The 54236-nt window shown below is 45.2% G+C and carries 47 protein-coding genes and 7 tRNA genes (1 of these 54 only partly in view); 22 read left to right on the top strand and 32 right to left on the bottom strand.

Going from position 1 to position 54236, the window contains the following annotated elements; translation table 11 throughout:
• The 4 genes in view from flgE to flgB are tightly spaced (at most 58 nt apart) and all read right to left on the bottom strand, a layout consistent with a single transcriptional unit that may run on beyond the window.
• On the bottom strand, positions 1-933 hold the 5' portion of the coding sequence (gene flgE, locus OH456_RS23005; protein ID WP_270034313.1) for a flagellar hook protein FlgE. It extends 264 nt beyond the left edge of the window; 933 of the gene's 1197 nt are visible here — the first part of the coding sequence; the start codon lies at positions 931-933; its stop codon lies beyond the left edge, outside the window.
• Positions 934-991: 58 nt separating this feature from the next.
• On the bottom strand, positions 992-1669 hold the full coding sequence (gene flgD / locus OH456_RS23010) for a flagellar hook assembly protein FlgD (protein WP_006072112.1): 678 nt from the start codon (positions 1667-1669) through the stop codon (positions 992-994).
• Entirely contained in the window at positions 1669-2103 is a 435-nt protein-coding gene (flgC, locus tag OH456_RS23015) for a flagellar basal body rod protein FlgC (RefSeq protein ID WP_006072110.1), read from the bottom strand. Before flgC ends, flgD begins: the two co-directional genes overlap by 1 nt.
• A gap of 2 nt (positions 2104-2105) precedes the next feature.
• Positions 2106-2468 carry a flagellar basal body rod protein FlgB gene (flgB, locus tag OH456_RS23020; RefSeq protein WP_006072109.1) on the bottom strand — a complete coding sequence of 121 codons (363 nt, stop codon included), beginning with the start codon at positions 2466-2468 and terminating at the stop codon, positions 2106-2108.
• Between the two features lie 76 nt (positions 2469-2544).
• On the opposite strand from flgB, the gene flgA reads away from it, so the two are divergent.
• From flgA to OH456_RS23050, 6 genes are all read left to right on the top strand, one after another.
• Complete coding sequence (gene flgA / locus OH456_RS23025) at positions 2545-3324, top strand: flagellar basal body P-ring formation chaperone FlgA (RefSeq protein WP_270034314.1); 780 nt, start codon at positions 2545-2547, stop codon at positions 3322-3324.
• Positions 3325-3485: 161 nt separating this feature from the next.
• Positions 3486-3770: a flagellar biosynthesis anti-sigma factor FlgM gene (gene flgM, locus OH456_RS23030; RefSeq protein ID WP_006072105.1), complete on the top strand. Its 285-nt coding sequence runs from the start codon at positions 3486-3488 to the stop codon at positions 3768-3770.
• A gap of 41 nt (positions 3771-3811) precedes the next feature.
• Positions 3812-4249 (top strand): flagellar export chaperone FlgN, encoded by a 438-nt coding sequence (gene flgN, locus OH456_RS23035; RefSeq protein WP_006072104.1) that lies wholly within the window; start codon positions 3812-3814, stop codon positions 4247-4249.
• The gene (locus tag OH456_RS23040; RefSeq protein WP_270034315.1) at positions 4239-4961 is read left to right on the top strand and encodes a lytic transglycosylase domain-containing protein; all 723 of its coding nucleotides are present in this window, start codon (positions 4239-4241) and stop codon (positions 4959-4961) included. The genes flgN and OH456_RS23040 overlap by 11 nt, the downstream gene beginning before the upstream one ends.
• Positions 4962-5052: 91 nt before the next feature.
• Positions 5053-5937, top strand: a complete 885-nt coding sequence (locus tag OH456_RS23045) for a DMT family transporter (protein ID WP_006072101.1) — start codon at positions 5053-5055, stop codon at positions 5935-5937.
• A 327-nt stretch (positions 5938-6264) separates the two neighbouring features.
• Entirely contained in the window at positions 6265-7536 is a 1272-nt protein-coding gene (locus OH456_RS23050) for an NRAMP family divalent metal transporter (RefSeq protein WP_038228678.1), read from the top strand.
• A gap of 63 nt (positions 7537-7599) precedes the next feature.
• Here OH456_RS23050 and OH456_RS23055 read toward each other — a convergent pair whose 3' ends face one another.
• From OH456_RS23055 to ftnA, 5 genes are all read right to left on the bottom strand, one after another.
• Positions 7600-8922, bottom strand: coding sequence for an amino acid permease (locus OH456_RS23055; RefSeq protein WP_038228676.1), 1323 nt, complete (start codon positions 8920-8922; stop codon positions 7600-7602).
• Positions 8923-9618: 696 nt separating this feature from the next.
• A complete protein-coding gene (locus tag OH456_RS23060; RefSeq protein WP_006072096.1) occupies positions 9619-10905 on the bottom strand; it encodes an L-cysteine desulfidase family protein in 1287 nt (428 codons plus the stop codon).
• A 327-nt stretch (positions 10906-11232) separates the two neighbouring features.
• Positions 11233-12420 (bottom strand): NAD(P)/FAD-dependent oxidoreductase, encoded by a 1188-nt coding sequence (locus OH456_RS23065; protein ID WP_038228672.1) that lies wholly within the window; start codon positions 12418-12420, stop codon positions 11233-11235.
• A 192-nt stretch (positions 12421-12612) separates the two neighbouring features.
• On the bottom strand, positions 12613-12936 hold the full coding sequence (gene uspB / locus OH456_RS23070) for a universal stress protein UspB (RefSeq protein WP_006072092.1): 324 nt from the start codon (positions 12934-12936) through the stop codon (positions 12613-12615).
• Between the two features lie 69 nt (positions 12937-13005).
• On the bottom strand, positions 13006-13533 hold the full coding sequence (ftnA, locus tag OH456_RS23075; protein WP_006072091.1) for a non-heme ferritin: 528 nt from the start codon (positions 13531-13533) through the stop codon (positions 13006-13008).
• 365 nt (positions 13534-13898) lie between these two features.
• Here ftnA and uspA point away from each other — a divergent pair, with 365 nt between their 5' ends.
• Complete coding sequence (uspA, locus tag OH456_RS23080; protein WP_006072089.1) at positions 13899-14324, top strand: universal stress protein UspA; 426 nt, start codon at positions 13899-13901, stop codon at positions 14322-14324.
• Positions 14325-14429: 105 nt separating this feature from the next.
• Positions 14430-15308 carry a carboxylate/amino acid/amine transporter gene (locus tag OH456_RS23085; protein WP_038228668.1) on the top strand — a complete coding sequence of 293 codons (879 nt, stop codon included), beginning with the start codon at positions 14430-14432 and terminating at the stop codon, positions 15306-15308.
• 19 nt (positions 15309-15327) lie between these two features.
• On the opposite strand, the gene OH456_RS23090 is transcribed toward OH456_RS23085, so the two are convergent.
• Together OH456_RS23090 and OH456_RS23095 are read right to left on the bottom strand one after the other, a co-directional pair.
• The gene (locus tag OH456_RS23090; protein WP_270034316.1) at positions 15328-15843 is read right to left on the bottom strand and encodes a hypothetical protein; all 516 of its coding nucleotides are present in this window, start codon (positions 15841-15843) and stop codon (positions 15328-15330) included.
• Between the two features lie 131 nt (positions 15844-15974).
• Positions 15975-16754 (bottom strand): class I SAM-dependent methyltransferase, encoded by a 780-nt coding sequence (locus OH456_RS23095; protein WP_006072084.1) that lies wholly within the window; start codon positions 16752-16754, stop codon positions 15975-15977.
• 148 nt (positions 16755-16902) lie between these two features.
• Between OH456_RS23095 and asnC the strand changes: the two genes are divergently transcribed.
• The gene (gene asnC, locus OH456_RS23100; RefSeq protein ID WP_006072083.1) at positions 16903-17364 is read left to right on the top strand and encodes a transcriptional regulator AsnC; all 462 of its coding nucleotides are present in this window, start codon (positions 16903-16905) and stop codon (positions 17362-17364) included.
• A 172-nt stretch (positions 17365-17536) separates the two neighbouring features.
• Here the strand turns inward: asnC and OH456_RS23105 are convergent, their stop codons facing one another.
• Both OH456_RS23105 and prlC read right to left on the bottom strand, forming a co-directional pair.
• Positions 17537-20290, bottom strand: coding sequence for a cation-translocating P-type ATPase (locus OH456_RS23105; protein ID WP_270034317.1), 2754 nt, complete (start codon positions 20288-20290; stop codon positions 17537-17539).
• 549 nt (positions 20291-20839) lie between these two features.
• Complete coding sequence (gene prlC / locus OH456_RS23110) at positions 20840-22882, bottom strand: oligopeptidase A (RefSeq protein ID WP_198558530.1); 2043 nt, start codon at positions 22880-22882, stop codon at positions 20840-20842.
• A 199-nt stretch (positions 22883-23081) separates the two neighbouring features.
• Here prlC and OH456_RS23115 point away from each other — a divergent pair, with 199 nt between their 5' ends.
• From OH456_RS23115 to OH456_RS23135, 5 genes are all read left to right on the top strand, one after another.
• Entirely contained in the window at positions 23082-23921 is an 840-nt protein-coding gene (locus OH456_RS23115; protein ID WP_006072078.1) for a 23S rRNA (adenine(2030)-N(6))-methyltransferase RlmJ, read from the top strand.
• 218 nt (positions 23922-24139) lie between these two features.
• Entirely contained in the window at positions 24140-24838 is a 699-nt protein-coding gene (locus OH456_RS23120; RefSeq protein ID WP_270034318.1) for a glutathione S-transferase family protein, read from the top strand.
• 220 nt (positions 24839-25058) lie between these two features.
• Positions 25059-26414 carry a glutathione-disulfide reductase gene (gorA, locus tag OH456_RS23125; protein WP_006072074.1) on the top strand — a complete coding sequence of 452 codons (1356 nt, stop codon included), beginning with the start codon at positions 25059-25061 and terminating at the stop codon, positions 26412-26414.
• Positions 26415-26702: 288 nt separating this feature from the next.
• Positions 26703-28181 (top strand): chitinase, encoded by a 1479-nt coding sequence (locus OH456_RS23130; protein ID WP_443088644.1) that lies wholly within the window; start codon positions 26703-26705, stop codon positions 28179-28181.
• A gap of 115 nt (positions 28182-28296) precedes the next feature.
• Entirely contained in the window at positions 28297-29313 is a 1017-nt protein-coding gene (locus OH456_RS23135; RefSeq protein WP_171393516.1) for an acyltransferase, read from the top strand.
• Positions 29314-29316: 3 nt separating this feature from the next.
• Here the strand turns inward: OH456_RS23135 and OH456_RS23140 are convergent, their stop codons facing one another.
• The 10 genes from OH456_RS23140 to OH456_RS23185 all read right to left on the bottom strand — a co-directional run bounded on the left by OH456_RS23140 (position 29317) and on the right by OH456_RS23185 (position 40365).
• A complete protein-coding gene (locus tag OH456_RS23140; RefSeq protein ID WP_164491440.1) occupies positions 29317-30228 on the bottom strand; it encodes an SPOR domain-containing protein in 912 nt (303 codons plus the stop codon).
• 115 nt (positions 30229-30343) lie between these two features.
• Entirely contained in the window at positions 30344-31288 is a 945-nt protein-coding gene (locus OH456_RS23145) for an ABC transporter permease (RefSeq protein ID WP_270034321.1), read from the bottom strand.
• Positions 31289-31290: 2 nt separating this feature from the next.
• Positions 31291-32268, bottom strand: a complete 978-nt coding sequence (locus tag OH456_RS23150) for an ABC transporter permease (RefSeq protein ID WP_006072065.1) — start codon at positions 32266-32268, stop codon at positions 31291-31293.
• A 144-nt stretch (positions 32269-32412) separates the two neighbouring features.
• A complete protein-coding gene (locus tag OH456_RS23155; protein ID WP_124940481.1) occupies positions 32413-33966 on the bottom strand; it encodes an ABC transporter substrate-binding protein in 1554 nt (517 codons plus the stop codon).
• 85 nt (positions 33967-34051) lie between these two features.
• Positions 34052-35770 (bottom strand): dipeptide ABC transporter ATP-binding protein, encoded by a 1719-nt coding sequence (locus tag OH456_RS23160; protein ID WP_006072061.1) that lies wholly within the window; start codon positions 35768-35770, stop codon positions 34052-34054.
• A 662-nt stretch (positions 35771-36432) separates the two neighbouring features.
• Positions 36433-36951 (bottom strand): transporter suffix domain-containing protein, encoded by a 519-nt coding sequence (locus tag OH456_RS23165; protein ID WP_031494526.1) that lies wholly within the window; start codon positions 36949-36951, stop codon positions 36433-36435.
• Between the two features lie 60 nt (positions 36952-37011).
• Positions 37012-38037, bottom strand: a complete 1026-nt coding sequence (locus OH456_RS23170; RefSeq protein WP_006072058.1) for a dimethylarginine dimethylaminohydrolase family protein — start codon at positions 38035-38037, stop codon at positions 37012-37014.
• 60 nt (positions 38038-38097) lie between these two features.
• Positions 38098-38640: a hypothetical protein gene (locus OH456_RS23175; RefSeq protein WP_252038605.1), complete on the bottom strand. Its 543-nt coding sequence runs from the start codon at positions 38638-38640 to the stop codon at positions 38098-38100.
• A 17-nt stretch (positions 38641-38657) separates the two neighbouring features.
• On the bottom strand, positions 38658-39485 hold the full coding sequence (locus tag OH456_RS23180) for a LysR family transcriptional regulator (RefSeq protein WP_270034322.1): 828 nt from the start codon (positions 39483-39485) through the stop codon (positions 38658-38660).
• Position 39486: 1 nt separating this feature from the next.
• Positions 39487-40365 carry a LysR family transcriptional regulator gene (locus OH456_RS23185; protein ID WP_270034323.1) on the bottom strand — a complete coding sequence of 293 codons (879 nt, stop codon included), beginning with the start codon at positions 40363-40365 and terminating at the stop codon, positions 39487-39489.
• Between the two features lie 159 nt (positions 40366-40524).
• On the opposite strand from OH456_RS23185, the gene OH456_RS23190 reads away from it, so the two are divergent.
• Positions 40525-41379: a LysR family transcriptional regulator gene (locus OH456_RS23190; protein ID WP_124940475.1), complete on the top strand. Its 855-nt coding sequence runs from the start codon at positions 40525-40527 to the stop codon at positions 41377-41379.
• Between the two features lie 117 nt (positions 41380-41496).
• Positions 41497-42084, top strand: coding sequence for a porin family protein (locus tag OH456_RS23195; protein ID WP_252038599.1), 588 nt, complete (start codon positions 41497-41499; stop codon positions 42082-42084).
• A gap of 276 nt (positions 42085-42360) precedes the next feature.
• On the opposite strand, the gene OH456_RS23200 is transcribed toward OH456_RS23195, so the two are convergent.
• The 5 genes from OH456_RS23200 to OH456_RS23220 all read right to left on the bottom strand — a co-directional run bounded on the left by OH456_RS23200 (position 42361) and on the right by OH456_RS23220 (position 42939).
• A tRNA-Pro gene (locus OH456_RS23200) sits at positions 42361-42437 on the bottom strand.
• A 55-nt stretch (positions 42438-42492) separates the two neighbouring features.
• Positions 42493-42568 (bottom strand) — tRNA-His (locus OH456_RS23205).
• A gap of 44 nt (positions 42569-42612) precedes the next feature.
• Positions 42613-42689: transfer RNA gene (locus tag OH456_RS23210), tRNA-Pro, on the bottom strand.
• Positions 42690-42757: 68 nt separating this feature from the next.
• Positions 42758-42833, bottom strand: a tRNA-His gene (locus OH456_RS23215).
• A gap of 29 nt (positions 42834-42862) precedes the next feature.
• Positions 42863-42939 (bottom strand) — tRNA-Arg (locus OH456_RS23220).
• A 295-nt stretch (positions 42940-43234) separates the two neighbouring features.
• Between OH456_RS23220 and OH456_RS23225 the strand changes: the two genes are divergently transcribed.
• Complete coding sequence (locus OH456_RS23225) at positions 43235-43648, top strand: c-type cytochrome (RefSeq protein WP_031493886.1); 414 nt, start codon at positions 43235-43237, stop codon at positions 43646-43648.
• Between the two features lie 53 nt (positions 43649-43701).
• On the opposite strand, the gene rep is transcribed toward OH456_RS23225, so the two are convergent.
• Positions 43702-45720 carry a DNA helicase Rep gene (gene rep / locus OH456_RS23230; protein ID WP_270034324.1) on the bottom strand — a complete coding sequence of 673 codons (2019 nt, stop codon included), beginning with the start codon at positions 45718-45720 and terminating at the stop codon, positions 43702-43704.
• A 177-nt stretch (positions 45721-45897) separates the two neighbouring features.
• On the opposite strand from rep, the gene OH456_RS23235 reads away from it, so the two are divergent.
• From OH456_RS23235 to ubiK, 4 genes are all read left to right on the top strand, one after another.
• Complete coding sequence (locus OH456_RS23235; protein ID WP_198558546.1) at positions 45898-46479, top strand: TetR/AcrR family transcriptional regulator; 582 nt, start codon at positions 45898-45900, stop codon at positions 46477-46479.
• 18 nt (positions 46480-46497) lie between these two features.
• Entirely contained in the window at positions 46498-47604 is a 1107-nt protein-coding gene (locus OH456_RS23240) for an efflux RND transporter periplasmic adaptor subunit (RefSeq protein WP_062462662.1), read from the top strand.
• 11 nt (positions 47605-47615) lie between these two features.
• A complete protein-coding gene (locus OH456_RS23245; protein WP_031493888.1) occupies positions 47616-50732 on the top strand; it encodes a multidrug efflux RND transporter permease subunit in 3117 nt (1038 codons plus the stop codon).
• 113 nt (positions 50733-50845) lie between these two features.
• Entirely contained in the window at positions 50846-51097 is a 252-nt protein-coding gene (ubiK, locus tag OH456_RS23250) for a ubiquinone biosynthesis accessory factor UbiK (protein ID WP_006075379.1), read from the top strand.
• 122 nt (positions 51098-51219) lie between these two features.
• On the opposite strand, the gene ilvC is transcribed toward ubiK, so the two are convergent.
• Positions 51220-52704 carry a ketol-acid reductoisomerase gene (gene ilvC / locus OH456_RS23255; RefSeq protein ID WP_006075378.1) on the bottom strand — a complete coding sequence of 495 codons (1485 nt, stop codon included), beginning with the start codon at positions 52702-52704 and terminating at the stop codon, positions 51220-51222.
• Between the two features lie 145 nt (positions 52705-52849).
• Between ilvC and ilvY the strand changes: the two genes are divergently transcribed.
• Positions 52850-53740 carry an HTH-type transcriptional activator IlvY gene (gene ilvY, locus OH456_RS23260; RefSeq protein ID WP_270034326.1) on the top strand — a complete coding sequence of 297 codons (891 nt, stop codon included), beginning with the start codon at positions 52850-52852 and terminating at the stop codon, positions 53738-53740.
• A gap of 163 nt (positions 53741-53903) precedes the next feature.
• On the opposite strand, the gene OH456_RS23265 is transcribed toward ilvY, so the two are convergent.
• Positions 53904-53980 (bottom strand) — tRNA-Trp (locus tag OH456_RS23265).
• An 89-nt stretch (positions 53981-54069) separates the two neighbouring features.
• Positions 54070-54146, bottom strand: a tRNA-Asp gene (locus OH456_RS23270).
• Between the last annotated feature and the right edge of the window lie 90 nt (positions 54147-54236).

Consider the following 54236-nt stretch of genomic DNA (forward strand, 5'->3'; position numbering starts at 1 on the left):
CACCACTTGTCCTTGCAGTTGAGATTGACCGTTGGTGTAGGTCGCAAACACCATACCGTTATCTTCAACGCGCACGCCTGCTAATTCACCAGAGGTGTAACCGTTGGGATTGTTGGTACTCACACCAAATGCCGCGCCAAACTGAGTGCTGCCTTCAAGGCTAATATCGATGCTCATGGCATTCGCACCTGCCGCCGGAAACGCAACGTTAAAGCTGCCCGTTGGTGAGGCTAGTGTGCCATCCGGATTGAAGGTCACCGGAACCGTTTGTGCTGGCGTACTACCACCGTCAACCTGAACATTCACTTCCCAAGTATTGTCTGCAGTCTTAGTGAAGTACTGAGTCACCGTATGCGAGTTGCCTAAGGAGTCATAAACTTTGGAGGTATATGATGAGTTGAAAGAATCTGGGTCTGCTGGGTCAAAAGGATTCACCGTTTGATCGACCACTTTTGAGCTGGCGTCAAAGTTAGCCACAAAGTCCAACTTATCAGTCGCTTGTGCTGCTAGTGATGAAGTACTGATCTTCAGATCACCCACTGAACCCGTCAGTAGATTATTGTTGCTATCAACACCATAACCTTGCAGTTTCGCTCCCGTATTACCAACTACATAGTTGTTTTTATCGGTACCAAATACGCCCGCACGGGTATACAGCGTTTGCCCCATATGGTCTTTAGTGACGAAGAAGCCATTACCATTGATGGCCAAGTCCATAGCACGACCTGTTCCCGAAACCGAGCCGTTCTTATCAAAGTTTTGCGAGATGGATGCGACTTCTACCCCTCCGGCTTGCATACCGTTATACACCGCAGAGAATTCTGTGCGCGCTTCTTTAAAACCGTAAGTCGATGCGTTAGCGATATTGTGGCTGATGGTATTAAGCTGAGTGTTAGTAGCGTCCAAGCCACTTAATGCGATATCAAAGCTCATAATGTCCTCTAATTCTGATAATGTGTCTCAGCACGTTGTTGTGCGATGAGCGTAGGCGCTAGGCACCAAACTGACTGATTTGATAGAAAGGCACATTGCCAACACCAGCGATATTCACCATGGCTGCGCCTCCGTTACTTGGAATTCGTACTTGCTTCACTTCACCGGCAAGTAATAAGTTAGGGTCTGCCTGACCTTCTTGAACCTCTACCGATAGCGAGTACTTACCGGGCTTAAGACCCAACTCTTCAGGGTTGATTGAAAAATCCACGTCTCCCGCAGGGTGTGCGCCAAGCGGTACTTTGGTTTTCTGACCGAACTCGTCTTCTACAACTAAGGTCACTTGATTGGATGAATGCGCCAGCTCAACGCGGCCGTTTTGTATCCCGTCCGATAACTCCACTTCATTACCACTGACATACACGGTTTGCCCCACGAGCCCTGCCGTTGAAAGCACCTGCATGTTATCCAGCAGTACCATACTGTTTTGCATCAGCATCGACATATTCTCGGTACTCTGTACCTGTGAAAACTGTGCTAATTGGCTGACATACTCAGTGCCGTCTAGTGGGTTCAGTGGGTCTTGGTTTTGAATCTGCGCCACCATCAAGGTGATAAACTCATTTTGCAGTGACGTTGCGCTGTTCATGTCTTGTGGGTTAGCCGCGATACCAGCATTACTTTGACTCGCAACCGGCGTGTCCGTATCCAGAGCGGTAAATTGCGCGATACTCATTAGCGTCCTTCTCCTAGTCTCAACAAGCCTTGCTGCATGCTTTTCACATTAGCCAGCACTTCAACGTTGGTTTCAAAGCTGCGAGTTGCCGACATCATATCGGCCATTTCCGCCACCACATCGACACCTGGGTAGTACACATAGCCTTCTTCATTTGCCAGCGGGTTATTCGGTTCAAAACGCTGATCGGCTTTGGCATCACTTTGCACCACATCAACAATGCGCACTTCCGCATTCGGATACACATTTTGTCCCGCGGCAAGTTGAGTTTGACTGTATACCGTGGCAAATACTGGCTTTAACGCTTTGTAAGCATCATCTGGGTTAGCCGACACGGCATCAGCGTTTGCCAAGTTACTTGCCACTGTGTTCAATCGCACAGTTTGCGCCGTCATCGCAGAGCCTGCGATGGAATAGATATCAGTGAATGACATGATTAGCGTCCCTCTATCGCTTTAGCCAAACCACTGAATTTCATATTCATAAAGGTCAGACTGGTTTGGAAATCCATGTTGTTTTGGGTGAACTTGGCTTGCTCTACACCGAGCTCAACGGTATTGCCGTCTTTACTGTTTTGGTAAGGCACTGAGTATTGCGTCGCAATGTCCAATTTTGGTGTTGGCGTATGCACACCATTTGGATTGGCTTGCTTCATCACGGTGGTAAAACTCAAGTCTTTGGCTAGGTATCCAGGGGTATCGACATTTGCTAAGTTACTAGCAAGCACCTTGGTACGCTGAACCCGAAAGTTGAGTGCTTGTGGGTGAACCCCCAATGCACTATCAAAACTGATTGCCATGTCTCTTGTCCTTAAATGGGCGAAGTACCAAGGGAAATAACAAGATATGTGCCAATTTTTTTATAAAACAAAAACAATGACTTACATATTTATCAGGAAATGGAACTTCCGTTTTACGGAAGCAAGACGTGGGATGAGGAAGTGGCTAGGAAGTGCTTTTTTGCTGCTGCTTACTTTACCTTCACAGGCCGAAATTCAGCAAAAAATGACGCCACAAGACGTGGAAGTGGCAGTACAACAGTCCGTCTTGGCGGAGATCGAACGCACCGCCCAGAGACAAAACTGGCAACACTACGAAACCAATCTGGTGATGTTCGTTCCAGAGTCAGCAAAACATTTAGCGAAATGCCAAGCACCATTGATTATCACAAGCCGAGATAGTCAGGCACTGCCTGTAGGCAACTTAAGACGCAGTGTGCAATGCCAAGATGGTCACAACGATTGGCGCATCAATACCAGCGCCAAAGTGACCTTATCGCTGCCTGTGGCCGTAGCCAGTCAAACATTAAATCGAGACACTCAGATCACTGCTGCATCAGTACAACTGGAAACTCGCACTCTCAATCGCGCCGTTCATTTCGTTGCCGATTTATCACAAATCATTGGCAACCAAGTCTCTCGCCGTATGCGAACAGGGCAAATCATTGATGCCAGCTTCGTGGTCAAGCCCCCGCTCGTCGAGAAGGGCAATGAAGTCGTCATCATTGCAGCAAAAGGAAAATTCAATGCCAGCACGAAAGGCATTGCGTTGGAAACCGGTGGATCTGGGGAGCAAATCGAGGTGCAAAATAGCCAATCTAAGAAAGTAATTCGAGCTGTGGTAACAGGTTTGAACCAAGTTCACACTCAGTTCTAATTTCTGGCTCAAGATAACAATTTTCGATTTTAGTGCTCGAATCAAATCGGATTTCTACTGTAAAAAAATAAAAAGACCCAAATTCATCAAGGCAGATTTAATACTGCCTTCACTTTTGCCGCCCTATACTGTTAACAACACAGCGACAGGACAACATAGCAATGAAAATCGACAAGGTGGCCGGTGGGCACGTCCCTCAAACCAACTTTAATCAATCTAAAACACAGACCACTGAAGCTCCGACGCGCAAGACCGTTTCTGAGTCGGCGTTTAATGCCAATACAGCAGCATTGGATAAAGCCCAAGCCGAACTTGCCGCAATGCCGAATGTCGATATGGCAAAGGTTGAGGCGGTTCGTAATGCACTGGCAAAAGGTGAGTTGGGACTAGACGTCAAAGCGTTATCACAAGCAGTAATGCGTTTTCATACAGGACATGAGTCTTAGCCGTTATTTAATGGGCTATGTCTCAGCAAGAGGACAACTAAATGGCAGCAACAAGGACAGAGCTAGTCCAGCAATTTGTACTTTCAATCTCTGAAGACATCAAGCTTTATCGCAAGCTATTGGCACTGCTACAGCATCAAAAAGCGCTGTACTTAAAGTTTGATGGTGAAGCATTGAGTAACAATATTCATAACCAACTGCCAGTTCTCAAGCAACTAGGAAGCAATGCCAGTAAACGCAGCCACACGTTGCAACAACTGCAACTACCATGTTCTGAAAACGGAGCTAAAAAGCTCATTCGCGCTCTGCCAGCCAAGCTGTCCGATAGTATTGCCAAGCAATGGCAAATTCTAGAGGCGCTGATTAAAGAGTGTCAAAAGTACAATCATGACAATGGACAAAGTTCGGCCGCTTTCCATGAGTTACTCGGGGAGTTAACAGGGCAAGAACAACACTGTTATGGGGAACATGTCAGGTAACCTGAACCGCAACATCTACTGTTACCACTTACTATTATGGGTGGGAATTATCTTTGCGTGTCTCTGGTTTCGTCCTAGTCATGCGAATAGTCAGCCGCCAGAGAGTGCAATCCAGCCCCATTTAGACACTCTAAAGCCTTACCAAAAACAGATCATGAAGAAGTTTGAAGAATTCAACCCTTTGGTCGATGAGATCTTCAAACAGCTCTCTAAGCGTTCTCTGCCAGACAGTTTAGTTTTAGTTCCCATGCTTGAGTCCTCCTATAACCCTAAAGCTATTTCGCCTGCAAAAGCAGCCGGGCTTTGGCAGCTAATGCCGGCTACTGCGAAACGTTTTGGGCTCACAGTGACTCAGCAGCACGACCAACGTTTTGAGATAGCGCCGAGCACACATGCGGCGATGCAATATCTCGACTTTCTGTATAACAAGTTTGACGGTGATATTAACCTGACTCTCGCCGCCTACAACGCTGGTGAAGGGCGTGTACAACGAGCCATCAAAAGAGCGGGTAGTCGGCAATTTTCAGATTTACGATTACCCACTGAGACCACACACTACGTTCACCGGTTTTATGCTCTATTGGCATTAGTCGACGTGAATTCACTAAGACAAGATCGCGTGACGACAATGTGGCTGTTTGCCAGCGAAACCCATTGGCAACAAGCACCGCTTATCGACTTAACACCACTGCCCCCCTTGATTTCGCTGTGACTAAGCTAACAATCTAAAAATTGCTTGTTCCCATCACCTTATTCACTGGTAAGATGCTGACATTCTAACCTATTCACCCAGACTCACTTTCATGCATAACGAACGCAAGGCAATCATCTTCGGATTGTCCGCTGTCCTCCTGTGGTCAACAGTCGCGACGGCATTTAAATTGACTTTAGCTGAATTCACACCAGCACAAATGGTCGCAGCAGCCTCATTCGCCTCAACCCTTGCCTTAGTCGCAGTCTGCGCATTTCAAGGTACCTTGTCGCAAGTAAAGACCACCTTTGTCTCAAACCCATTTTATTATCTGCTACTTGGTTTGATTAACCCGCTAGCGTATTACCTAATTTTGTTCAAAGCTTACGACTTGCTACCGGCTTCGCAAGCTCAGCCCATCAACTACAGTTGGGCCATTACCTTGACCTTAATGGCCGCGGTTTTTCTAAAGCAGAAAATTCGCCCTCAAGACTGGTTTGCATGTGCGTTGGGCTATTTAGGTGTTGTGGTTATCGCCACTAAAGGCGATGTACTGGGATTACAGTTCGATAGTCCTGCTGGCGTCGGTTTAGCCCTGCTTTCTACTCTACTTTGGGCGGGTTATTGGATCTTAAATACTCGCAATACCGCCGACCCTGTTGTTGGTGTGTTACTCGGTTTTTTAGTCGCACTACCGTTTGCCTTTGCCGTCGCACTTTATGAAGGCGCAGCGTGGTCAACCATCAGCATCAAAGGTTGGCTGGCGGTGTCTTATGTGGGTCTATTTGAGATGGGCATAACCTTTGTCTTATGGCTAAGTGCGCTGAAACTAACACAGAACACCGCTCGTATTAGTAACCTTATATTTGCATCACCGTTTATTTCTTTGATGTTGCTAGCATATGTTATCGGCGAAGAAATACATCCATCCACGTTAGTTGGCTTGGTACTGATTGTTATCGGACTAGTTGTTCAGCAAATCAAACGCAAAGCATAACTTCACTCCGCTTATCAACTGCAGTAAACCAAGCGTTTTAAACGTTTGGTTTACTGCATCATCAGCCGTTTTTTTCATACTTTTTTTACCTAGATCTCAAAAACGAACCTTTTCCGCCCCTCTCTTTATCAGCACAAAACTCCAGAAAAAACCACCAAAACAATCATTAATTCCAAATTGGAAAATGACATGGCCTTTTTGGCATTGCATCACTCTAAAAAACCTGTAGAAATGTAAGCGCACTAAATAAATTAATAATCAAAGTGTAAATATTTAGATACAGCCCAACACTCCCTCTACGGATAATAATGACAAAGGAAATGCTTTATGGATAACTCCATTCCTTCATCCAGTGCCGCTCGTCCCGGCATCTCTCAATTAATTCGTTCACTTGGCCCCGGCATTATGATGGCTGCCGCCGCCGTTGGCGGTTCACATCTCGTCGCTTCAACCAAAGCAGGTGCTATTTATGGTTGGCAATTAGCTGCACTCATTCTGCTCGTAAACCTATTTAAATACCCATTCTTCCGAGCAGGTGTTCAATATACCGTAGGTACTGGTGATAGCCTTATTCAAGGCTACGCGGGACTTGGTCGCGGCTACCTTTGGGTCTTCACGATTCTCAATGTTATTTCTGCAGTGGTAAACACCGCAGCGCTTCTACTATTCAGTGCCAGCCTACTTGGTTATTTCCTACCTTTTGAACTACCTTCGTTAGCTCTATGTGGCGTGGTCTTAGTGACTTGTGTAGCAATTCTGTTTGCAGGGCACTACAGGGCATTGGATGGGCTGTCAAAAGCCATCATGGCAACACTCACCGTTGCGACGGTTACAGCTGTCGTTATCGCCGCTTCTAACGGCAGTGTAGCTCCGGCAGATTATCAATCCCCTTCTCCTTGGACGATTGCCGCCATTGGCTTCATTGTGGTTACCATGGGTTGGATGCCTGCTCCAATTGAGATTTCTAGCATCACATCTATGTGGCTCAAGAGTCAGTGTAAGAAACAAAAAGTAACTGCTGAGTCTGCTCTGTTTGATTTCAACGTCGGTTATATTGGTACAGCAGTATTGGCGATTGTTTTTGTCGCCTTAGGTGCTTTGGTAATTCATGGCTCTGGTACTGAGCTTTCAGCATCAGGCGTAGGATTTTCCCATCAGTTGGTGAGCATGTATGCTTCGACCATCGGTGAATGGTCTCGTTATCTAATTGCGGTCATCGCCTTCTTCTGTATCTTTGGTAGTACTATCACGGTGATCGACGGTTATTCACGCGCAATCGCGGAGTCACAACGTCTGCTACAAAATCAAACGGAAGAGAATCCGAAGACTTATCAAGCCTGGGTCATCGTGGTTTCTATTGTCGCGATCTCTATCATCGCCTTCTTTGCTCAAGCGCTAATGCCAATGCTCAACTTTGCGATGATCATGGCCTTTGTGACGACGCCTATTTTTGCTCTTTTGAACTACATTCTTGTCTCTAAAACGGAGCTACCGACAGCTCTCCAAATGGGCAGTAAGCTAAAAGCACTGTCAATTCTAGGCTTAATCTATTTGTTCGGTTTCCTCGCCTTATTCATTTGGTGGAAATGGATAATGTAAAAACAGCAACGCCGAGCTCAATGCTCGGCGTTTTTTTAGGCTAGCGTATAATTATGTATTTGATTACAAGAACGCTAAGAACGGAGAGATACAAAGCAGGATACCCGTTACGATAATCATATTGGTCGCCATGCCTTTATACTTCGCTAAATGCGGGACTTGATACACCAAGTACGCTGGAATCAAACAGCCAACCAAACCAAACACAGGGCTACAAATCGAAGTAAATGATAGGATTGGAGCATTGATGGCGATAGCACCCCAAGCAAGTAAAATAATGAAAACAGTAACCAACTTGCTGATCAATTTAGCATCTACTTGAGACTCATCGTATTTACGTAGAATCACATTCATAGCCAAACCAGTACACGCTTCCTTGAATGCCAAGAATACGCCGAAGAAAGACGTCACAACAGCAAAGATATTGATTACGATACCAGCAATGGTCGCCCAGCTGCCTGGGAAGTATTTAGCAATAATCGCTAACGCAGAAATGTTTTGGTTCATTGCATCAGCCGCTTGGTCTTGGCTGATAGCAAACGTAAAGGAAACAGCAAAGAAGAATACGATAACAAAGAGAATCGCAAAGGCAATCTTCATCGCACGGGTCGCTTTATAACGCGCAACTTCGATAGACTTCTCGTGAGAGCGATAAGAAATCACCATCGGGCTAAGAGACTGGATGAATAAAATTGAGGTCAGCGTAAATGGTAGAGTAATAATGGCATCTTTAATCATAGGGCCTATATTGCCCACCGCTGGAATATTATTAAAATCCCATCTTGCAACCAAAAGCACACCCATTAGTGCAACCAGTGAGAGGACCGTTACTGCCATAAACCCAGACAGTTTAAACAACAGCTTTTCACCTTTAGAGCCGATAAAAGAAAGCACACAAATAAGTGCTAATCCATAAAAAACATTATCGCTTAACTTCGTTTCTGTCACTCCAAATGAATGCAGGTATGATGCACTGTCATTAGTCACTGCTAGGGAATAAACTAACACCCAGATAACTAGCATGATGAAATATAATGCACCTAAAGCCATACCCCAGTTCTTGCCTAAATAGCCAGTAATGACTCCCGGATAGTCAGTACATTCTTTTGATTCAGCCAATGTATTAATGAACAGCTTTTGGAATAAGTACATGGCAGGGTAACCAATAACCGAAGAGAGTAAGAAAACCCAAAGTCCCATTACCCCGACTTGAACCGGAAGAAATACGATACCAGCACCAATAGCCATACCGATACTCATCACAATCCAACCAATATCTACGCTATCGAATTTAATGGCTTTTTGCCATTCTTGCAGCGACATTCCTGCTTTTTCGTAAGGCGTTTCTTGCTCTCTTAGCTCGATGCCATCACTAATCTGTGTCATTGTACGTCTCCGTTTTGGAATTAATTATTGTTCTATTTTTTTGTTATTTTCTAAGTGGAACTTAGATGATTTTTAGAGAGTACATTAACAATATGAGAAAAATTTTTTCCTTTTCTTAAATTAAAATAGATAATTAGAATATAATTCTACTCATAGAGACACCGCACAAAAACAATTTCTCACTTTGATTACAATCAATAAAACCCACCTTTAAACAATGCATATTTGTGACATAGCACAACATTTAACAACAATAAAAACGTTAACTAATATGTCCTTCAAGTTGAACAAGATCACACAATAAGAAATAAAATAACCAAAAATAAATAACCGAACCAATTCCCTCTTATTTTATATCTGCACTAATAATAAATAACAATATATAAAAAGCCTTTTATTTCAAATAAGAATAATAAACCCTTTTATGAAATTTGTTCTAAAATCTACTTATAGGTATTTCTTTGCAATATAAATTCAACAATTACACAGAAAATAACGTTAATAACAAATATTACTAACATGCTATTAAGCACGAATATACGCTCCATAAAGAGAGGAAAGAAGGTGGTTTTAGGCTGAAGAAAACAACCCTACAAGAAAAGTAAAAAAGGCCAATGAAGCATTGGCCTTTTATTGTATTCAATTTAGCTTATTTTTACCTGTCAACACATAGAACAATTTGGGCACCAAAGAGCGTTACTTGTTCACCATGATCTCTAGAATTTGAACATCAGTCTGAGTCATCGCACCATTTGCAAGACTAGAAAGATTACGAATAGACTCATCCACATTTTCTGAGACAATGCCTTCGTTTCCTGTTACGCGAATACCATCCAACGCCATCAATGTCGCCTTAAAAGCAGCACCAGCAGAGGATGAGACCTTCATAGCGCAACTGGTTTTCGCACCATCGCAAATCATGCCTGCCACGTCACCAATCATACTGCATATCGCATCGCTAATTTGCTTGAAGTTACCACCGAGAAGCCATGTCATTCCGGCCGCAGCTCCCATCGAAGCGGTTGTCGCTCCGCATAGTGCCGACAATTTATGTTGATAGCTCTTAATATAGACTGCCATTAAATGAGATAACATCAGTGCTCGAATCATGGTTTCTCGGTCAGCATGCACATGCTCAGCTACTACCACAACAGGCATTGTTGCGGAAATACCTTGATTTCCCGAACCCGAATTACTCATCGCTGGCTTCATCGCACCATCCATACGAGCATCCGACGCAGCCGAAGTTCGACAAAGTACGTCCGTCATCAAGCTTTTAGCAAGCAAACCTTTGTCGACATTACGCTTAAATGTAGCGCCAACTTGCAAACCATAGTCTTGGCTTAACCCTTCATGGGATAGGTCATTGTTCAGCTGATAGGCTTGCTCAATAAAGCTGATGCTTTCTAACGGCGCATTCAGAGCAAAGTCAAAAATGTCCTGTGCACAAGCATCTTTCATTGGACTTTCTGTTGGCTCAGAAGCTGTTTCTGCCTCTTGCTCTTGTGTATTGATGTAAGTGGTTAAGCCATCCTCTTCAATCGACACTACATTAGTATGGCTGTCTGCAATGGTCACAGCGACGCGATGTTCACCATCACTGACCACGACTTTGGCATAAATAATGTTGAGCACGTCGGCTACTTCGACCGTCACTGCACTTTGCAATGATTTCGCTTGAGTCACATCTTCCGGCGTAATATTTTTGAGAACTTCAAGCCCAGCCTCTGGCTCACCAGCCACGGCACCGATAGCGGCCGCGATCGACAACCCAACCATTCCAGTACCTGGAACACCAACACCCATACCATTTTTCATTAAGTTAGGAGAAACATGGACCGAGATCATCTGGATATCTCCAGCAAGCTTTTGAGCGGCAATCGCACTCGCTAGTGCAACCGATACTGGCTCAGTACAACCCAATGCAGGTACGACTTCTTTTTTAATTAAGCGGGTAAAACCATCCCAAAGTTCAGTTCTCATAAATACACCTATACTCACCAAGCCTCAGAATTCCAAGACCGAAAATTATGAATCTCAACCCGTTCAACAAGCGTTTCAGGCTGATATGCTTTTAAGCGAATAGGTACACTATACGAGCTTTGTTAGAGATTTTTTTTACCTTATTTACTATCAAAAACCAAAATTGGAGAATTATTTTCTCCAATTACCTCTTTAAAAGTAAGGTCTTTTAAGTGCATCACATTTTTAGATAGGATAAAGAGAGTTGAAGATGAGAGTTAGTACACGATGGGCTTCTCTAAATGTGTAGAAGCCCAACGAGAGAGAATGCTGAATAAGGGTGGTTAATTAAACATGCTGACCAGCTACAAAACCGGAAGACCAGCACCACTGGAAGTTGTAGCCACCAAGCCAGCCTGTGACGTCCATGACTTCGCCAATAAAGAACAAACCTTGGATCGATTTGCATTCCATCGTTTTAGAAGAGAGATGATCGGTATTCACACCGCCAAGCGTCACCTCAGCCGTTCGATACCCTTCAGTGCCATTCGGTGCGATTTTCCAGTGCTCTAATGCTTCGCGAATTGCCACCAACTCTTTGGCGTGGTACTGCTTCAATGGTTTGTCTGCAAATACTTTGCGCTCAATAAGCACTTCCACTAAACGTTTAGGAAGCACACGTGCCAGAGTATTCTTCAAGCTTTGATTTGGATGCTTTTCCAACGAACGAGCAAGCAGTTCATCAATATCCGCTTCTGGAACTAGGTTAACCGACACACTTTGACCCGGCTTCCAGAAAGAAGAAATCTGTAGCACTGACGGTCCAGACAGACCACGGTGAGTAAACAGCAAGGCTTCTTTAAACAAAGTGCCGTCATTAGCGGTAATCTCCGCAGGTACCGCAATACCCGATAGCTCCGCAAAATCCTCTTTGTCTTCCTTGTGCAGAGTAAATGGCACTAAACCCGCAGTTGTAGGTTTTACTTCGAGACCAAACTGCTCAGCAATCTTATAACCAAACGGGGTTGCCCCTAGTTTAGGCATCGATAACCCACCAGTAGCGACAACCAATGATTCACATTCGATAACATCAGTATCAGCGTGCAAAGAGAAACCGGACTCCGTCTTCTCAATACTGTGTACGTCGGTTTGATAGCCGAAGCGAATATTCGGTGTTTCACATTCTGACAGCAGCATCTTGACGATATCTTTTGCCGACTCTAAACAGAACAGTTGGCCGTGATCGCGCTCTTCAAACTCAATGCCGTATTTGCTCACCATGGCAATAAAATCCCAGTTGGTATACTGAGACAGGGCCGATTTCACAAAGTGTGGATTGCTACACAGATAGTTACTGGCAGAAACGTCGTAGTTGGTGAAATTACATTTACCACCACCAGAGATAAGAATTTTTCGACCTGGTTTTTTGGCGTGATCAAGCACGAGCACACTACGCCCACGTTTTCCCGCTTCTGCTGCACACATTAAACCTGCAGCACCAGCACCAATAACAACCACATCTACTTTTTGACTCATCACGACGTTCCGACAAGAATTTCAATAAAAAAAGGATGTGCTGATTGCACATCCTTTCGACAATTTGGCGCTATTTTAGCGACTTCATTAAATAAAGCCAACTCCCCGGAGCCATCAGCCCGGTTTGCGACAACGCTTTATCCTTGTGTTACCTCAATCTCACCTTATAAAAGGTGCCGTAATGCTTTGTCGTTAAAGCAAAAATCCAGCAAACAAAGTGACACCAATAAGCGCACAGCAAAGTACAAACAGCTCACGAACTCTGTCGCACTTTCCGGTAAACACTGGATCGTGGTGGTGGAGGTATTCTTTAGTTTTGAGATAGTGATACAGTCTCACTTGCTTCGACATATTGCCGTGCGCCGTAAAGAAGCCTCGTCCATCCACTTGCTGATAGAGCAACGGATGCGCTTCACGCATGATGAATATAAGTGCGCGTAGTGCTGTCAGATACCTCGCCATATTGACTGAGGTAATGAGCATCAATGCTAATAGAATAGTGTCTCCACTGATCATCTTTTCCTCCCTACATCTTCCTAGACACCCAAGAGAAAAAGACGAACAGTCGACTTTTAGACGCTGAGATTACTCAGCTGGGGCGTCCATAATGGAAGAAGAACCCTCTTTTGCTAACACTGCTAAATCTTTGTCGATAAAGAATAGCGCCTGACCATTCTCACCTACGAGTTCTAGCTTATCTAAGATCCCTTTAAACAATTTTTCTTCTTCATGTTGCTCCGCAACATACCACTGAAGAAAGTTAAACGTTGAGTAGTCCTGAGCGGTGAACGCCACATGAGCAAGCTTGTTGATTCTTTCAGTAATCATCTGCTCATGCTTGTAAGTTTCACGGAACACATCGCCTAGACTTTCGAAATCATGTCTTGGAGCTTCGATGCTACCTAAAATCGGTAACGCACCAGTCTCACTCACATAAGTAAACAGTCTGTGCATGTGCTGCATTTCTTCGTCAGCGTGTTTACGAAGAAATAGCGCCGCGCCTTCAAAACCTTTGTCTTCACACCAAGCACTCATTTGTAAGTATAGATTGGATGAGAAGAATTCGAGGTTAATTTGCTCATTCAGATGCTGAACCATTGCTGGAGAAAGCATTCTAGACTCCTAATTTTATTTCAAAAGTTAACGCCACTATAACATAACTTATTGAGGAGTCTCTGATCTCAAACCCAAACTCGCAACCTGCTGGATACTCAATCGCTACTTTTGATTCTAGAAAACTTTGGCGACTTTGCTCACAATTTATTGTCTTGTTGCTGAGAATTAACTTTATGGACTCCACTTTTTCATCTCTAGCTGGCGCAAAACAGGCTCTCTGTTCAAACGCGATATGTCTTCACAGGATCACGAATGACCGCCTGTAATTTGTACTTTGGATAACGATTTGAGATCACATCAACATAATTTTAAGGAGGAAAATGCTATGTTTTCCATAGTACTAACGTCAGGAGGAGTGCGTTATGAGTTATAAACATATTATGGTCGCATTAGATCTCTCAGAAGAAAGCAAAATGCTCATAGACAAGGCGGTCTCTCTCGCGAAGCCACTGGATGCAGAGGTTTCATTTATCCATATTGATGTCAATTATGCCGAGCTGTACACCGGGCTGATTGATTTAAACATGGCCGAGACGCAACATCAGGCGATGGAAGCCTCGATGACTCAATTAAGAGATTTCGCAGAATACGCAGGTTACCCAATTAAGCATTCATTAGTAGGTAGTGGTGATTTAAGTAATGAGCTACGCGATACCATTGGTGAATACAATGTCGACCTTGTGGTATGTGGTCATCACCAAGATTTCTGGAGCAAAATTCTGTCTTCGACTCGCCAGCTTATCAATACCTCACCTGTCGATATGTTAGTGGTTCCGATTAAGGACTAACTTGCAGTAAAAGGCTTCGAAAGGAGCCTTTTTTGATCCGATCTGTATTGATTCACAAAGATGTTACAATAGCTCCATCATTCACATTAACAACATGTTTAAGCAATGGGTTATCTTTATTCTGTCACTCTGCTTTGGGCTTTTTCTTTTAGCCTAATCGGGGTCTATCTAGCGGGTCAGGTGGATTCGTGGTTCTCAGTTCTAATGCGTGTGGTGTTAGCCGCGTTAGTCTTTTTGCCTTTTACTAACTTTAGACAAGTGCCAGGTGCCTTAAAAGCCAAGCTGATGGCCATTGGTGGTATCCAACTAGGCTTGATGTATTGCTTCTACTATCAGTCCTTCTTATTGCTATCCGTACCTGAAGTGTTGCTATTCACTGTTTTTACTCCCATTTACGTAACACTTTTCTATGACTTCCTTAAAGGGCGCTTTTCTCCTTGGTATTTTATCACTGCCGCGATTGCGGTGGCTGGCGCTGCCTTTATCAAATTTGCAGGTATCAACGACAACTTCATCACGGGCTTTCTCGTGGTACAGGGAGCCAACCTCTGTTTTGCTATTGGACAGGTTGGTTATAAATATGTGATGGAGCAGGCAGACGTTGAACTGCCACAGCATAGCGTGTTTGGTTACTTCTACTTTGGAGCAACCATCGTGGCAACGATCGCCTTTGCGCTGTTTGGCAGTTTTGACAAGATGCCGACCACCAGCCTGCAATGGGGCGTGCTGATTTACTTGGGTGTAATTGCCTCGGGCTTGGGGTATTTCATTTGGAACAGAGGGGCGTGTCTGGTCAATGCTGGGGCGCTGGCCGTGATGAATAACTTATTGGTTCCTGCCGGGCTTATCGTCAATATTGTGATTTGGAATCGCGATGTGGATTTAGTAAAACTGTCGATTGGAGGCGGAATCATTCTGCTGTCGTTAGTGGTCAACGAACTGTGGGTGAAACCGAGAGCGGAAGCCCAGTTCAATAACGCTTAGGACTTCCATCTAAAGAAAACTAGTGCAGCTGTTCTGGCTGCACTTTAACAACCTGTTTCTCAACCACATTGGCCGCGAGCTGATACTTCTGTTCCAACTTACTCTGTTTGCGAGCGAGCTTTTGGCTCTTCTTGAGTACTTTCAGCAACTTCTTCTGAGCTTTTTTCTGTGCCTTTAGGGCCTTCTTGGCTCGTTTTACCGCTTTTTTGTCCACTACGTCCATCATCTCTGAATCAATCAAATTTGCCTCTAACACTGATGTTTTGCCGACTTTTTTCTCTGAGAGCTTTTCCAACTTAGCAGGGCGAATTTGAGGCAAAGCTTCAGCAAGAACACCACATTGCTGTTGCTCGTGAACTGGCTTATTTTGACAAGAGGCAGGAGGAATCGCGGCAGGCTTGCACAGCGTTGATTTGTCCACAGAAGATCGGGAACAGGAGCGGCATAGGTATTTAGGTTCAGTGACTAATCGGTGTATTTCACCGAGGTTGTCGCTAATATCACGACGATTTAACTTACACAGACGCTTACTCATACCACTCTCCAACACCCAGACAACGAAAACAGGAATGATTCTTAGTTAGATATAACGTCTAACGCGGGCAGTTTCAAGTAACTTGCTCCAGTTACAACGAGCAAATTACTCAAATAAACAAATGAAGAGCGTTAACTCATTGATGCGTTGACATAAACATCAAAACGATTTTTTTTGGTTTCAATCGCCATTGTCGGTTTTTTCTCATCCAGCCAATTGGCGTAATCAGGACGTTTCACCACAACCCGCTTAGTCGCAAGCTTCAGAGCTGGCTCCAGTAACCCATCGGCATCTGTATCAGCGCCGACCAAAGACTGGAAAACTCGCATCTCTTTTTTTACCAGAGCAGATTTTTTCTTGTTTTCTGGATGCGGGTACATCGGGTCAAGGTAAACGACATCGGGGCGTTCAAACTGGCTGTCATCAGCGAGGGAATCCAAAGCTTCCAAGCTTGATGCGTGCAACAGAGACATTCGCTCGCTGACCCACTCTCCGATTTCTTCATCCTGCTTGGCACGTGAAAGACCGTCATCAAGTAAAGCGGCCACTACCGGGTGTCTTTCTACCATTTGTACTTTACAGCCCAGAGAAGCTAGTACAAAAGCATCGCGGCCCAGGCCTGCCGTTCCATCAAGAACGGTGGGTGTCGCACCTTTATTTAACCCAGCCGCTTTAGCAATAGCCTGTCCCTTGCCACCTCCAAACTTACGACGATGAGCCACCGCACCACCAGCAAGATCAACAAAGATAGCGCCTAGTTTAGGCTCATCCAACTTGCGTAGTTCTAGCCTTTCTTCAGTTAAAACCAGAGCGAATTCAGACGATTGGCACGCCGTTAAGCCCCAACGACTGGCAAGATCCAGTAGCTGTTGTTGGCGTGGCTCATGTTCGCAGATAAGTTGGATTTGCAAGATAGGCTCCGAATAAGGCTAAGGTATAGCGCGCAAGTTTACCTCAAGTCGCAACGGTGACCAATAACCGTGATCCGCACTAAGACGACCAGATGGAAATAGTGATAAGCTTTAGCCCCATCAATACGACCATAACCTAGGACTCGATATGCATGCCACTAATGGACTTGATGACCTCGACAAAGCGATCCTAAAAACACTGATGGAAGATGCCCGTCGCCCCTATGCAGAAATGGCGAAGCAGTTCGATGTCAGCCCTGCCACTATCCATGTGCGCATTGAAAAGATGAAAGCCGCTGGAATTATCGAAGGTACCGAAGTGGTCGTTAATACCAAAAAACTCGGCTACGACGTGTGCTGTTTTATCGGTATTAACCTTTACGCTGCGCGTGACTACCATTCTGCACTAGAGAAACTAAATGCCTTGGATGAAGTGGTTGAAGCCTACTACACCACAGGGGCATATAACATCTTCGTGAAGCTGATGTGTCGCTCAATTGAGGAGCTGCAGCACGTGTTAATTGATAAACTGCAAGCGATTGAAGAAGTACAATCGACGGAAACGTTGATCTCGTTGCAGAACCCGATTAGTCGCAATGTGAATCCTTAAGGGTTGTGTGCGCCGTATGTAGATTCCTGCGAAGCTAGCGGAATGACGGAACATTTTGAGGAAATATACTTTTAAGTCCGTCCCCCTGCGCAGGCAGGGGTCTACTCCAAAGCCCCACCAACCCAAAAAAAGGCGCTCTTTAGAGCGCCTTTTTACTATCCCAAGTGAAGGATTAAACCCACTTAGTCTTCGTTGCTTCTTTCACTGCAGACATAACCAGCGTCGGTAGTGATGCTGCCATAACGACACCGAATAAGTGACCTGCTGCTAGTGCTTCCGTGTTGAAGATTAGCTGACCTAGACCGGTATAAATAACCCCTAGCGATAGAATCGCTGACACCGCTACCGCACCTAGTAGATACGGGTTCGTGAATGGGTTTCTGCGGTATAGCGACGTAAAGGTACGTGAGTCAAATAGGTGCCATAGCTGAGCAAACACCAGCATCGCAAATGCCATTGTCTGTGCGTAGTTCGCTGAGAAACCGTTCGTCAGTGCCCAGTTAAACGCCATGTAGCTCATGCCACCTAGTGCCAGACCACGAGTCAGGATACGAGTACCTAGATGGTCACTGAAGAAGCTCTCGTTACGTTTGCGAGGCTTACGCTCCATCAGATCTTTCTCTTCTGGCTCAACACCTAACGCTAGTGCTGGTAGACCGTCCGATACCAAGTTGATCCATAGAATCATCAATGGTGTTAGCGGCAAAATAGCTTCTGGGCCCATCATTAAGAATGCGAACAGAATTACCGATACTTCACCAACGTTCGCTGTCAGAGCCTGACGGATGAACTTACGAAGGTTATCGAAGATTTGACGACCTTGGCGTACCGCTTTCACGATAGTGCTAAAGTTGTCATCCAGTAAGATAAGGTCACCTGAGTCTTTCGCAACCGACGTACCAGTAATACCCATGGCAACGCCAATGTCTGCGCGGCGCAGTGCTGGCGCATCATTCACACCATCACCTGTCATCGCAGCCACTTCGTTGTTGAACTGTTGAGCTTGAACGATACGTAACTTGTGCTCTGGCGTTACACGGGCAAATACCGCAACGTCTGGACAGATTTGACGAAGCTTATCATCGTCCATCTCATCGAGCTCTGCCCCCGTCAAAACCAAGTCTTTCTCACTACGGATGATACCGATATCACGAGCAATCGCCGCGGCAGTTAGCGCGTGGTCACCTGTGATCATTACCGTTCTTACCCCTGCTTGGTAGCAACTTTCAATGGCATCGCGTACTTCAGGACGCGGTGGATCCATGATGCCGTATAGGCCAAGCACAGTAATGTCTTTCTCAAGCTCGCTATGGTCACGCTCAAGGTCAGCTTCAGATAACGCTTTATAGCCAACCGCTAGCGTACGTAATGCATCTTGAGCAAAGTTCTCAATCGCCGCTTCATAGTTCGCCACAATCTCTTCGCTCGGGCTTGCCGCTAGCGCTAAGTTGCCGTCTGTCGCGGTTGGTGTGTGGTCTACTGGCATACCATCAACCATAAAGCCTGCAGCATTGCGAAGAATCACATCTGGTGCACCTTTAATCGCTAGGAAATGGTTACCCTCTGGATCTTTGACAATCACTGATGCCATCTTACGAGAAGAGTCGAATGGGAACTTCTCAACAATTGAATAGCCGCCTGAAGTCAGCATCTCAGACTGGTTAAGACCCGCCTTCGCCGCCGCCACAATCAGGGCGCCCTCTGTTGGATTACCACGAACCGTCGACTTGTCGCCATCCATGATGTATTCAGAGTCATTACATAATGTTGCAACCACTAGCCCTTTCATCATCTCTGGGCTTTGCTTTGCATCTGTGCTGTGCGATAGCGGCTTAAATTGACCTTCAGGGCTGAAGCCTTTACCACTTACTTCCCAGTAACGACCGCTTGCATCATACGCCTTCATTACCTGCATTTGGTTTTGGGTGAGCGTACCTGTTTTATCTGAACAGATAACTGTGGTAGAACCTAAAGTCTCTATCGCCGCCAACTGCTTAGCCAGAGCATTATTCTTCACCATACGAGTAGAACCCATGGTCAGAACAATAGTGATTACCGTAGGAAGGCCTTCAGGAATAGCGGCTACCGACAGTGAGATACCTGTATTTAAGATCTCTAGCCAAGGCATGCCATAATAAAGACCAATCGCACACACTACTGCTACTACGCCAAGCGCAACTAGCATCAAAGTCTTGGCGATGGTATCCATACGCTCTTGCATTGGTGTCTTAGTTTCTTCAGTGTTCGCCATCAGGTCGGCAATGTGACCTACTTCGGTCTGCATACCTGTCGCCACAACTAAACCTAGACCCGTGCCCGACGTAACCATGGTAGTCATAAAGCCCATGTTTAACTGGTCACCAAGACCTACCGTTTCGTCGTCAATCACTTTAGCCGTTTTATCTACCGGCTCAGATTCACCAGTCAGTGCCGCTTCGTCGATAGATAGACGATTAGCTTCTAAGATACGAACGTCAGCCGCTAGGATGTCACCTGTGCTGATTTTTAAGATATCACCAGGCACGATGTCGCTAGCTGGAATATCAATCCATTCACCATCACGCTTCACTTGTGCAGACGGTGCGGCCATTTGGCGCAGCGCTTCCATCCCTTTCTGAGCTTTGAATTCTTGCCAGAATGCGATAAGCGCATTGATAAAGATGATCGCGGTAATCGCGATAGCATCCACTAAGTGTCCGGTGAAATAGGAAACAATGGCACCCACACCTAGAATGAAGATCAGTGGGTTTTTAAATTGATGAGCAAAGAGTTCAAGCGCAGATTTTCCTGCCTTTTCTTGAAGTTCGTTTTTACCGTACTGAGATTGACGCTCCGCCGCTTCTTGTGAAGACAAACCTTGCTCTGGCGCTACACCCATCATCTGCTGGGTATTCTCAACGGTTTCAGTGAACCACTTTTTAGTCATAGGGGATACTCCGAATAAATTCAGTCGACACCGGTAGAATGGCAAACCGATAAAAAGCAATCGCTGAATATAAATTTTTAAAATCTCAACGCTGTTTGCATGTTTATTAACAATTAATGCGTAAGCGATGAGTAAAAATAAATTACCCGAAACCAAATAGGCTTGTAATTAACTTTCGGAGCGCTTACATGCACTCTAGGACGATTCTTTGACTTAAAACAAACTAGTTTTTTATTCAGAGCTTAGAACTATTTATTCATTGTAAGCAGATTTTAATAACACCTAATTTTCACTGAAATAACACTTCTGTTTTTTCGAACATTGAAACTTGTTTACACGACGGACCTTGATCAAGGTCGGAAGGTTTTGATGACGAATTATCGATTATTAATCGCTATTCAATAGTTATTCAATTGGGGAGATATATCATCTTAACGGTCTTTTCTACCAACTTAACTATTGGCTCAGCCGGTAAAATTCGCTTTCTCAACATAATAAAAAAGCCCTCAATCAAAGATTAAGGGCTCCAAATATTACTTCAATTAGATACTACGCACTGATGCCAGAATGACGTAATAGAGCATCGATCTCCGGCTCACGACCACGGAAGCGCTTAAATAGCTCCATTGGTTCTTCACTGCCACCCATTTCAAGGATGTTATTCAAGAAGCTTTGTCCTGTTTCTTTATTGAAGATGCCTTCTTCCTCAAAACGTGAATAGGCATCGGAAGACAACACTTCTGCCCACAAGTAGCTGTAGTAACCCGCGCTATAACCTCCCGCAAAGATATGACCAAAGCTGTGTGAGAAACGGTTCCATTCAAGACTTGGAAGTACGGCTACTTTCGACTTCACTTCTGCCAGAGTCTCTAGCACGCGTGCACCGATGTCTGGATCGTATTCCGTGTGCAGCGTGAAATCGAACAAACCGAACTCAAGCTGACGTAAAATAAACATCGCAGATTGGAAGTTTTTCGCCGCTAGCATTTTGTCGAGCATCTCTTTAGGTAGCGGCTCGCCTGTCTCATAGTGACCAGAGATAAACGCAAGTGCCTCTTCTTCCCAGCACCAGTTCTCTAGGAACTGACTTGGCAGCTCAACTGCATCCCAAGGAACACCGTTAATGCCTGACACCGCACCCGTATCAATCTTCGTCAACATATGATGAATACCATGACCTGTTTCGTGGAACAGAGTCACGACTTCATCATGAGTGAACATGGCAGGTTTACCGCCGACTGGCTTATTGAAGTTACACGTTAGATACGCCACTGGTGTTTGCAGTTCACCGTCAAGATCGGTGCGTCGTACACGACACTCATCCATCCACGCACCACCACGCTTGTGTTCACGCGCGTACAGGTCAAGATAGAAGCTACCGCGCAGTGTGTCAGTGCTGTCAAAAATATCGAAGAAGCGGACTGACTCATGCCAAGTGTCTACCCCTTCACGCTCTTTAATCTGCATCCCGAAGACGCGGTTTAGCACTTCAAACAACCCGCTGACCACTTTTGATTCTGGGAAGTAAGGGCGCAGCTCCTCATTAGAGAATTGGAACAGGTGCTGTTTCTGCTTCTCACTGTAGTAAGCAATATCCCAAAGGTTTAGCTCAGTCACGCCGAACTCTTTTTCAGCAAACTGGCGTAGCTCCTCTACTTCACGCTCACCTTGAGGTTTAGCTTTAGTCGCAAGATCATTCAGGAAGCCAAGCACTTGGGCTGGGCTTTCTGCCATCTTGGTCGCCAGTGACTTTTCACTATAAGTACCAAAGCCAAGCAAGCGGGCGATTTCATGGCGCAGCTTAAGTTGCTCAGCGATAATCTCAGTGTTGTCCCATTTACCCGCATTTGGACCGCGATCAGAAGCGCGCGTCACGTAGGCTTCGTACAGCTCTTTACGTAGCTCTTGGTTATCGCAGTAGGTTAGAACTGGGAGGTAAGACGGAATATCCAATGTCAGTAGATAACCTTCTAACTCTTTCGCCTCAGCTGCCGCTTTTGCCGCCGCGAGTGCCGATTCTGGCATACCGGCTAGCTCGTTCTCATCAGTAATGTGCTTAGTCCAACCCATGGTGGCATCTAGGACATTATTAGAGAATTGCGAGCCTAGCTCAGACATACGCTTGCTGATTTCACCATAGCGATGCTGCTCATCGGCTGGCAGACCAATACCAGACAACTCAAAATCACGCAGTGAATCTTTGATGGTTTTCTGTTGCGCTTGGGAAAGCGTGTTAAACGCGTCACTGGCTTTGATCGCTTTGTACGCTTCATACAGCCCCTTGTGCTGCCCCACCCAAGTGCCGTATTCAGAAAGAATTGGTAGGCAGCTTTCATACGCTTCACGCAATTCATCACTGTTCATCACTGAGTTCATATGGCTCACAGGTGACCATAAGCGGCTAAGCTTGTCATCAATTTGCTCGATTGGCGCAACGACATTGTCCCAAGTCGGGTTGGTGTTACCTTCAAGCACTTCATCTATTTTAGCTCGGCATGCCTCAATCGCTTGTTCAACGGCTGGCTTCACATGCTCAGGCTTAATTTGAGAGAAAGGAGGTAAGTCGGTAAACGTCAGTAGTGGATTTGCCATGCAGCGTCCCTTTTTAGTTATTGGATTCCCTCACTTCATTGGAAGGCAAGTGAGCGTAATTAATAGATAAATGTAGTCTCGAAACAGAAATTTCAATCCTTCGAGATTCAATTACGGTGATTCAAAACACCAACTCCTCTGCCGCTTCTCGTCAGAAGAGGTTATAATCCGTCCATTATTGTTAAACAGAGTCTTTATTTTGCTGAGCTATCGTCACAGTTTTCACGCGGGTAACCATGCCGATGTGGTTAAACACATAGTACAAAGTCTTATCCTTAATTCACTAAAAAACAAGGAAAAGCCATTCGTTTATCACGATACTCATTCGGGCGTAGGCCGTTATGACCTTACCCACGAATGGTCTGAGAAAACTGGTGAATATAAGCAAGGCATCGGTCGTATTTGGGGAAATGCCGACATTCCTGAAGATATCGCCAGCTACATTGAATCGATAGAGACACTGAACAACAGCGACACACTGCGTTATTACCCAGGTTCTCCTCGTGTGGCGCGTGCCCATTTGCGTCCTCAAGACCGTATGGTATTAACAGAATTACACCCAAGCGACTTTCCATTACTTGAGCAAGAATTCCATCGTGACCGTCAAGTCAAAATCTTTAAAGAAGACGGTTTTAAGCGCTTAAAAGGCAGCTTGCCACCAGCAGAACGCCGTGGTTTGGTCTTGATCGATCCACCTTATGAACTCGCTCGTGAATATCGTGATGTCGTGACGGCCATTGCCCAAAGTTATAAACGCTGGGCAACGGGTATTTATGCGATTTGGTACCCTGTGGTCAATCGCTATGATATCGACGATATGATTGAAGGCTTAGAAGGTCTTGGTATTCGCAAGATTTTGCAAATCGAACTTGGTGTCTCACCAGATACTAACGAACGCGGAATGACAGCTTCGGGCATGATTGTCATCAACCCTCCGTGGAAGCTAGAGCAGCAAATGAATGCCATTTTGCCGTACCTTAAAGACAAGATCGCTCCAGCAACAGGCCACTTTAAAGTGGAGTGGATTGTCCCAGAGTAATTTTTGGGAAACACTTCTAATCTCAAGAAAAGGCGTAATCAATTGTTTTAAAGCAATATTGCGCCTTTCTTAATTGCGCTTATTTTTAGCTCTCCAGAAAATATTTCGACTTTATTGAAATTATTTTCGTCTTTCTCTCGCCTCCCGCGTCTTACTAGTGAAAGTACCGAAGCCATGTGCAATGAGTACACCCTAATAGCCTAATGAGGAAAACCCTGATGATTAAGATTTTTAGCTTTAAGATTTGTCCTTTTGTCCAACGTGTCACTGCTGCACTGGAAGCAAAACGCATTCCCTATGAGATTGAATACATCAGCCTAAAAGACAAGCCACAATGGTTCCTAGATATCTCACCCAATGGTCAGGTGCCAGTGATGGTCACGGAATCAGGTACCGCTTTGTTTGAATCAGACGCTATCATTGAATACATCGAAGATGAATATGGTCCGATTGAACAAGGCGTGAGTAACGAGCAGCGCGCACTCGATCGTGCATGGAGCTATTTAGGCTCTAAACACTACCTTGCTCAATGCGGCACAATGAGCAGCAAAGATAAAGAGACCTTTAAAGAACGTGCGGAAAAACTGATTAAGGCATTCCAAAAGGCAGAGAATCATCTATCTGGTAACACCAAGTTTTTCAAGTCGGACACCTTCAGCAATGTTGATATGTCGTGGTTACCACTCTTGCACCGCGCTGCAATTGTAAAAGCGCACTCTGGCTATGATTTTTTCTGCGGACTGCCAAAAATGCAAGCGTGGCAACGCAACATCATGGAATCAGGATTGGTCGAGAAGACCGTCTCTAGCGACTTTGAAACGCGGTTTGCTGATTTCTACCTAACTAATACTTACCTTGCTACTGGAAAAGACGTGCAAGCTAAACAAGATTGCTCAACATCAAGCTGTTGTGGCTAAGCGACTTTTATAGAGGGCGTAATGCCCTCTTATCTCGTCATTAATCGTTATTACTCATAATTAACTCTGCTTTTTCCCATTGGAGAAAGTTGCTAGACTCGATTTATAGTATGGATAGCGATTCTTAACAAAACATTGCGATGATATTGAGTTCCCTACTCTTCACCCCAATGTATCGGTTACTAGCAATCATAAAATTAATAAGCTCTCGGAGAACGTAATGGCAACGCATTTTGACTATATCTGTATTGGTGGTGGCAGCGGCGGTATCGCATCTGCAAACCGTGCGGCAATGTACGGCGCGAAGGTCGCGCTGATTGAAGCTCAAGATCTTGGCGGTACCTGTGTAAACGTTGGCTGTGTGCCAAAGAAAGTCATGTGGCACGGTGCACAAGTTGCTGAAGCGATGAACCTGTACGCAGAAGACTATGGTTTTGATGTCGACGTTAAAGGTTTCGATTGGAGCAAACTGGTTGAGAGCCGCCAAGCATACATTGGCCGTATTCACCAATCTTACGATCGCGTGCTTGGCAACAACAAAGTTAATGTCATTCGTGGTTTTGCTAAGTTTGTTGATGCGAAAACTGTCGAAGTGAACGGCGAGCACTACACAGCTGATCACATCCTTATTGCCGTTGGTGGTCGTCCAACCATTCCAAATATTCCAGGCGCAGAATACGGCATCGATTCTAATGGTTTCTTTGAGCTAAGCGAGCAGCCAAAACGCGTTGCAGTTATCGGCGCAGGCTACATTGCAGTAGAAATCGCAGGTGTACTACACGCACTAGGTACAGAAACTCACCTATTCTGCCGTAAAGAATCACCTCTACGTAGCTTTGACCCAATGATCATCGAGACGTTGGTTGAAGTAATGAATACCGAAGGTCCAACGCTGCACACCCACTCCGTGCCTAAAGAAGTGGTTAAAGAGGCGGACGGTAGCCTAACGCTACATCTTGAAAACGGTGAGAGCCAAAATGTTGATACCTTGATTTGGGCAATCGGTCGTCACCCAGCGACAGATGCAATTAATCTTGGTGCTACAGGTGTGGCAACCAACGATCGTGGCTACATCAAAGTCGATGAGTACCAAACCACGAATGTAGATGGTATTTACTGTGTTGGTGACATCATGGAAGGCGGCATTGAGCTCACTCCAGTTGCCGTTAAAGCAGGTCGTCAGCTTTCTGAGCGCCTATTTAACAACAAACCAGATGCGAAGATGGACTACGACCTAGTACCAACTGTGGTATTCAGTCATCCACCTATCGGCACCATCGGCCTAACCACACAACAAGCGGAAGAGAAGTACGGCAAAGATAACATCAAAGTCTACACCTCTGGCTTCACTGCTATGTACACAGCAGTAACCAAGCATCGCCAGCCATGTAAGATGAAACTGGTTTGTGCTGGCCCAGAAGAGACGGTTGTTGGCTTGCACGGCATCGGCTTTACTGTTGATGAAATGATTCAAGGTTTTGGCGTTGCGATGAAGATGGGCGCGACCAAAGCAGACTTCGACTCTGTCGTGGCAATTCACCCAACGGGTTCCGAGGAATTCGTGACGATGCGTTAACGCATACACTCTATTTTCAAAGCCCAGCACCTCATGCTGGGCTTTTTTGTTTTAGAGTCATTGCACACTTCAACGAGAGTTTCACCTTAGCCACTCAAGTAAGGTTTGAAATGCCTCGCATAGAGAAAGCATCAAGCACGAAATTCATGGGTTTCACGATCACTCTTCCATGGCCTTTTCTATAGTTTGTTGCGCTAGAAAGTAACGCCTTCTCACTACAGGTGAATCTATCTAGCCTAGATAAATAATATTGAAAAGGAACGTCAGATGAAAACCTCTCGATGGCTTATGGCAGCAAGCACTACCTGCTTAAGCTTACCTACCCTTGCGGTAAACCCGCACCCTGATCCACAAAATCCAACCGGGTATATTATTGCCCGTAGCGACATACAAAATAGTGAAGCAAGCAAAACTAGCAACCCCATGTACAGAGTGTGGGCTGAGGCATTGCAGACAGCCTCAAACTCTGTCGTGGATTCGATTGATGCAGGCTTAGCAACCAACCCAAGTAACGTAAAACGGGCTGAGCGAGTCTTCCCACGTGATGAATGGGACTTTCTCACTCATATGGCTGCGCCAGAGTACACCTATCAGCGCTTTTTACAGGCTATTGGTAAATTTCCAGCGTTTTGTGGTGACTATAGCGACAATCGAGATGCCGATGCTATTTGTAAGCGTTCCATCGTGACCGCCTTCGCCCATTTTGCCCAAGAAACCGGAGGTCACATCGCCAAGGATAACTCTTGGGATAACCCTTTAGCTCTCGAAGAATGGCAGCAAGCACTGGTTCATGTGCGCGAAATGGGTTGGTCCGAAGGACAGCCAGGCTATACCACGGGGTGTGGTCAGAATGATTGGCAAAACAAACGTTGGCCTTGCGCCGCCAACCAAGGCTATTTTGGTCGTGGCGCTAAACAACTCTCTTACCACTTCAACTACGGTCCTTTTTCTGAAGTGATGTTTGATGGTGATGCAACGGTGTTACTCGATAACCCAGCGCTTGTGGCTGACTCGTGGTTAAACCTCGCCTCTGCTATCTGGTTTTTTTTAACGCCACAAGCACCAAAGCCCGCCATGTTGCATGTTATTGATAGAACTTGGGTCCCATCTCAGCGAGAAGTAGAGGCTGGTATTGGCTATGGGTTTGGTACCACCATCAACATCATCAATGGTGGTATTGAATGTGGGGAGCAGAATAAAAACAAAGGGCAGCCAGTTAACCGAATTCGTTACTGGGAAGGGCTCGCTGCACACTATCAGATTCCCATTGAAGCCGACGAGACCAATACGTGTTGGCAACAAACCCCTTATGGAAGCTTGAACTTAAACGGCGCAACAGATGTACTTTACACTAACTGGGAAGCCAGTTGGGCTTATCATGCTGACCGTCCTGAAGGCGTCTCTTTTGAATGTAACTTGGTCGGTTACCAAACTGCTTACTCTGCTCTCGTACCCGGTGACTATGAAAAATGCGTCACCAACTTTTATGGCTCCCACGCCAATTGGCCAGAAGTGCGGATTGTGGACACTCTTCCCTCAACAGATAACGACAATGGAGGTACTGGCGACGGGAATAGTGGTGGAAGCACCACCACGCCACCTGAAATTAATCTAGTTACTTGGATTCCGGGTAGTACATCTGTCAGCAATGGCGATACCGTAAGCTACCAAGGAAAGTGTTTTATTGCTAAGAACAACCCTGGTGTTTGGGAGTCGCCCACACAATCAAACTGGTTCTGGGGTGAAGTCGTTTGCCCTTCAGCGTGATCAAACCAGTAAAAGCTGCTCTGTATGGAGCAGTTTTTACACAACTTTTATCTAAGTACTCTTCCCGCACCTGATTATATTTCTTATAGTTTCTAAAGACTGTAAGGAGTTATTAATGGATAAAAAGCACATATTTTTCTTCGATGCCATGCGCTGTGTGGCGGCACTCGCTGTCATCATTATTCATGCGCTAGGCCCTTACCGTCATGAACTCGGACAGATCCCTATGGGCGAATGGATTACCGCTATCACCTTTAATGGATTCAGTCGCTGGGCAGTCCCGGTGTTTATTTTGATAACCGGCGCCCTCATGCTCAACGACAAGCGACCGTTTGATATGAAATATTATCTGTCTCGTCGTCTCGGTAAAGTGCTGATTCCATTTATCGCATGGTCACTTTTCTACGCTTACTTATCCGGATGGACCATTGAAGGCTTTAACGGCAATACGGTTAAAGAAGTCTTGTCTGAGAGCTATCACCATCAGACCTATTACCATCTTGGGTTCTTTTACTACTTTATTCCGCTTTATGTGGCGATCCCGTTCTTGCAGGTGTTCGTTCGCAAGTTTGATGACAGCGCACTTTACGCATTTACCGGCCTTTGGTTACTCACTACGCTGTTGTTCTTATTAAGAGTTGATGGTCCTTGGAGCGAGCAGTTCTGGCTTTATATGGGCTTATTACCTCTGGGCTATATCCTGTATCAGAAGCTGCCAGCGAGCCGAGGCGTGGTTACTGTGTCCATTATTCTGGGTGTTGGCGCGATGGCGCTGAGCAGTTATATGGTAGTTCAAGGAAGTATTGACGAAGGTCGTTATTATGTTGGACGCTGGTTCTCTTACAAGACTCTAAATACCGTCCTAGCGGCCAGTATGATATTTATCGTTTGCAAAGCCTACGCCGACAAGCTTTGGCCAGGAGCAAAGAAAGTGGTGAGCTTTATTAGTAAATACAGCTTGGGTATTTATATTCTTCACCCGCTATTCCTGTGGCCGATGAACGAACTCGGCCTACATCAAGGTCACCCAATCTATATGATTCCATTTTGGGTTATTGTCAGCGGCAGTTTGGCATTAGCAACCAGTTGGTTGTTGTCACTCAGCAGTAAGACTCGTTGGTTATTGCCTTAAAGGTTATTTACCCACACACACTACATTGAGCAAAGTATTGCCTTTTAACGGTGATACTTTGCCATTAGTAAACAGCCCTTTCTGACCATCTCCCCAATACGGCATTTGTAGTGGCCAGCGATTTTTCTGCATCACTTGTGATTTTACCAAGGCTTGCCAGTCTTCATTACTCGCCAAATGCATATCAAGGTCACTGCATACCTTTATGGCAGACTGATAACTCAAGCGGTTCCACGCTTTATCATGTTCCATATAGAACTGATGACTACTATTAGCGATATAAGGCACGCTATAACGCTGTCCATTAACTTCCGCATTTAACCGAACACCCAATGAAGCCTTAGCGCTGGTCGCAAGAGGCGTTATCTTCTCAGCTTTCCTTACTGGCTTGGATGCCAGCGGCTTAGCCGTTTTAGCGGGAACTTGCTGCGTCACTTTGGCAGTACGTTGAGGTGCGTTGGCAGAAGCGTTGCGTTCCACTTGGCGGATAAAAGCATCACGATAACCAGATAAGGCTTTGACTTGAACAAGCTCTTGCTTGGCGATCTCAGCATCGCTGTATGGACCAATCAGACAACGATAGCTATTTTTCTGAGGCAGCATCCACACATCGGTGGTGATTTTGGCGTACAAGGTTTTCGCTTGAGTCAGTGCCATGGGTGCATCAAGAATGCCGCACTGAATCCAATAAAGCGATGTTGCGCTTACGGGAACTTCATTGCTCCAAATCCCATCTCCAATCGGACAAGATTTATCTAAAACCGGCAGTTCATTGGTGGAGGGCTGGGAAGCGTCACACAACGCATCCTCAGCATAAACTGGTAAAGGAACCACACTACTGGTTAACAACAAGGTGCCCAACAAAGCACTAAACGAAAAACAACCTAATCCCTTTACACCATTTAAAGAGCTCATAAACATCCTCTGAACACTCTTGGCTATTGTTATCAGCGGCACAAATAAAAAGAGCCGCAATTATCTGCGACTCTTAGTGTAGTGACGATCGGGATTAAAAATCAATCACTCTGGATCACCCTTTGTAGATTTTCGGGTTGAATACATCACGTAGCCAGTCACCTAGTAGGTTAATAACCAACACTAAGGTAATCAGAACAATGCCTGGGAACACGGTAATCCACCACGAACCAGAGAAAATGTAGTTAAAACCGATACTGATCAAAGAGCCCAATGATGGCTGGTCTACTGGCAGACCAAGACCTAAGAACGACAGCGCCGCTTCGGACATGATTGCATTCGCAACCTGTACCGTTGAGATAACCAAAATTGGCGACAAACAGTTAGGCAGAATATGACGGAACATGATACGTGGCGCTCTAAAGCCCATCACTCGCGCTGCTTCTACATACTCTTTCTTTTTCTCTGCAAGAACCGAGGCACGGATAGTACGTGCATACTGCGGCCATTCCGCCACACCAATTATCACGACCAGCATGGTCACGGCATATTGGCTATAGAACTCAGTGCCGAAGCTGGCCTTAAAGATAGCAGAGACTATGATCGCAACCATCATGGTTGAAAACGACAACTGAACATCAGCAAAACGCATCAAGAAGCTATCGATACGACCACCGAAGTAACCCGCTGATAGACCAATCACAATACCTAGGAATAACTGTAAACCTACCGCTAGGAAACCAATGGTCAGAGACAGTCGAGAACCATAAAGAATGGTGGATAAAATATCACGACCTTGGTCATCGGTGCCTAATACGAAGTTCTCGTCACCGTCTTCCATCCAAGATGGCGGCAGCTCCGAGTCCATAATATCGATAGACGATAAATCATATGGGTCAGTAGGGGCGATGACAGGCGCAGCTAGTGCTAACACCAAGAACATCATGAAGACCGTAAAACTTGCCATAGCGACTTTGTCGCGCTTGAAGTAATACAAGAAGTCCGAGTTTTTAAAACGCTCCCACGCTGAAGGAGCAGCAGCTACATTTGCTTGGTTCATGGTTATGCTCCTTTTCCAGTTAGGTTTACGGTTGGGTTAATCAAGCCGTACAACAAGTCAACGATAGTGTTCGTCACCACGAAGATAAGGCCAACGAAAATAACGTAAGCGGTAATCAATGGTGTATCTACACGGTTAATCGCTTCAAGGAAAAGGAAGCCTGTGCCAGGCCACTGGAAGACGGTTTCAGTCAGGATGGTATACGCCACCATAGTACCGATCTGAACACCACCAACGGTCAAAACAGGTAACATCGTGTTTTTAAGGGCATGTTGATAGTAGATTTTTTTAAGAGGTAGCCCTTTTGCTTTCGCAAACTTGATGTATTCCGAGCTCAGTACTTCTAACATTTCAGAACGAACCAAGCGAATGAAAAGTGGCAACATAATCGATGCCAATGCGATACATGGCAAGATAAGGTGCTTAATACCATCGATTGTGAAGAATCCTGACTCCCAACCGAGCACGTTCGCAGTTTCACCACGCCCGAAAGACGGTAGCCAGCCTAACTCAATAGAGAATACATACATCAGCATGATCGCCGTTAGGAAAACCGGAATCGAGATACCAATACTACTGCCGGCCATCACCAGCTTGGTAAAGAAACTCTTTGGGTGAATTGCCGAGTACACACCGAGTGGTATCGATAAACAAATAATAATAAGCGTCGCGCCGAATACCAGCTCTAGTGTTGCCACCAGCTTATCGAGAATAACCTCAACGGCAGGACGTTTGAAAAAGTATGAAGTGCCAAGATCGCCTTGCAGCGCTGCACCAATAAAACGAGTGTATTTTGTTACGAAAGGATCGTTGAGGCCCAACTCATCACGCAGTGCTTGACGCTCTGCTTCCGAAACCGACTGACCTACAAGCTCACGCAGCGGGTCACCCAGGTTATCCTGAATGGCAAACGCCACCAAACTGATCACAAACATCACTATCAGTGCCTGAAACAGGCGCTTGACCAGAAACGAAAACATTCCTTGCCCCTTAACTATCCATAGATCTCATTGAGAGAGAAACATTCAGTCTTAATAACCGCTCAATCCGACTGAAATAAACTGAGCTGAGTAGAGAGAATTGAGGAGGGGAACACTCCCCTCCTACATCACAATCACTTGTGATTATTCAACCACTAGGTCGCCAAAGTAAGGCATTACCATTGGGTTAACAATTGCTGCTGCTTTCACGTTAGACTTCGCGCCCCACGCTTCACTTTGCCAGTGTAGCGGTACGAATGCTGCGTCGTTGTATAGTGTCGCCTCAACGCCTTTCAGCATTTCAGCACGCTTAGCAGGATCCGTTTCTACGTTTGCTGCTTCAACAATCGCATCCATTTCTGGATTTGAGTAGTGACCACAGTTGTACTGACCACGACCCGTTTCTTCGTTACGAGTCATTGTTAGGAACTCGTTGAAGTTCGCTGAATCTTCAGTATCTGAGTGCCAACCGATCATCATCATGTCTGCTGCACACACATCAAACTCTGGCCAGTATTGCGCTTTAGGCATTGTCTTAAGATCTACTTTGATGCCGATCTTAGACAGCATCGCTGCCGCTGCTTGCGCTACTTTCGCGTCGTTCACATAACGGTTGTTAGGTGCCATCATCGTTAGCGTGAAGCCATTCTCATAGCCAGCTTCTTTCATCAACTCTTTCGCTTTTTTCACGTCGTAACGTGGAACAAGCGCATCGTTGTGACCAACGTAGCCTGTTGGGCTTTGCTGACCAGCAGCGGTTGCGAAGCCTTTCATGATTTTCTTAACGATACCTTCGTTGTTGATTGCGTGAACAATCGCCTGACGAACGCGAACATCTTTCAGTGCTTCGTTGCTTTCTTGGTTCATTTGGAACGTGATGATACGCGTACCAGGTAGCGTCACTAGATCAACACCTTCAGCGCTAGCGACACGTTTGTGGTCGTTTGGCGCAACTGGGTGAATCATGTCAACACCGCCAGAAAGAAGTGCTGCTACACGCGTTGCATCTTCTTTGATTGGTACTAGTGTTAGCTTGTCTACGTTACCTTTAGATTCTTTGTCCCAGTAATCAGCGAAACGCTCAAATTCAACCTTAACGCCTTGCTCACGAGCCGTTACGATGAATGGACCAGTACCCGAAACATGCGTCGATGCAAAAGAGTTACCATGCTTAACTAGCTCAGATTTGTCTTTGCCATCTGCCGTTTTACCTGAGTAAAACTTGCTATCCATAGGGAAGATGTACGTCGCTGTTTGCAGTACAAGTGGGTAAGGACCTTTAGTCACTAGGTCAAACGTGTAGTCATCAACCTTAACGATTTTCTCATACGGGTCGAAGATAGCTTTAAAGTCAGGAGAGCTTTGAAGACGGTTAAATGTCCAAACAACATCGTCTGCTGTTAGGTCATTACCAGAGTGGAACTTAACGCCTTCACGTAGCTTAAAACGAACCGTCGTGTCATTCACACGTTCCCAGCTTTCAGCTAGACGAGGTTCGAAGTCCATTTCTTGGGTGAAACGAACGAGTGGGTCAAATACCATGTGTGACATTTGCAATGTGCCACCAGACAACTGCTCATGCGGGTCTAGAGATACTGGGTCAGCTGCATAGCCAACTTTGATATCTGCTGCCAGAGTATTAAAACTTAGGCCCGCTGCCATTAGCGCCACTGCTAATTTGCTTTTCATGGTTCTCATTTGCATAACTCCTTCATGCGGGGATCCGGATCCCTTGTTGTTGTGTTTGCTTCTGTTATCGAGTCCCAATAGGGAATTGTATGGCTTACGCCGTTTTTGCTACATCATCTCTTAAGCCTTTGAATTCAGGCATTAAGGAAATTAGGTGCTGACTGTATTCATGCTGCGGATCAGTAAACAACTGCTCCGTCGGTGCCACTTCCAATAGAGTACCCATTTGCATCACGCCCACTCGGTCACACATTTGACGAATTACCGGCAAGTCATGACTGATGAACAACATGGTCAGATTAAGTTCTTGTTGTAGATCTTTGAGTAGGTTAAGTATTTGAGCCTGAACCGATACATCAAGTGCCGACGTTGGTTCATCACAAATCAACAAACGAGGACGCGTTGCTAGTGCACGTGCGATAGAAATACGCTGACGCTGACCACCTGAGAATTCATGTGGGTACTTCACTCCCGCCATTTTTCCTAGGCCTACGTGCTCAAGCAGGTCTTCGACGATTTGCTTAGTTTCGCTTTCGTTTGCCGTCAGTTTATGGAATCGAATCGGCTCTGCAATGATGTCGTAGATTTTCATACGAGGGTTCATCGACGTGTACGGGTTCTGGAACACCATCTGCATCTGGCGACGCATCGGGCGACGCTCTTTCTCAGACTTCAGCGACGTAAGGTCAATACCTTCAAACGTGACTTTGCCAGAGTTAGGGGCATAGAGACCTGCAATCACACGTGCAATGGTCGATTTACCCGATCCCGATTCACCCACTAATCCAAACGTTTCACCTTCATGTACTTCAAAGCTAACGTTGTTTGATGCTTGAACATACTCACGTCGGCTTTCAAATAGCGAATCTTTAGTAACGAAGCGTAGGTTGACGTTTTCTACGTTAAGAAGCGGACCAGTATAATCACGGTGATCTTGGCTTTGACCCAACCAGTGGTTCTTAACATCCAACGGTTCCATCTCATGTGCTTCTTCGATGTAGCTCACAAGAGGGAAACGATCGAGTTTCATGTCTGAACGCGGTACTGCAGAAATCAGGCTACGTGTGTATGGGTGATCAGGTTCACCCAGTACTTTTGCCGTTGGCCCAAACTCTACCAAGTCACCACGGTACATTACCGCTACGCGATCCGTTACGTTAGAAACCACACCCATATCGTGCGTCACCAACATACAACCAACATTGTTCTTGATGCACAGGTCGCGAATCAAACCTAAAATTTGATCCTGAATCGATACATCAAGTGCTGTCGTAGGTTCATCCGCAATGATCAGGTCCGGTTCGCCGGCAAGCGCGATAGCGATCACCACACGCTGACGCATACCACCAGAGAATTGGTGAGGATATTGCTTCAAGCGGTTTTCTGGTTGTGGGATACCCACTTGATTCATAAGATTGAGCGCGCGTTGATACGCTTCATCATCCGATACCTTCATATTGGCATGGATGGTTTCTTTTAATTGTTGCTCAACAGTGAATAGTGGGTTGAGAGAGGTCATTGGGTCTTGGAATATAAACCCGATTTTTGAGCCACGAACTTTGCGCATCGCTTCTGGTGTTAGACCAGAGACTTTTTCTCCATCTAGGAAAACCTCACCACCAGCAATAACGCCAGGAGGTGAAAGCAAATCGATAACAGCGTTACCTACCGTTGACTTGCCCGCGCCGGACTCCCCAACCACACCGACTATTTCGCCGCGTTCAATATTGAACGACAAAGATTTAACCGCGGCATGTACCCCATGGCGTGATGGGTATTCGATACGAAGATCTTTTACTTCTAATAGTGACATTACCAGACCTCTACTGCTTTGGCAGCTTTCTGCCCCTGTCTGAAAAATTGAATCCATTCTTAGGCAGCATTTTCTGCTGACTATTTATAAGGGCATCAATTTGGCAAATCTTTCACAGAAAAGCAACAAAAATAGGATAAAAATTCGAAATTGAGCAAATCTAAAGCAGTATAAATAAATATATATGCAGTTTAAGTACATATAGTAGTGATACAAGTGGCATGAAAAGTTGATGTACACTCAGAAATTCGTGCTAGACAACGAATATAAAACGCCGAACTTCACGTTATCGGCAATATTTATGACTAATGCCACCCGCATATTTATTCTGATGTAGTTTTAACACTATAGAAACATAAATTTTGTAACATGACAGAGTGCAGCACCAAACTCTAGATCTGCATCACATTTAATACACTGATCACTTTGATAATTCGATTACACAGTATTTTCCGCTATTGTGATTTACAACAAGTCACAACCCTGCATACTGAACAAAATACTGGCCATCGTTCGATCGGTAGAATTTAGCTCCAATTCTTACTCATGAAGAATGGGGGAAATGTTATTCAATGGAAGTTTTCATAGACGAACCACTGAAGATTTAGCCGTAGCAATGGCACTCAACAGTCAAATCACCCATCAAGCGCCATAATTACGTTTTAGTGAGGTGTAGTTGTCGGTTCAAAACGGAAAATAGCTTCTATTTTCCTCCACAATTGTTCGCCCGCGATAAATATCGCCGCTACAAAGGTGATATCGCAAGCCAGTGCTATTACCTTTCGATACTCTATCCAGCCCACTCCAAAGGTTGGAAAGTAAAACAGCACAATATTCATAACAGGGCCTGCCACTACCATCAGTAGTAATCCCATATAGTAGCTAAGCCTTGTCGAGTGCCGGCTAGGTTTGAGCTTCAGTAAATGTCTGACAAACCAATTTCTGATTTGCTGCAGGCGCTCCTTGCCTAACAAGCACAGAGCGACAATAGTCGCCACTTCAGGTACACCAAAAATCATTGCACCGCTAAGTAGCGCTTTTTTACTGCTGCAAATCTCCATTGAACTAATCAAGGGAATTAGTAACGGACTTGATAAAGCGAGCAACAGTGCCACCATGCCCAAGCTAACTCGCAAATAAGCTAATACTGAGCGGAACAAAACGCCAAAATCTAATTTCATTTATCGAACACCCTGTTACCCCTCATATAAGAATAAGGGGAGGATAGAAGGGGAAAGCGACTAGTGTATGTCCCTGCGGAGCACTGAGGTCTTACAGCGTATTCCACCACAAAGCTTCGCGTGATGAGCAAATGGAACGGTCACAACCGTTAGCCCTTTTGCTTCCAGTTTTCGATTGAGGGCTGGGGTCTCTTCTGGCATTAAGATGTGGTTTTCATCAAGCATCACTGCACAAGGCCCGGTTGCCAGCGCTTCTTCTCTGTTTGCCCATACCACATCAAAGTCATCCATAAATTCAGGTAAGCCCTTTGGAAAGGCATCTCGATAGGCGATAACAAGTTTAGGGCCGGCTACACACATAACGGCGAACAAATGATGGATTCCTGTATCCTCCACTTCTGTTATGCATACTTGGTAACCATCATGTTCTAGCATGCGCTTAACCCATTCAGCGCCACGAGCGTTAGTTGATGAAGGGCCCGTTGCCACCAGTACTCTTCCATCGCCTAAGTTGAGTACATCTCCCCCCTCATAAATATAATCTCGACTTAGCGTCGGCCTTGGTGCCGTGTAATGTAAAATGTGGTTATCACCATCAATAAATGGCTGATGGAGTTCTCGCACTGGCGCAATAGAAGCCCAGCCCATATCGCTTGCCCAAACATTCTCCAAAACATTTCGACCTACAACCCAAATAGGTTCTGCAGCGAAGATTTGGGTAAAGACATTCGTTCTTTGGCACGCGGTTATCTCTTCTTCAGGCACTTCCCTAGCCTGATGAACCTTTACGCCAAAGCTCTGAAACGCCTTGACCAACGCATCATTCTCACGCTCTAAAGCCGCAGAAAATGGCGGAGAAGCATGAGAAAGTAACTGTCCTCCCGCTTTTTCACAGAGATCATATAAGTCGGGCTGAAGTACACTCTGATAAGTTGCTTTTACCTCTTCTGTTAGTACTGGCAGGCGGAAGTTCTGGCTATAACCCACAATCACCTCTAGAAGCTTCCCATAAAGGTTGAACTCCCCATAACTGTGCTTGGTTGCAGCTGGTACATAAACTTGGTTTTGTGTTGTGATTTTCGACATAGGATTACTCCTCAAATGGGTTAGAAAAAGAGAGTCCTTTCTCCGATGAACACTTTGAGGTTAACCCAGTCGGCTAAAGAGCAAAAAACACTCTGCGCAGTGAAAGGCTTTCACTTTGGGCGGATATAAGAAGGCAACTGAAACAGGAGGATAATGCGCCCTGACCACAACTCGATAGGAAACCAACCCCTCAACTTCAACACCCGCTTCACTACCAATATAAGTTGACATACTGGGCAATTGCAGCTGATTCGATTTTAACGGCTCACTATTACTTTGCTCGATAATGGTGTAATGCAAGTCGGCAATATTGTTTTCCACTGACGACTCGCTGACCAGCAACACGCGGGTATGCTTGTCTTTTTTAATCAACTTGCTTTCTCGCAACCCAATAGTGACATCACCACTAAATATGTTCACAACATTGAGTTGCAATTCAGCGACATAGTCTGCTGCACGTAAGGAAGGAGCGGCGATTAACACCAACATGAAGGAGAGCTTTCGTAAACAGCCCATTTCTATCACCTTTGCACGTATTTTTCCGAACGGTAGCGTAGTCGAGTTAAGTTCAGCAAGAAACTTAAACTCTGAACGTAAATCCATACTACTCTGGTTACCAACTAGGTTCCGTTCAACTGACTATAACGAGCTAGGCGATTGATCAACTTGGCTTCTGCTTTTAACTGCTGCTGCCATACCAAGCTAAATCGCTTTTGATAGCTAGGCTTTTCCGTCAGTTCTACTTTACCTTCACTCAAAGCCCTAGTTACCTCACCTTTTGGTAGCCAGCCTTTGCCATAAAAATTTATCAAGGCCTCAAGCATATCAGCCGGTCGGTTAAATGAAATAAGGTCTTCGTGTTGGTCCGTATCGTTGATCCACAGCGGCTGTCCGCTTTCATCGTGAACAGACATAACCCGATGCTGTTTGTTTATCTGTAACGGTGCCTGTACCTCGACAAACTGGCGCTCTCCAACATGTTGAGCTTCAAGAAAAGGAGCTAAATGCGGTAATGGTTGAGTCAATGCTAAATCACATTGCTGTTTTATCAGTAGCTGATGAATAGTTGCAGTATCAGTGCGAAACAAATCTACGCTTCGAAGCGAATTGTCAGCAATGATAAGTTGAGAGAGCTGATTTACTTCATCCAGTGCGATGCCGTAATCAAAACAAACCCGCAGCTTTTTGACATTCTCTTTACTGGAGAACGTGTGAGTGAGGGCCAGCACATCATCAAACTCCATTGCTCGCGGCAGAAATTTCAGACCAAAAGAGGACAGTTTAAGTGGCCGAGTACCTTTAATAAACAGCTCATAACCAAGAGAAGCTTCCAAACGACTCACAGTTGCCGTAAGCGCTGGCTGACTTTTACCAAGTGCTCGTGCCGCTTTTCTCATGCTGCCATGATGGGCAATGGCAACAAAGGTTTTGATTTGATCAAGAGTCATCCTATTGTCTACCTTCCGTTGATTTGTTCATCGCCCAGTCTGTCAAACATTGCAACGCTTGACTCCCTGTTAAATGCTCTCCCCAGAAAACTAATACCCCCCAAGTCGCCTTGAGGTGTGGTTCTGTTACGATTTTCATGGTGTTCGTTAGTTCAATATTGTTGCGCACCGCAGACGTATGACTTGGTAACTCCGAGAGAATGGCGGCTATTTGCTGATGATCAGTGACTTGAATTTGCCAAGGGCAAGGGAAATCGAATCGCCTGTATATTGGAGCGGAAGTTCGCATGACATGAGAGATAGAGAGTTGAGGCAGTGTCAGAAGGTGCCCACTGTCGAATACGATTGACGGCTGGTTGCTAGATTCTAACAACCTTTCACTACTGGTAATCAAATGACTATCCACAGTACCAAGTGAAAAAAAGTTTGGCGTTTCGGGCCAAGGTAAATCAACCAGTGTCACTATCCAATCTAGGCGCTGAGCATTAAAGGCAGCAATCAATTCATCACTAGGCAAGCAATTGACTCTAATACTGATATCCAAATCGATGATAGAAGCTAAGATTTCTTGTTGCCAGACTCGAGGTAAAGCGATATCAACACCGAGAGTCATCTGTGTTGGCGACTCAACGACCACTGTATTTTTAAGCTCATAGTAGCTAGCAATTACGGCCTCTGCCCAAGGGAGTATCGCCTCCCCTTTTTCCGACAACTGTTTCTTGCCCGAGCCAACAACAAACAGCTCACCCCAGCGGCTTTCCAAATTCTGTATCGCCAGACTTACCGGGCCGTGAGTCTTGCCAAGCTTTTCAGCCGCCGCTACCACCGATCCTGTTTTCGCAACAGCGACAAAGCTCTCTAACTGCTCAATTGATGCCAAGTGATAACCTTTTTAAACCATTAGATCTAGATATTAGTTTATCAAAGATATTTAACATGGCCTCACGTTTTAGGGAAAGCACTGATTTTGGCTTGCAACATCATGTAGGGAATGCGGGATAAGACAAGCACATTCACCCAATGTCTATATGAGGTTTTTATGAATATCAATGCCATCAAAGCATTTGTTATTACTACCGAACTCGGCTCCATTTCCGCAGCTGCGAAAGCGATGAACAAAGGTCGAGTCCAAGTAAGTCAGTGGATCGCCAATCTTGAGTTGGATTGGGGGATCGAGCTGTTTGATCGTGCTGGGCACAAACCCGTGTTAACAGAACAAGGTCAAGCGCTCTTGGATAAAGCATCATCCATTCTACAGCTGTCTGAAAAGTTAGCGTCTCACGTCGAGAAAATAAACGGTTCGGGCGCAGGCTGCATCCGACTTGGGATCACGACATTTATCGACCCGAAAATTGTTTCTCATCTTATCCACCAGCTGCGCGACATTGATGCTGAAATGGATCTGCAGATTGAATTTTCGCCTTGTGATGACCTCATAGCGTCAACCGATTACGACTTTATTATTAGTCACTATCCCTATAGCGGGATTGGTCACTGGGAGTTTATGAATGTCACACAGCGCCAATTCGTTTCAGTCTGCGCACCTCAACATTCTATCGCCCAACTCGATGAAGTCTCTACAGAACAGCTCAGCCAGCATTTGGCTATCGCTATTACGCAGCATAATGAATCTTTATGGGGTAGTTACAAGTTCGACACCATGTCGGTCAACAACGTGGCAACCGCAAGACAACTCGCCAAAGATGGCATTGGATGGATTTGTATCGATCAAGACTCAATTAAACATGAGTTGAACAATAATGAGCTCGTCATCATCAATCACCGCGAAGCCATTCAGCGAAGTAAGTTTGGCCTTGGCTACCGCGATTCACACTGTGCTAATGGAATACGAGAAGTACTCTATAACGTTCTTCGTCAGCACGTCTCGCACTAGCGCCGCCTCTGTAATAGACATCGACAGAGTCTGATTTTTACAAAAACGCGCTCCTGATTACTATGCGCTTCGAAACACACAATAAGGTCACAAGACCAAACTTTAAATGAGGAAAATATGAAAAAAGCAACTTTGAAAACTGCAACTGTCATCGCACTTGTCGGCGCAATCTCGGCTCCGGCTTTGGCGTCAAACGATTCTGGATTTTATGTGGGAACGTATATGGGGGTAATGTCAGCATCAAACAACGACGCGCCACCTACGCGTCAACCTATCGAACCAGGTAAAAACATGACCGAAACAAAAGTTAAAAGTAACTTTCGCTCACTTGGCCTTAAAGCTGGTTACGACTTTAACTCAATGTTTGGGGCGGAAATGCGTCACAGTCGCGACAGTGGCAAGGTAGAGAAAAGTGGTCAAGGTTTAGAAGTTGGCAGTCAAACCGGACTTTACGGAAAGATCAAATTCAATGTATCAGACAGCATTGAGCTGTATGGCTTAGCTGGTGTAAATAACATCCGCCTAAAACAAGCTGGTTTTAAGGAAAATGACAACAAAAAGACCATCAATTCCTTCTCATACGGTGTTGGAGCTCAATACAACTTTACTAACTCACTAGGCGCAAACTTAGAGCTAATGAAACTGTCTAACCACAAACAGTTTGATGCGCACTCTATCAACCTAGGTCTAGCTTACAAATTCTAATTCTCTCTACAACTTAACCAAGTTTGCAAGGATGCAACTTGCCCACTCCAGCTTAGCATCAAACTTTCTCTTTGCTGCCTTTACCTTTCACTCTATTTATCACCATCCCAAAATGCAAAAAGCCTCGTCACATGACAAGACTTACTTGAACTAGATATTTGACAAACAAAGCTACTAAAGACGAAAGCTTATTGCGCATTGTCATCCAACTTTCGGTTCAATAAACCAGATTTCAGACGAAAAAAAGCCTCGTCTTTCGACGAGGCTTTTAAATGGTGGTCGGTGAAGAGGGATTCGAACCCCCGACCCTCTGGTCCCAAACCAGATGCGCTACCAAGCTGCGCTATTCACCGACGATGTTTTATTACGAGTAAATTCGTAAAGGGGAGCAAACGCTACCAAAATAAATGGGGTGGCTAACGAGATTCGAACTCGCGACCACCGGAATCACAATCCAGGGCTCTACCAACTGAGCTATAGCCACCACAAATTTTGTTTTGCTACCGTTTATAACGATAACTGAAATAGTGGTCGGTGAAGAGGGATTCGAACCCCCGACCCTCTGGTCCCAAACCAGATGCGCTACCAAGCTGCGCTATTCACCGACAATGTTCTTTTCAGAACGTTTTCGTTTCGATTAAATCAAAACTGGAAACCGAAGTCACCAAAATAATGGGGTGGCTAACGAGATTCGAACTCGCGACCACCGGAATCACAATCCAGGGCTCTACCAACTGAGCTATAGCCACCATTATGTTTTGCCAATATTTTATCCGGATGGCGCGCCCGAAAGGATTCGAACCTTCGACCTTTGGCTCCGGAGGCCAACGCTCTATCCAGCTGAGCTACGGGCGCATGCCCTATCGGCGGATGGGAATAATACGTATATCACACTATGTCGTAAAGTACTTTTTCAACTTTTTTTCTCGTTTGTTGTCTTTTTCAGCACTTTGAAGCAATAAATAGTGGCTTTACGATGTGATTCACCCCGTGAAGCTGAAAAGTTGTGGTTTATTGCAACAAGTTAACAGGATATAATCACCCAATGTTTACATTGATTTAACAGTCGTTAAGTCAGCAAGCAGAATAAATCGTATAAATGAATAGCAAGCACCGACTTGCTACCTTGTTGGATAGTAAAGTGAGTTTAATGGATATGTCTCGTCGAATCTTAACAGTGTTGTTCGCTGCACTAACTTTTTCTACTGCCTCTTTCGCAGCGGATGTGAGCCAAGAAGAATATGACGCTATCGCAGAGCGTATTAAACCAGTGGGTGATGTTTACTTAGCAGGTAGTGAGCCTGTGGTTGCTGAACCTACCGGTCCACGTGATGGCGCTACCGTTTACAACACCTTCTGTACTGCCTGTCACTCCATTGGCGTTAGTGGCGCACCTAAAACGGGTGACGCTGCCGATTGGGGACCTCGTATTGCTCAAGGTAAAGACGTTCTTAAAGACCATGCAATTAATGGCTTCAACGCGATGCCAGCAAAAGGCTCTTGTATGGACTGTTCTGATCAAGAAATCGTTGATGCTATCGAGCATATGATTGCCGGACTATAGTGTAACGAACTCAATGATCGACAAGGGGGCTGATTCAGCCCCCTTGTTTATTTTTACTTCTTATTGAACATTGCCCGAATATTAGCAATGTGTGCCTGACCTTTTTGCATTCGTTCTTCTGCAGACACCGCTTTTTTTGCTTGTTCCCATTCGACATCATCAAACGGCAATTCATCTAAGAACCGACTATGTTCTGGCTTAATCAGCTCGCCATACTGTCTTCGCTCTTTACATATAGTAAAGGTGAGTTCTTTTTGGGCACGAGTAATGCCTACATACATTAGTCGCCTTTCTTCTTCTACGTTATCTTCATCTATGCTGGTTTGATGTGGCAGGATGCCTTCCTCAGAACCAATAAGATAAACATAAGGGAACTCAAGACCTTTCGAGGCATGCAGTGTCATTAGCTGAACAGCATCACTGTCGTCCTCATCTTCTCCGCGCTCCATCATATCTCGAAGCGTGAGCCGTTGAACGACCTCTTTTAATGACTTCTCTTCCTTATCATAATTATCGCCTTCTAAATCTGCGACAATCCATGAGTAGAGATCAGAAACGTTCTTCATGCGCATTTCTGCGGCTTTAGCACTGGAAGAGGTCTCATAGAGCCAATCTTCATAGTTGATGTCGCGAACTAATGAACGCACAGCTTCAACTGTATTACCGCGCTCTGCGTTATCAGCTATGGTCACAACCCACTGTGTGAATCGTCGTAAGTTCTCTAAGCCACGCCCCGATAAGTGCTGCTCCAAACCCAACTCAAAGCTAGCTTCGAACAAACTTTTTCCACGCATATTGGCGTAGCTACCCAGTTTTTCCAACGTAGCAGGACCAATCTCACGACGAGGCGTATTAACGATACGTAAGAAAGCATTATCGTCATCAGGATTTACCAAAACTCGCAGGTACGCCATGATGTCTTTGATTTCAGCACGACCGAAAAATGAAGTACCGCCGGAAATTTTGTAAGGCACGCGGTTTTGCATCAAGACTTTTTCGATAAGTCGTGACTGGTGGTTGCCTCTATATAAGATGGCGTAATCACGATATTCAGTTCGATTCACGAATCGATGCGCAATTAATTCACCCGTCACGCGCTCCGCTTCATGATCTTCATTTTTGGCTTTGAGTACTTTGAGCTTTTCACCGTCAGGGATCTCTGAGAATAACGATTTCTCAAACACGTGCGGGTTGTTAGCAATCAAGATGTTGGCCGCACGCAAGATACGACTGGTTGAACGATAGTTCTGCTCAAGCATCACGACTTTGAGGCTTGGAAAGTCTTTGTTCAGGAGAATCAAGTTTTGAGGCTTTGCGCCGCGCCACGAGTAGATAGATTGATCATCGTCCCCTACGACAGTGAAACGCGCACGCTCTCCCACCAGCAACTTAACCAATTCGTATTGGCTAGTGTTGGTATCTTGGTACTCATCGACCAACAAGTACTGAATTCGCTTTTGCCAACGAGTACGAACTTCTTCATTGGTTTTTAGCAGAATAACGGGCAGAGCAATTAAGTCATCAAAGTCGAGCGCGTTATACGCTTTCATTTGTACTTGATACATTTCATAGCAGTGCGCAAATAACTGTTCTTGCTCTGAACGAGCAGAGCCTTTTACCTGCTCTGGAGTCAGCATGTCGTTCTTCCAGTTAGAAATAGCGCTGAGTAGCGAACGCAGCAGGTCTTTATCGCCATCGAGTTGCTGTTCGGTCAACTCTTTGAGTAGCGCCATTTGATCCTGATCATCAAACAGGGAGAAACCAGCTTTGAGTCCAAGCGCCTTATACTCGCGACGTATGATATTGAGTCCCATGGTATGAAAGGTGGAAACCATAAGACCTTTGGATTCATTTTTACCTAAGGTTTGTCCTACACGCTCTTTCATTTCACGTGCAGCTTTGTTGGTAAACGTTACGGCAGCAATATTTCTCGCTTTATAACCACAGCTTTGTACTAGATACGCTATCTTATTAGTTATCACGCGGGTTTTGCCCGACCCGGCACCGGCAAGAACCAGACATGGACCAGAGACGTATTTTACCGCCATATCTTGCTGCGGATTTAGCTTCATTGGTGTGCTCACTACTCACGAATTGTAACGCGCACATAATAGACTGCTAATGCTGACAATGCCACGCTCCGTAGGATTTTTTAACTTTTATAGAATAGTGATTAAAAATAAGTTGCGTAAATATACCTCAATTGTTTTATAATGAATGAACGTTCATTCACTATCTATCGGATGGCTATGACGACTATGAATACCAGTGATAAACGACTACAAATCCTCGAAGCGGCACAAAAAATGGTGGCTGAAAAAGGGATTCAAGGCGTATCAATGCAGAAACTGGCCAATGAGGCCGGTGTTGCAGCTGGCACAATATATCGATATTTCGATGACAAAGACCATCTGTTAGAAGAATTGAGGCTTTACGTGGTATCACGCATGGCCAAAGCCGTTCAAGCAGGTGTAGGAGCCGACCAACCATTGAAAGAGCAGTATCGTAAGATGTGGCTCAATATCTGGCACGTCGCAGCTTCAAACATCGATTCGTTGAAAACTCGTGCTCAATATGACTCTATTCCTTCGAAAAATTGTTATACAACTAGGGAACAAGAACGAAAAATGTTTGCCCAAGTTGACAACCTATTCACAGAAGGAAAGAAACAAGGGGTTTTTAAAAACCTCGATAATGAAATCCTATCTGGACTAAGCTTAGAAGCAAGTGTATCGCTTGCACGTAAGCATGCTCTGGGTCTATATCAACTGGATGACGATGCGCTAGATGCAGCTATCGAAGCCAGTTGGGATGCAATAATAAAACACTAATGTGGAGTTCTCGTTAGAATGAAAAAGTGGACATTTTTCATGCTACTTATCGCCGTTCTGCTATTTGGCAGCGTGATAGGTTTCAATCTGTTTAAGCAACAGAAAATCGCTGAATATTTAGCAAACCGCCCTGAGCCTGAGTTTCCAGTCACCGTAACAACCGTGAAACCTGTTGATTGGGTACCGGTTATCGAAGCTATTGGTTTTGTGGAACCAAACCAAGGTGTGACGTTAACTTCTGAAACCAGTGGCGTTATCAGCAATATCTCATTCGCGTCAGGCTCTCAAGTAGAAAAAGGTCAACTCCTTGTTTCTCTTGATTCTGATGTAGAGAAAGCCAACCTTAAAAGCTCAGAAGCTCGCCTTCCTGCAGCAAAAGCAAAGTACAAGCGCTACCAAGGTCTTTATAAGAAAGGTTCAATTTCAAAAGAATCTTATGATGAAGCGGAGGCTAGTTACTTCTCTCTATCTGCTGATATTGAAAGCTTGAAAGCTCAAATTGACCGTCGTGAAATCAAAGCGCCATTTGGTGGTGTTGTTGGTATTCGTAACGTGTTCTTGGGTCAATACCTTCAACCAAGCGATCATATTGTACGCTTAGAAGATACTAGCCTAATGAAACTGCGCTTTACGGTTCCACAAACTGACTTCTCTCGTATTTCTATTGGTCAAGATGTAGACATCTTCGTTGATGCGTATCCAAACCAAGCGTTTAAGGGCTCTATCAGTGCGATTGAACCTGCGGTAAGTATCCAAAGTGGTTTGATTCAAGTTCAAGCGGACATTCCAAACAACGACGGTAAGCTGCGTAGCGGTATGTTTGCACGTGCAAATATCATCCTACCTAAACTTGAAAACCAAGTAACCCTTCCACAAACGGCGATTACATTCACCCTATATGGCGACAATGTTTATATCGTTGAAGATGTTGATGGTGTGAAACGCGTTAAGCAGCAAGTAGTTAAAGTGGGTGAACGCACAGGCGATATCGCTCATATTCTGGAAGGCGTGAAAGCAGATGATGTTATCGTAACATCTGGTCAAGTTCGCCTAAGTAACGACGTTAAGGTCAAAGTGGTAGAAAGCGATGCGACAGTACCACCGGCTGAGACACCGATGCTGTAATTGGAGGCAAAATGCGTTTTACTGATGTTTTCATAAAACGTCCTGTTCTTGCGGTATCGATCAGCTTTTTGATAGCCCTGCTTGGTCTGCAAGCTGTGTTCAAAATGCAGGTACGTGAATACCCAGAAATGACGAATACCGTGGTTACCGTAACCACGAGTTATTACGGCGCGAGTGCTGACCTAATCCAGGGCTTTATTACCCAGCCATTGGAGCAGGCCGTTGCTCAGGCCGATAATATCGACTACATGACGTCACAGTCAGTCCTTGGTCAGTCGACCATCACTGTGAACATGAAGCTAAATACCGACCCTAATGCGGCGCTTTCAGACATATTGGCTAAAACCAACTCTGTTCGTTCTCAGCTTCCTAAAGAAGCAGAAGACCCAACGGTGACTATGTCTACTGGCTCAACAACGGCGGTACTTTATATCGGCTTTACCAGTGACGAGCTAGCTTCGAGCCAGATTACCGACTATTTAGAGCGTGTAATTAACCCGCAGCTGTTCACCGTAAACGGTGTATCTAAGGTCGACATGTATGGTGGCATGAAATACGCGCTTCGCGTATGGCTAGATCCACTAAAAATGGCCGCGCTTAAAATGACAGCCTCTGACATCATGAATGTCCTCAATGCCAACAACTACCAGTCAGCAACTGGTCAGGCTACGGGTGAGTTCGTGCTGTACAACGGCAGTGCAGATACTCAGGTCTCAAACACTGAAGAGCTGAAACACCTTGTAGTGAGCTCTAAAGATGGACAAGTGATTCGCTTAGGTGATATCGCTAAAGTAACGTTAGAGAAGAGCCATGACGTTTACCGTGCAAGTGCTAATGGTCAAGAAGCCGTAGTAGCTGCGATCAATGCGGCCCCTAGTGCTAACCCGATCAACATTGCTGCAGATGTACTTCAGCTTCTTCCACAACTTGAGAAGAACCTGCCTAGCAACATCAAAATGAACGTGATGTATGACTCTACGGTTGCGATCAACGAATCGATTCAAGAGGTTATTAAGACCATTCTTGAAGCAGCACTTATCGTACTTGTGGTTATCACTCTGTTCTTAGGCTCTTTCCGTGCAGTACTGATCCCTATCGTGACAATTCCACTATCGTTGATCGGTGTGGCAATGGTAATGCAGGCGATTGGTTTCTCTTGGAACCTAATGACACTACTGGCTATGGTACTGGCTATCGGTCTGGTAGTAGATGATGCAATCGTTGTTCTTGAGAACGTTGACCGTCATATCAAGCTTGGTGAATCCCCATTCCGCGCTGCCATTATTGGTACACGTGAAATTGCGGTACCAGTTATTGCGATGACGCTGACGCTTGGTGCCGTATATGCGCCAATCGCGTTAATGGGTGGTATCACGGGTTCGTTATTTAAGGAGTTCGCATTAACGTTGGCGGGGTCGGTATTTGTATCAGGCATTATCGCATTAACGCTATCACCGATGATGTGTTCGAAGCTGCTTAAAGCCAACGAGACACCAAACCGCTTTGAGCAAAAAGTACATCACGTACTAGACGGCATGACATCACGTTATGAAAAAATGCTTGGCGCGGTAATGCAGCGCCGTCCTGTGATCATTGCGTTTGCCGTCATCGTGTTTGCTTCTCTACCTATGCTGTTTAAGTTCATTCCAAGTGAACTGGCTCCATCGGAAGATAAAGGCGTGGTGATGTTAATGGGTACAGGACCGTCTAACGCAAACTTAGACTACCTGCAAAACACCATGAACGACGTAAACAAAATCCTAACTGATCAGCCAGAAGTGGCGTTCGCTCAGGTGTTCACTGGTGTGCCTAACTCAAACCAAGCATTTGGTATTGCTTCTATGGTTCCTTGGAGCCAGCGTGAAGCGAGCCAAGCAGAAGTTGCTAACCGAGTAGGTGGGCTTGTGGCTGATGTACCTGGTATGGCTGTAACAGCATTCCAGATGCCAGAGCTACCAGGCGCAGGTTCAGGTCTTCCGATTCAGTTTGTTATTACCACACCTAACAGCTTCGAAAGCTTGTTTACGATTGCGACTGATATCTGGACTGACGTACAAAAGAATGCTCAGTTTGTTTATTCAACACTGGATCTGAACTACGATTCAGCGACGATGAAAATCAATATCGACAAAGATATGGCGGGCGCTTATGGCGTAACCATGCAAGATATTGGTATCACGCTGAGTGCGATGATGGCAGATGGTTACGTTAACCGTATCGACCTCAATGGTCGTTCTTATGAGGTTATCCCTCAGGTTGAGCGTAAATATCGTCTAAACCCAGAATCGATGAACATGTACTTTGTTCGTTCTGATGATGGCCAAGCTATCCCACTAGGCAGCTTAATCTCTATTGATGTTGTGGCAGAGCCTCGCTCTCTACCTCACTTCAACCAGCTAAACTCAGCTACTGTTGGTGCTGTTCCAGCTCCAGGTGTAGCAATGGGTGATGCGATTGCTTGGTTTGAATCAACAGCAGAGAACAAGCTACCAAGTGGCTACAACCATGATTATATGGGTGAAGCTCGTCAATACGTAACTGAAGGAAGCGCGCTTTACGCAACGTTTGGTCTAGCTCTGGCGATTATCTTCTTGGTACTGGCTATCCAGTTCGAGTCCATCAAAGACCCATTCGTTATCATGGTATCGGTACCACTGGCGATATGTGGTGCTCTGATTGCTCTGGCATGGGGTGCAGCCACCATGAACATCTACTCACAGGTGGGTCTAATTACCTTGGTCGGCCTTATCACCAAGCACGGTATCCTTATCTGTGAAGTAGCAAAAGAAGAGCAGCTAAACCACAAGAAGAGCCGAATGGAAGCAGTTATGGAAGCGGCGAAAGTTCGTCTTCGCCCTATCTTGATGACAACCGCGGCGATGATTGCAGGTCTAATCCCACTGATGTACGCCACAGGTGCTGGTGCAGCTCAGCGCTTTAGTATCGGTATCGTAATCGTAGCGGGTCTTGCTATTGGTACTCTGTTTACTCTGTTTGTTCTTCCGGTAATTTATACTTACTTAGCAGAGAAGCACAAACCTCTACCAGTCTTTGTTGAAGACAAAGACCTAGAGAAGATAGCTCGAGTTGACGCAGCTTCAGCAGCTTGTCGAGAAAATCGCTCTTAAGGTGAAGACTAATTAGAAAAAGGCCACAATGTGGCCTTTTTTATTAGCTCAAATAACGACTTTCTTTATCGGATTACATAGAATAAGAAGTATCACTTAAGGAGTTACCAGACATGTTTGATCCAAAGAAACTTGAACAGATTGCTAAGCAAATTCACGACTCAATGCCTCAACCAGTGAAAGAACTTGGTGCGGATGTTGATCAGAAAGTACGCCAAGTCATTCAAGGCCAATTGAATAAGCTTGACGTCGTTAGCCGTGAAGAGTTTGATGTGCAAACTCAAGTGCTACTGCGCACTCGTCAAAAGCTGACAGAGATGGAACAAAAACTAGCAGATCTAGAGCAAAAGCTAGCGGATAAGTAATCGCTTTTTTTGCGGTATTCGCAAATTGCCAAATTGCATAGACAAAAAAAGGGGGCTTACCAATTGGTAGCCCCCTTTGCTATGTTGTGTTTACTTTATTATCTGATTTTTATTTGGTCGGCTTAGCCACCTACAGCGATACGCTTCATGTCTGTCATGTAGCCACGTAGCTCTTCACCGATGTACTCTACAGGGTGATTGCGGATAACATCGTTTACTTCGATTAGTTTGCCGTTATCAACTTGATTAGATGTCTCACCTAGACCTTTACCGATTACGTCAGTACCTACTGATGGCATGAACTTCTCGCGAAGCAGTGGTGTTGCTACGTTAGCGAATAGGTAGTTACCGTACTCAGCTGTATCTGAGATTACTACGTTCATTTCGTATAGACGCTTACGTGCAATCGTGTTTGCAATTAGTGGTAGCTCATGTAGAGACTCGTAGTATGCAGACTCATCAATGATGCCAGATGCCGTCATTGCTTCAAACGCTAGCTCAACACCTGCGCGAACCATAGCCACCATTAGGATACCGTTGTCGAAGTACTCTTGCTCTGAGATTTCTACATCAGACGCAGGGTAGTTTTCGAATGCTGTTTCAGCTGTCTCTGCACGCCAGCCTAATAGGTTTACGTCATCATTTGCCCAGTCAGCCATCATAGTGCTTGAGAACTCACCTTGGATGATGTCATCCATGTGCTTGTTGTAAAGCGGACGCATTAGGTCTTTTAGCTCTTCAGACAAGTCAAACGCTTTCACTTTCGCAGGGTTAGATAGACGGTCCATCATGTGCGTGATGCCACCGAATTTCAGTGCTTCAGTGATAGTTTCCCAACCGAACTGAAGTAGTTTACCTGCGTAGCTTGGGTCGATACCGTCAGCAATCATTTTCTCGTAACATACGATTGAACCTGCTTGTAGCATGCCACAAAGAATAGTTTGCTCACCCATTAGGTCAGATTTAACTTCAGCAACGAATGAAGACTCTAGAACACCAGCACGGTGGCCGCCTGTTGCTGCTGCCCATGCTTTAGCGATTTCAAGACCATCCCCTTGAGGATCGTTCTCTGGGTGAACAGCGATAAGAGTCGGAACACCAAAGCCACGCTTGTACTCTTCACGAACCTCAGTACCTGGACACTTAGGTGCAACCATTACAACCGTTAGGTCTTTACGGATTTGCATACCTTCTTCAACGATGTTGAAGCCGTGAGAGTAACCTAGAGATGCGCCTTCTTTCATTAGCGGCATTACCGTTTCTACCACGTTAGTGTGCTGTTTGTCTGGAGTTAGGTTAACAACTAGGTCAGCTTGAGGGATTAGGTCTTCGTAGCTACCAACAACGAATCCGTTATCTTTTGCGTTTTTGAACGATTGACGCTGCTCATCGATTGCTGCCTGACGAAGTGCGTACGACACGTCTAGGCCAGAATCACGCATGTTCAAGCCTTGGTTTAGGCCTTGAGCACCACAACCAACAATGACTACTTTCTTACCTTTTAGGTAATCCGCTTCTGAAGCAAATTCAGAACGATCCATAAAACGACAACGACCTAGTTGGTCCAATTGCTCACGCAAGTTAAGAGTATTGAAATAGTTAGCCATAGTGGGGCTCTCCTGTTGAATTCTGTCCGTAGTGTCGATGGTTATCATCGAATGAGTTCATACTAATGCAGAGTCGAAATTGCTTAAAGTGATATATTCACAATTTGTCATTGCAAATAATGCAACAACAGATATCTTTAGTACTATGAATATTAAAAGTCTCCAAGCTTTTATCCATTTGTGTGAGAGTAAAAGCTTCAATAAAACCGCAACGGCGATGCATATCAGTGCGTCAGCCCTCAGTAGACAGATCCAAAAGCTTGAACAAGATACTCATCAAAACTTGTTCTTGCGTGACAACCGTTCTGTCGAACTCACGCCAGCAGGAAAAAAACTGCTCCCTATTGCTGTAAATATCGTTAGTGAATGGCAGCAGTTCCAATCAGAAAGCCAACATGGTGAGAATGAGCTGAGAGGTAAGCTTCGACTGTTTTGTTCCGTTACCGCGAGCTACAGCCACCTCCCAGAGTTACTTGCCGAGTTTAGATTGCTTTACCCTTATATCGAGTTCGAACTCTCTACTGGCGATCCTGCACAAGCTATAGATAAAGTCCTCAGCGATGAAACCGATATAGCCATCTCAGCATTACCAGAACTGTTACCTGCTCGATTAGAGTTTGAGCCGATCAGTGACATACCACTCTCTGTAATAGCCCCTGTTGGTGTTAGTAGTTTTGGCTTGGAATTAGCCGAAGGGCTGCCTGATTGGAACAAGATCCCATTCATTGTCCCCGAAGCAGGAACAGCACGAGAGCGAACAAATGCGTGGTTTAAAAAAATGCGCATTAAACCCAATATATACGCTCAGGTATCAGGACATGAGGCAATTGTAAGTATGGTTGCACTGGGATGTGGCGTTGGAATTGCTCCGGAAGTGGTTATCGTAAACAGCCCAGTTCGAGATAAAATTCAACGCTTAAAACTAGAGCCTATTAAACCATTCAAACTTGGCGTGGTATGTAAACGCTCTAATCTAGAGAATCAATTGCTCTCAGCTTTCTGGAAAGTGGCTGAAAAAGTGTATATCCAGCCTTAGCATGAATAATCATCAAAAACGAAAAAGGCTCTGACCTAAGTCAGAGCCTTCGAATATGGCAGGGGTGGAGAGATTTGACCGGGCTGGCGACCCAGCTCCCAACACATCGCTTTGAAAAAGCGAAAACAAAAAAGGCTCCGACCTAAGTCAGAGCCTTTAAATATGGCAGGGGTGGAGAGATTCGAACTCCCAACACGCGGATTTGGAATCCGCTGCTCTGCCAATTGGAGCTACACCCCTAAAGTGCTATCTAATCTATGCTATTTAATCGCTTAAATCAACATGTTAGATTCAAAAAAGCCTCGCAATAAGCGAGGCTTTTTAATAAGTGGCGGAGTGGACGGGACTCGAACCCGCGACCCCCGGCGTGACAGGCCGGTATTCTAACCAACTGAACTACCACTCCGCAGTGGTCTATTTAAAGTCTTATCTAAAGCGTGCTTTAAACAGATGTTGTTCAAAGCCTGGCGATGTCCTACTCTCACATGGGGAAGCC

Origin of the sequence: Vibrio sp. La 4.2.2 (assembly GCF_027586995.1) — a bacterium.
Classification (GTDB): Bacteria; Pseudomonadota; Gammaproteobacteria; order Enterobacterales; family Vibrionaceae; genus Vibrio; species Vibrio mediterranei.

What these genes read in the sequence shown, in the direction of transcription:
- OH456_RS23225 (WP_031493886.1), top strand. Translation starts at nt 43,235, where the DNA reads ATGGATATGTCTCGTCGAATCTTAACAGTGTTGTTCGCTGCACTAACT.
- OH456_RS23145 (WP_270034321.1), bottom strand. Translation starts at nt 31,288, where the DNA reads ATGAACCAAGCAAATGTAGCTGCTGCTCCTTCAGCGTGGGAGCGTTTT.
- OH456_RS23175 (WP_252038605.1), bottom strand. Translation starts at nt 38,640, where the DNA reads ATGGATTTACGTTCAGAGTTTAAGTTTCTTGCTGAACTTAACTCGACT.
- ftnA (WP_006072091.1), bottom strand. Translation starts at nt 13,533, where the DNA reads ATGCTTTCTCCAGCAATGGTTCAGCATCTGAATGAGCAAATTAACCTC.
- flgM (WP_006072105.1), top strand. Translation starts at nt 3,486, where the DNA reads ATGAAAATCGACAAGGTGGCCGGTGGGCACGTCCCTCAAACCAACTTT.
- OH456_RS23060 (WP_006072096.1), bottom strand. Translation starts at nt 10,905, where the DNA reads ATGAGAACTGAACTTTGGGATGGTTTTACCCGCTTAATTAAAAAAGAA.
- ubiK (WP_006075379.1), top strand. Translation starts at nt 50,846, where the DNA reads ATGTTTGATCCAAAGAAACTTGAACAGATTGCTAAGCAAATTCACGAC.
- OH456_RS23090 (WP_270034316.1), bottom strand. Translation starts at nt 15,843, where the DNA reads ATGAGTAAGCGTCTGTGTAAGTTAAATCGTCGTGATATTAGCGACAAC.
- gorA (WP_006072074.1), top strand. Translation starts at nt 25,059, where the DNA reads ATGGCAACGCATTTTGACTATATCTGTATTGGTGGTGGCAGCGGCGGT.
- flgN (WP_006072104.1), top strand. Translation starts at nt 3,812, where the DNA reads ATGGCAGCAACAAGGACAGAGCTAGTCCAGCAATTTGTACTTTCAATC.
- flgD (WP_006072112.1), bottom strand. Translation starts at nt 1,669, where the DNA reads ATGAGTATCGCGCAATTTACCGCTCTGGATACGGACACGCCGGTTGCG.
- OH456_RS23190 (WP_124940475.1), top strand. Translation starts at nt 40,525, where the DNA reads ATGAATATCAATGCCATCAAAGCATTTGTTATTACTACCGAACTCGGC.
- OH456_RS23055 (WP_038228676.1), bottom strand. Translation starts at nt 8,922, where the DNA reads ATGACACAGATTAGTGATGGCATCGAGCTAAGAGAGCAAGAAACGCCT.
- asnC (WP_006072083.1), top strand. Translation starts at nt 16,903, where the DNA reads ATGCATGCCACTAATGGACTTGATGACCTCGACAAAGCGATCCTAAAA.
- OH456_RS23235 (WP_198558546.1), top strand. Translation starts at nt 45,898, where the DNA reads ATGACGACTATGAATACCAGTGATAAACGACTACAAATCCTCGAAGCG.
- OH456_RS23105 (WP_270034317.1), bottom strand. Translation starts at nt 20,290, where the DNA reads ATGACTAAAAAGTGGTTCACTGAAACCGTTGAGAATACCCAGCAGATG.
- OH456_RS23170 (WP_006072058.1), bottom strand. Translation starts at nt 38,037, where the DNA reads ATGTCGAAAATCACAACACAAAACCAAGTTTATGTACCAGCTGCAACC.
- OH456_RS23130 (WP_443088644.1), top strand. Translation starts at nt 26,703, where the DNA reads ATGGCAGCAAGCACTACCTGCTTAAGCTTACCTACCCTTGCGGTAAAC.
- ilvC (WP_006075378.1), bottom strand. Translation starts at nt 52,704, where the DNA reads ATGGCTAACTATTTCAATACTCTTAACTTGCGTGAGCAATTGGACCAA.
- OH456_RS23160 (WP_006072061.1), bottom strand. Translation starts at nt 35,770, where the DNA reads ATGTCACTATTAGAAGTAAAAGATCTTCGTATCGAATACCCATCACGC.
- OH456_RS23085 (WP_038228668.1), top strand. Translation starts at nt 14,430, where the DNA reads ATGGGTTATCTTTATTCTGTCACTCTGCTTTGGGCTTTTTCTTTTAGC.
- OH456_RS23050 (WP_038228678.1), top strand. Translation starts at nt 6,265, where the DNA reads ATGGATAACTCCATTCCTTCATCCAGTGCCGCTCGTCCCGGCATCTCT.
- rep (WP_270034324.1), bottom strand. Translation starts at nt 45,720, where the DNA reads ATGAAGCTAAATCCGCAGCAAGATATGGCGGTAAAATACGTCTCTGGT.
- OH456_RS23045 (WP_006072101.1), top strand. Translation starts at nt 5,053, where the DNA reads ATGCATAACGAACGCAAGGCAATCATCTTCGGATTGTCCGCTGTCCTC.
- OH456_RS23195 (WP_252038599.1), top strand. Translation starts at nt 41,497, where the DNA reads ATGAAAAAAGCAACTTTGAAAACTGCAACTGTCATCGCACTTGTCGGC.
- OH456_RS23150 (WP_006072065.1), bottom strand. Translation starts at nt 32,268, where the DNA reads ATGTTTTCGTTTCTGGTCAAGCGCCTGTTTCAGGCACTGATAGTGATG.
- flgB (WP_006072109.1), bottom strand. Translation starts at nt 2,468, where the DNA reads ATGGCAATCAGTTTTGATAGTGCATTGGGGGTTCACCCACAAGCACTC.
- OH456_RS23140 (WP_164491440.1), bottom strand. Translation starts at nt 30,228, where the DNA reads ATGAGCTCTTTAAATGGTGTAAAGGGATTAGGTTGTTTTTCGTTTAGT.
- OH456_RS23165 (WP_031494526.1), bottom strand. Translation starts at nt 36,951, where the DNA reads ATGAAATTAGATTTTGGCGTTTTGTTCCGCTCAGTATTAGCTTATTTG.
- uspA (WP_006072089.1), top strand. Translation starts at nt 13,899, where the DNA reads ATGAGTTATAAACATATTATGGTCGCATTAGATCTCTCAGAAGAAAGC.
- OH456_RS23240 (WP_062462662.1), top strand. Translation starts at nt 46,498, where the DNA reads ATGAAAAAGTGGACATTTTTCATGCTACTTATCGCCGTTCTGCTATTT.
- OH456_RS23180 (WP_270034322.1), bottom strand. Translation starts at nt 39,485, where the DNA reads ATGACTCTTGATCAAATCAAAACCTTTGTTGCCATTGCCCATCATGGC.
- OH456_RS23120 (WP_270034318.1), top strand. Translation starts at nt 24,140, where the DNA reads ATGATTAAGATTTTTAGCTTTAAGATTTGTCCTTTTGTCCAACGTGTC.
- OH456_RS23040 (WP_270034315.1), top strand. Translation starts at nt 4,239, where the DNA reads ATGTCAGGTAACCTGAACCGCAACATCTACTGTTACCACTTACTATTA.
- ilvY (WP_270034326.1), top strand. Translation starts at nt 52,850, where the DNA reads ATGAATATTAAAAGTCTCCAAGCTTTTATCCATTTGTGTGAGAGTAAA.
- OH456_RS23065 (WP_038228672.1), bottom strand. Translation starts at nt 12,420, where the DNA reads ATGAGTCAAAAAGTAGATGTGGTTGTTATTGGTGCTGGTGCTGCAGGT.
- OH456_RS23245 (WP_031493888.1), top strand. Translation starts at nt 47,616, where the DNA reads ATGCGTTTTACTGATGTTTTCATAAAACGTCCTGTTCTTGCGGTATCG.
- flgC (WP_006072110.1), bottom strand. Translation starts at nt 2,103, where the DNA reads ATGTCATTCACTGATATCTATTCCATCGCAGGCTCTGCGATGACGGCG.
- prlC (WP_198558530.1), bottom strand. Translation starts at nt 22,882, where the DNA reads ATGGCAAATCCACTACTGACGTTTACCGACTTACCTCCTTTCTCTCAA.
- OH456_RS23155 (WP_124940481.1), bottom strand. Translation starts at nt 33,966, where the DNA reads ATGAGAACCATGAAAAGCAAATTAGCAGTGGCGCTAATGGCAGCGGGC.
- uspB (WP_006072092.1), bottom strand. Translation starts at nt 12,936, where the DNA reads ATGATCAGTGGAGACACTATTCTATTAGCATTGATGCTCATTACCTCA.
- flgA (WP_270034314.1), top strand. Translation starts at nt 2,545, where the DNA reads ATGACTTACATATTTATCAGGAAATGGAACTTCCGTTTTACGGAAGCA.
- OH456_RS23135 (WP_171393516.1), top strand. Translation starts at nt 28,297, where the DNA reads ATGGATAAAAAGCACATATTTTTCTTCGATGCCATGCGCTGTGTGGCG.